The organism is Cryobacterium sp. M25 (genome assembly GCF_002929635.1).
Classification (GTDB): domain Bacteria; phylum Actinomycetota; class Actinomycetes; order Actinomycetales; family Microbacteriaceae; genus Cryobacterium; species Cryobacterium sandaracinum.
Window position 1 is genome coordinate 1 of the sequence record NZ_PJJU01000034.1, and the last position, 55175, is coordinate 55175.

Here is a 55175-nt window from a genome sequence, read left to right on the forward strand (position 1 = left end):
GAGTTGCCGCGGTTTTCGAGGTTTGCGTGGCCAGCCACGCGACATATGAATCGAAGTGGCGGGTGTGGCCGGCCTGATGCCTGGCCCATGGCACCACAGCCACGATCACACCGTGCTCCCGGCACGACACCCGCGGGGCATCCGCCTCCAAAAAGACCCGGGTCGAGCCGAAATCCAAGCCCCGCCACCGGCGGCGGCCTGCTCCGTCGTCGTAGCGCGGGCAGCGCTTCTGGCAGCTCCCGCACCGGTTCCGCATCGACCTGGTCAGTCGCACCGACGCAACAAAAACGCCCGCTACCAGGTCGAGATCAACGTCCTCGACCACTGTCTTGTCGACACCGAGCAAAGTCCGCCATATTGTTAGAGACCGCACGCCGTTTTCCCGCCTATAAAGTTTCTTNGAAATCAGCCCCAGACCCGCCGAAAACAGGCCTTTGAGACAATATCTCCGTCGAATTGGTTCAACGCCGGGCAGCCGGCGACGGATGCCCGCACGCGCCCGGTCGGGGAATCGCGCCCGATCAGGGAATCGCGCCCGCAATGATCTCGAGTTCGGATTTCGGCGTTTCGCGCTGGCTGGCGATGGCCGCGCCGGCCGCCACGCACACCACAAGGATGGCGATCTGCTGCTGCACCAGGAAGGTCTCCCCCAGTACCAGCGCGCCGAACAGCGCCGCGATCACGGGGCCGAAGCTGGTGATGATCGCGTAGAGGCGCGGGGTGATGCGGCGCAAGATGAAGGTGTCCAGCGTGTACGGGAACGCCGACGAGAGCACGCCGATGGCGAGCAGCAGCCCGATCACGCCCCAATTGAGGCTCGGCCAGTCGACCGTGAGCAGCGCGAACGGCACCAGCAAAGTCAGGCTGACGACGCTGGCCACGGAAATGCCCTCAAGCCCGGGGAAGGTCACGGCCACCTTGCGGGTCAGCAGAATGTAGGCCGCCCATGACGCCGCCGCGGTCAGGGCGAAGAGGATGCCGAGCAGATTGAGTGCCCCGTCAGACCAGGTGAGCAGGAACACCCCACCGGCCGCCGCCGTGGCGTAGACGAAGTCGAGCAGGCGGCGCGACGAGGCCAGCGCCAGAGCAAACGGACCGAGGAACTCGATCGTGGCCGCGATGCCGAGCCCGAGCAGGTCGACAGCCTCGTAGAAGGTGAGGTTCATCACCGCGAGCACGACACCGAGCGCCAGCGCCGGCCACAGCCGCCGCCAGCTGAGGCCGGCCAGTTTTGGCCGGTAAAAGGGCAGCACCGTGGCGGCCATCACCAGCTGTCGCACTGCGACGACGACGGGCGAGCCGACGAGCGGAATGGCCAGACCGGCGAGGGACGACCCGAAGTTGATGCTCACCTCTGTCACGACCTGGGCGCCGGCACCGGTCAGGCGGTCGCGCTCGGCCGTCACGGTTCTCCTCCCCTGCGCCGGGGCAGGCGCGTTTCGCTAACGCTAGCGGAACACCGAGCGCGCCACCGCCGTGACCTCCAGCGGCACCCCGGCCGGCAGCAGCACGGCCAGCACCGGCGGACGCCAATAGGCACTCAGTGAAACCGTGGCGCTTTGCCCGTCGACGGATGCCGCACCGCTCACCCTCAGTCCCTCCATCCGGCCATCCGGGGTGGCTGCGAGAAACTCTTCCACGGCCGTCCGCACTCCAGCAGACGACAGGGAGGGTCGCAGCTCCGCGCCCGAGCCGTCGACCGTGACGGCCATCGCGCCCAGGTCGAACGCTTCGGCCCCGGCGAGCGCAGCGCCGTCCGCGAGGGTCAGCAGGCGTTTGCGCTCCAGGTACAGAGAGGTCGCGGCCACGACGACGAGGATCAGCAGCAGGGCGAGGAAGCCGTAGAAGATCGTGAGGATGAGCGTCGATCCTTTCTCGCCTCCGGGCCGGATCGGCAGCCGGCGCCGCCACCGCGCCGCCCGCGATCCCGATGGCGTGCCCGCGAGCGCGGCCGCGCAGGCGACCGCTGAGCCTCCGCCGCCGCTCATCCGGCCCGCCAGAAGCGGGACACCGTCTGCGTGGCCTGGGCCTCCAGGGGAACACTGGCCGAGTCGCGCAGTGAGAGGAGGTCCGGCAGCAGCGGCAAGGCCACCCGGATGCGCACGGTGACCGTGACCGTGCTCTGCCGGGTCAGGCATCCGTTCACACCGGCCTCGCAGGCCACGTTTACCTCGGCACCCGCAGGGTCGATGCCGTAGTCCGTGAGCCCGAACTGCACGGCCCGCTCGGCGCGGGCGTTCGCCGCGGCCTCATCGGGCGCCTGGACGTAGACGCGTGCGGCCTGGCGGGCTGCTCCCTCCACGGCGAGGGCGCCGCCCTGCAGCGCCGCCATCGCCAGCACCAGGTAGACGAGCGGCGCCAGCAGGATCAGGCCGGCCGTGATGAACTCCAGCGAGGCCGAACCCTGCTCTCCGTTCGCCGACCACACACGCCAACGGCTGACTCGGCCCCCACTACCGCAGGGTCTCGACCGTCGCATGTCCGACCACCTCCAGCCCGCGATCGACGCCGAACAGGGCCAGCAGCGGCAGCGGCGCCACGACGCGCACCTGCACGCTCGGGAACCCGCCATAGTCCCCATAGCTGGCCTCCACATCGGTCGCATACGCGGGCCCGATCGACGTCGTGATCAGCTCGCGGGTGCGTGCCGCACCCTCACCCAGCCCGCTGTCGGCGAGCGCGGCGTACCGGGCTCCCTCGGCGGCGGCGTCAAGCACGGTGTTGCGCACGAGCAAGGTCAGCCCCAGCTGCATGACGCCGAGCGTCAGCGCGGTCAGCAGTGCGCCGACCATCACGAATTCGGCGGCCGCCGACCCCTCCTCACCACCGATCGATCGGGTTCGGTTCCCCCGCGTGCGCGTCACGGCCGGTCACATTCCGCTGACCCGGTCGATCGCCTGTTGGAACACGCCGCTCAACGCCGGACCGGCCAGACCCCAGATGATCATGACCAGCCCGGCCGTCATCAGAGTGATGAGCACCCATCCCGGAACGTCGCCTCGTTCATCGCCCCCGGCATCGCTCCACCGGTCGCGCACACGTCGCTGCAGTGTCTTCATGATTGACTCACTTTCTCTCGTGGGGACAGTGGTTCTCTCGTGCGGCAGTGGTTCAGTGGTTGAGTGGTTCAGAATCCGCTCTGCAGGATGAACAGGCCGGGGAAGATCGCGAACAGGATCGTCATGGGCAGAATCAGGAAAACGAGCGGCACGAGCATGGCCACCTCTTTCTTGCCGGCCACCTCGATCAATTCGCGTTTGGCCTCGTCGCGGGCATCCTGCGCCTGGGCGCGCAGCACCTCCGCGAGCGGGGTTCCCCGGTCGAGCGCACCCGTGACCTGATCGACCAGCCGGGTCACCGCAGGCAGCGCGATCCGGCGTGACAACGCGTGCAGGGCGGTGGCGAGCGGCACCCCGGTGCGCACATCCGCCACCACCCCCGCCAGCTCCCGCGACAATTCGCCCGTGCTCGTGCGCGAGACCCGGGCGAGCGCATCCAGGATGCCCTCCCCCGCCGACAGAGACAGCGTCATGAACTCGAGGACGGTCGGAAACTCGCTCTGCATGCGCGCGAGGCGGGCGGTGGCGGCGCGGCCGAGCATCCAATCGCGGGTCAGCGCGCCGCCCGCCGCGGCGACCACCGGCAGAACGACCTGCACCAGCACCGGCATCGACCGAAACGCCGGCAGGGCAACCACCGCACCTGCCCCGACGAAGAGTCCAGCGAGCGCCCACACCACCTGCTCCGATCGGAACTCGTCGGTGCCGCGGACCGACCCCGACTGCCGGAGCCGTCGGGCGATCGTCTCCGTGCCACCGAGAACGGCGCCGAACGCTCGTTTGAGGGCGCCGAACACGGGCGCGAACAGGGTGCCGAGCACCGGCAACGGATGCACCGTCGTGCGCCCCACGAATAGCCGCGCCTCCGCCGACACGTCGAGGATGTACGGCGCCAGCCTCTGCGCGAGGCGCGGCCGACTCAGCCGAGGCACCAAGCTAGCGAGCGACCAGAGCCCCACGCCCAACGCGGTGCCGCAGAACAGCGCCCAGGCCTGCGCGGCGCTCATTTGAACCACCGGCGTTCCTCTGGCAGCCGTCCCAGCGCCACCATCAGGCGGTAGGCAACCACGGAGACGCCGAGGCCGCCGACGATCACGACGACACCGGCGGAGGTGTTGTAGGCAACCGCCGCCTCCGGCCGGGAGGCCAGGAGCAGCAGCACGATCCAGGGCGCGGCCACGCCCAGCCGCGCCGCGTTGACGATCCAGGACTGGCGCGCCTCGACCTCCGAGCGGATGGCGGCATCCTGCCGGAGCCAGGCCGCGAGGCTGCGCAGCACGACCGTGAGGTCGCTGCCGCCTACCTCCCGGGCCATGCGCAGCGTCTCCAGGATGCGGTCGGCCACCGGGTCACCCAGGGAGACCTTGAGCCCGTCGACGGCGGAACCGAAGTTGCCGGTCGCTTGATATTCCCGGGCGAACTCGGCGAAGGCGGGCCGCGTCGACAGCGGGCCAGCCCCTGCCAGGCTGCCGACGCTGTCCGGCAGTGCCAGGCCCGACCGCACCGCTGACACCAGGTGGTCAACGACGTCGGGCCAGACGGCGCGGTTCGCCCGCCGCCGGGCGCGCACCCGCCAGACGACCATCAGCGTCGGCAGCGACAGCCCGGCGAGCGCGGTGACGATCGACAGGGCAGCGATGCCCAGGAGGGCCTGGCTCAGCGCCGACACCGCCAGCCCCAGCACCACCGAGAGGGCGACGAAGGCCGGCAGCGGCAGGCTGCCGAGTCCGGCCTGGGCGAGGTTCGCCCGCAGCCGTCCCGGCGTGCGGGACCGGGCCTTGCCCCTGGTGCGCGGCCAGAGGAACGGCGCGGCGACCAGGAGCAGCCCGGTGCCGAGCAGAGCCCCGAGTGCGAGCGTCATACGGCCCCGGCCCGCAGCACGATGGCCGGGTCGAGTCCGGCCGCGTGGAACTTGGCCAGCTTCGTCGGATACCCCCCGGTCGGCTCAAGGGCGCCCCGCTGGGCCAGGAAGATCGGGCTGGCCTCGATCATCGCCCCTGACAGTTGGCCGCTCGGCGCAAGGATCTCCGTCACCCGGCGCCGTCCGTGCCGGTCGATCTCGCAGTGCACGACGATGTCGATGCAGTCGGCCACGGTCGGCAGCACGAACGAGGAGTCGATGTTGCGGCCCGCCAGAAGCGGCAGCGTGGACAGTTTGCCGAGCGCATCCCGGGCACTGTTGGCATGGATCGAACACATGCCCGGCAGCCCGCTTTATGCTTTAGGGCTATGAGCGTATCCAGTCCGCCGAGGGCAGCCCTTTACTGCCGCATATCTGAGAAGAAGAAGAAAAAAGAGGGGGAAGACGAAGCACATGACTCGGTAGCTGTGCAGGAGAAGAGGCTTCGGAAGCTCGCAAAGACAGAGGGCTACTTCGTGCAGGAAGTCTTTGTTGATGATGGTGTCTCGGCATACTCGGGAGCCGTCCGCAAAGAGTGGCTGCGTCTCCTGAAGGACATGAAGGCAAAGAAGTTCGATGTCATCCTTGCGGTCGCTGAAGACCGTCTGGCACGAAACTCATTCGAGTTGACCGGCCTCCAGCGTGACTGCATTTCGGCGGGAGTGACTTGGCAGACCATCGCTTCGGGAAAGGTCGATCCCAGCACAGCGGAGGGTGGCCTCATGTCCACCATTACCGGAGCCGTCGCCCAGTACGAATCCAGCATAAAAAAAGAACGCCTAAGAGCACGCTTTGAGGATGAAATCTCACAAGGGAATGCACTTTGGGGCACGAGGCCATTTGGCTACACCTCAGCCAGGGAAGGCGCGCTGATCCCAGAAGAGCAAACGATGATCGTCGCAGCTTACGAGACCATCCTCACCGGTGGCACCCTCTACGAGATTGCCAAGCGGTGGAACGTCGCCGGGGTCAAGACCACCCGAGGGAACGAATGGAGCTACCAGACGGTCAGACAGCTCCTCCTGCGCCCACGGAACGCTGGTCTGGTCGTACGCGATGGCGCGATCCAAGAGGGCATCACAGGGCGGTGGGAGCCTCTCGTGAGCCGAGAGACGTTGTCGGACACTACGTCAATCCTGACGGCCTCCAGCAGGCGCACAGCCCCGGGGCGAAAGGCCAGCTACCTTTGCTCGGGCCTCGTCAGGTGCGGGGTATGCGGGAGTCCCATGAGGTCTCATACGGTAAAGGTTGACGGGATAATCACGCCGCACTATCGATGCGCCTCGAAGCTCCGAGTATCCACGGATCCGACGCGACACACTGCGGTGAGAGTCGAGCAGCTCGATGCCCTCGTGCGGAATGCCATTGTCAGCGCTTTCCTATTTGGCACGGGCAACTTGGTGCCTAGCGCTAAGGGTATCGACATGACGCCGCTTCACAAGGCACAGGCACTCGTCCGGGCGTCACGCGATGAGTTCAAGACTCTGATTCGTCTGGGCGCGCTCACTGCTGCTGAGGTAGCCAAGGACCTTCTGGAGTTGAACAAAAATGAGGACATAATAATCGGCCAACTGCAAGCGGCAGCACAGGAATCTGCTCATGCAGCGATGATGGTGGACTTAAGGCAGGCTCTAGTAAGCGGTCCTGTGCACATGGCTGCCACTTGGGCCGCGAAAGACCAACTTGCGGAAAAATTCGACACCCTTCCACTCGGCCAGCAGCGCGAGCTTGTGGCATCCCTCCTAGACATCACTGTCAACAAGGGGCGAAAAGCGGAGCGAATTGAGATAATCCACAAGGTAGTTCTCAGCTTGAACGCCCCAGAGGAACCTTGGCTCGATGCGTAAAACTGCTACTCTCGCGTTTCCCAGCCGGAGGGATGAAACGCCCCCGGGCGTCCCCGACTAGGCTCATCGCTGCGCGACCTTAGGCGGTTTTCGTGAGCCTAGTCGGGGACCAATTGATTACATCAAAAGTCCTGGTCAGGCGGCGTGTACGAAAAACTCATTGACTCACAAATGGGACGTTAACGCAAAAATGAGAGCGTTTCCGCCCTCATGTTTGCCACCATTAGGTGATAAATCTGCGTTGGGCAATGCAACTCGACCTAGGCCTGATGCATCGCGTAGTTCCTCCGCTTACAAGATGTAGCTTACATATGTGGTTGTCACATGACAACCCCGGTTGTGAGCAAGTCTTGAGGAAGCGGTCCAACGTGACGAATCCAAGCGCCAGCGAAGGTCGTGCCACGGTGGTGTCCCCTGGAACAGTGGCGTTGATGCTCTCTGGGTCGAGAGCCGGATCCCCCAAACCCGCAGAAAAGGCTCCGACCGAAGATGAGCCCGCAGGGCACCTGACTAAGGTCTATCAGTCGCTGCCCGCAGAGAGACTCACTCCCTACTTCGAAGAATGCGGCCAAAATCTCGACAGAACGCTAGGCCTGTACGCCTGGAACACATTAGCGTCCGGAGCTATTTACGAGTGCCTGAGCCACTTCGAAATATCGATTCGGAATGCCCTCGATGCAGTACTCAAGAGCCGGCACGCCTACCACCACCGAGCTGGAGACTGGCTGGATAATCGACATTCAGAATTCAGTGAAAATGCATCGACCACACTTGCCAATGCCCGCTTCGATGCAAAGAGCAAGCTCAAAGGCGAGGGTTCACCACCACGAGGGGCCATCATCGCTGAGCTGAGCTTTGGGTTTTGGCGACGATTGTTGGACGAGAGGTACGAGCGCCACTGGGGTACTGCGGTCATGAGATTCTTCCCAGAGCTGAAGCGCGCCCGGGCAAGCGATATGAAAACTATCAGAGACCTCGTCGAGCCCATTTACTCCCTGCGCAATCGAGTAGCTCACCACGAGCCGATATGGAAAATCAGCATCACGAATCGTGAGGCGGACATGCTTCGCATCATCAAGTTAATCGATGCGGACACCGCCGTATGGGTCGCCGCGAGGTCCCGAGTCCTCGCGGTAGTTGCGAGCAGGGACACAGGGTTAGGACCGGGCTACGACCGCACTGCCTGACCAACTCCCAAGTCAGCTAGCTGGATGCCTTCAAGTATCGGTACACAGTCGGCACGGACACTTTGAGGAGGTTCGCTATGTCAGCGACCTTCTCGCCTTTGTCGTAGTGAGCCTGAGCGGTCTTCGCGGCTAAGCCGTCCAGTGCACGAGGGCGTCCCCCCACACGGCCCTGCGCCTTCGCTGATGCCAGTCCGGCACGCGTGCGGTCCTGAATGAATCCGCGCTCCATCTCCGCGAAGATTGCGAGCATCCCCAGCATGGCGCGCCCAGTCGGAGTGGTCGTGTCGAGTCCGTCGCTGATGCTCCGAACGTATATGCCGCGTTCCACGAGTTCGGCCAAGAGCGTGATGACATGACCCGAGTTCCTACCGAGCCGGTCAAGCTTGTAGATCACCAAGGTGTCCCCCGGCTCGATGTCCTCAAGCATGCGGTCGAGTCTGGGACGGGAGGTCTTCGATCCGGAGACGCCCCGGTCAGTGTAAATGTCCCGCCTGGCGACCCCGGCCTTGGCGAGGTCATCGAGCTGGAGCTGTTCATCCTGCCCGGTGGTCGAGATTCGGGCGTAGCCGATGAGTCGGCCCCTCGTCGCACTCGTCGCTGTCTTCATGAACTCAAATTATCATTACTCGTGTATCCATAGCAAGGATCCTCACCATGTTCCGGAGGCGAGTTTTGAGAATTAAAAAGTCGGCGTGTTGCGCGTTCATAGGCTGGGTCCATCATTCTCAACTATTGATCGTTATTGAGACGCACCGCGTCGACCGGGAGTCAGTAGCAGTGCTCCACGAGCCATTCGAGTGTGCCGCCCTACCACCGATACGCTGAGACCACGGGGGCCGCTGTGTCCAGAGCTGTTTCAACCGCTTCACAAGGGTCGTCGCCGCGCCGCTTGGAATGACGGTGCTCCGACCTCGGTCGCGGCTAGTCTCTCTAGGAGAAACTTCATTTGGGGGAACCATGGATTTTGCAGAGCTGCTGGCGGCATTGGCCTTGAAAGTGCGCAATCAGCGCGGTGCGATTCAAACCGAGGAAGCGACGAAGAACGCATTTATCATGCCGTTCATCTCAACAATCCTGGGCTACGACGTTTTCAACCCGCTTGAGGTCGTTCCTGAGTTCACCGCAGATGTCGGCGTGAAGCGCGGCGAGAAGGTCGACTACGCCATCATGCGTGACGGCGAGGTGCAGATTCTCATCGAGTGCAAGAAGTCATCCGAGCCACTCAAGATCGAACATGCGTCCCAGCTTTTCCGCTACTTCGCGGTGACGAATGCCCGTATCGCGGTTCTTACCAATGGGGAAACGTACCAGTTCTACACCGACCTCGACGCCACCAATCGCATGGATGAGAAGCCGTTCCTCGTTCTGGACCTGCTGGACATTGACGAGACGCTCATCCCCGAGCTACGGAAACTCACCAAGGATGTTTTCGACCTCGATTCCATCATCAGCTCCGCCGAAGAACTGAAATACATCGGCCAGATCAAACGCACCATCGCTACCCAGTTCACGGAGCCACAAGACGAATGGATTCGCTTCTTCACGGCCCGAGTTTATGAGGGAGCGTTCACACAGAAGGTCCGCGAACAGTTCACTTCACTAGTGACCAAGGCCACGAAACAGTACCTGAACGATCAGGTGAACGCGAGGCTGAAAACAGCCCTCGGTGGGTCGAACTTCTCACCTTCGGACGCGGCTGCCGAGACGATGAGCAGCATCCCGGTAGCTCAAGAGGACCTGGACCGCGATACGGAAATCATGACCACCCTGGATGAGCTTGAGGGATACCAGATCGTGAAAGCCATTGCGTGCAGTGAGGTCAAGCCCCAGCGCGTCATGCATCGTGACGCGAAGTCGTACTTTGCAATTCTGCTTGACGACAACAACCGAAAGCCGATCGCTCGCTTGCACTTCAATAGCAAGAAGCAGAAGTACATCGGGATTTTCGACGGCGACAAGGTGGAGACGCGCCATCCGATCGATTCACTCGATGAGATATACATGCATGCAAGTGCGATCCGGGACACCGTAAGAATTCACCAGGGCTAGCCGAGTAAGGCGGCGTCAACAGCCGACGCAAGTCTGTCTTTCCTGAACCGATGGGTGCGGATCACTGCCCGCACCCCTCAGCCGATGAGGCCCTTGATCACCCTGATCTACCTCTGGGAAGCCATCATCGTCAGTGAGAGGTGGGCGGCTCGTTGAGCTGCCGTTCAGGCACCACGTAAGGAATTTGATGATTGAATTTGGGCGCACAGTTCTGAAGTACGCCGTGTCCGCCGTCGCGGTCGGTGCTGTCGTATGGATATTCGTCTCACTGCCAGTGTCCTTGAAAGCCCCACTTGCGGGTGCGGTCGCACTCCTTCTGGTGCCAGTCGTCACGTATTTCACGACTCACGCTCTGGATCTGGGACGCTCCCGAGAGAGTGCCATTCGGATCCAAAAGAACCAGATCTACGACGACCTCATGGCGGGGATGCTCGATATGCTCGGAATGGGGCCGACCGGGACCAAATACACCCCCGAGCAGATACAAGTCCTCTTCGCGGATGCGACCCCGAGGCTTATGACCTACGGGTCACGGTCGGTCATTCTGGCTTGGAATGCCTTCCGTCAGGAGACTGCAAAGGCTGGGCGCTCCAACCAATCAATCTTGTTCGCATTCGAGGACCTCCTGATGGCTCTTCGAAGCGACCTCGGGCACGCGGGTCGACGGCACCAACGGGGCGAGATTTTGGGAATGTTCGTCACCGACATCGCATCGCTCCTACCCGCCACTAAGCCATCACGGCACACAGGATGGAAGCTTCTCTTTGGTCGAACGAGCCGATAGAATTCGAGGCGTCTGGGACATTTAGATGTCCAATGGACCGCGTCAGGGAATCGAGTTGGCGTCGGGATTCAATGCCCCATTCTCCAGACCCGGCCCTCCCTGCCACCCATGGATCGGCGGCGGGAAATTTCATCTTCGTATGCGGCCAGCCAGGCGATGGCCTGTCTCCGTCGATGGTGGCGAAGAGCCTGCGGAATCAGGAATGGGAAAAGCACCGCGACGAAGAGCAGAGCCAAGAGTGCACCCCCGACCAGTGACACCCACCAAGGCAATCCTTCCAAGCTGACCGCCTTGGCAGGCGCGAAGATGAGGGCTGAGAACCCCAGTAGTAGACCCGCGACTGCATACTCAATGCTCGTGGTGTCATCACCCGAACGGATGCGCAGCTCGGCCAACACTTGGAGCTGCGTCCTGTAGGTAGCGTCTCCGAATGCTCTGACCTTCGCCGGAGAAATGTCGAGGTCCTTGTGAAGGTGAGCTGAAGACTCGGCGGACGGTTTCGATCCCATGTTGAAAGGGTAGTCAATACCCACAGATGGATATTGCCTTGCCTAGCGCTTGTCCGCCGTCGCGGGATCCCCAGCCGTTCGAGAAATAGAGAAGGCACGCCCGGAGTGTTATCCGAACGTGCCTCCTTGTGCCGCTGCCACCCCGTGGGGAGTTTCTGATGCAGCGTCACGCCCGGGGACCAACAGGGGAGAATCCTTTGACGCCCGGAAGACTGTATTCAATCCGCTTATTGCTGGTGTTCCAGCTCCTGCAGGAGGGCGGTGGAGAAGGTGTCCAGTGTCATGACGACGTACGCCTCACCAGTGCCCCTTCCGGGTCGGCACCAGACAACCGCGCTCTTCAGCTTGTTGTCTCGCCCTGCGTCCAACTGCGCCTCGTCCAGGGCACCCGACAGGTCCCTTTTCATCTCGTTACGCGTGTTGATGAGCCAACCGGGGATGCCCTGTACGTCTCCAGATTCCAGCTCGTGCCGCAGGGCCTCTGAGAGGCGTTTGAACTCTGGCTTGCGAATGACCGGGAGACCGTCTGCTTGGAGGATGAGCGTCACGAGTTCCCGGAATCTCAGTGAACGAGTCTTGTTGTTCGTCATCGGTCCGCTTTGTACGTAGCCAGCTGCGTGCTGGTGGTCTTGCGCCCGAATGTGGCGCGCACGCGCTGGAGCGCCACTGCGCGCTTGGCACCATCCTGAATGGCGTATGCGATCTTCAGGTGTTCGTCACGGGCTGCATCCTCCTCTGGAGTGCCTGGAGTCCACCGGGTCAGGCTTTCGGGCGCTACCCCGGGCTTGAACATCTCACGGCCCCAACGCGCCTTCTGGGCCTGCATGTCGTGCATGAGGTCGAGCCATGAAGTCCCCAGCCGGTCCCGGGCTGCTTCGAGAAGGGCGTCAGTGATTGTGACCGTCTGGCCTCTGAAGCTCACCTGCGCGGCTCCGGACAAGTTGGGGTCCGTCGTGAAGGTCAGCCCTGACTCCGTGAAGTGGAACTGGTCTCCCGGCTTCAATGCAGTGGTGGTCATTTTGTTACCTCTTTCATTTCTGGATTTGTGCCTGCGGCGACAGCCGCATGGTGTTGAAGTGCATCGGCGGTTTGAGGGTCCCCGAGGAGCCGGAGCCGTGTAGCCACCGCAGTGCCAATGGCTGGGTTGCGCGTGGCGGCCTGTCCTACTGCGCGGGCCAGCAGCTCTCCGGCCTTGAGCTGGTCAATGAGTTCAAGATCGTCAATCCCGAACCGACCAAGCAGCACAGTCAGCGCACGCAGCTCTGCGTCCCCTGCACGGAGGGAATTCTGTGTGTGCCCAGCTTCAAGGGCCGCTCTGCGAGCGTGGAGGGCGTCATTGGCCACGTCAGCGAGCCGCTGGACCATATCTGACGTACTGAGGCCCTGTGAGCCCCTGAGGGCTAGTCGCACCTCTTGGGCTAGATGGCTGCGGATGTGTCGGTAGATGGAATCCACGCTCACGCCAAATTGCTGCGAAACCCGCGTTATGCCCAAGCCGGATGCGAGTCCTGCTTCGATGCCTTCGCGCGCGCCACTGCACACCATGCATGGACGCCCCGGTTTGTTCTTCATGATTAGTACTATCGACCCCGCGAAAAAATACGTTCAGCACAGTCTGATTTGTGCCGCGGGAGGGCTCCCCAGTGCTCGCGTAGGGATTACAGAAGCTACACAGTGAGAAGAACGCGTTCCCATGCCACGAGCTGCGCCCTTCTACGCCGAGCGCCCTGGAGCATTTCCAGCGATGCCCAGCGGCACTTGGCACGTTTGGCCGTTCTGGTTCTGTCGTCCTGGACTAGGAGGACCCGGAGGAACTCAGCAGAAGTACGCGGATGCTTAGCCAGCAATGCGCGCACACGTCGCGCAAGCTCCCTGCGGAGTCCTGCGACCGTGGAGGTTGAACACCCCAACGCTGCAGCCTGCGCGGCCTTCGAGAGGGCCTCTAAGCCCCTAAGGAGGCGAACGGTGAAGCTGGGCCGTCTACGACTCCTACGTCCGCCACGGGCCGCTCTGGCGAGGTACTCCGGTTCGTAGTGCTCGGCGACGAAGGCTGCGGCTTTGCCGGCTAGGACTCCAGCTTCCCTGGCATCGATAGTCCATTGGTCTTTCCGCTCGTCGTAGTCGGCCCAGGCAGCATTCCTGACAAGCAGGTCCTCGAACCGACCCGTCATCTCGCCAACGTCCAGTGAAGGTGCTTTCCCGGCTCGATTCAGATCGAGCAGGCGTCTGTATTCAGATCTGATAAGCCATCTGATGAGCCTGCCGCCGTAATTACGGGCATATTTGCCTCTGTTCCGGTAATCCGGCAGAGGGATGGGGTAAGCGAAGGAAGAAGTCACAGGAGTGTCCAGACTCGATAGCTGCACTCCCACCGCTGAGCGGTGTCCCTACCGGCCTGACCCGGATAAGAGCGCAGAGGCTCTCAAGTGATGATTCGATCCTGTCAGTGCGAAGGGGCGCAATTGCTCGTAATCACCGAATATCCCAAATGAAGTTCGTTTTGGGATGGTGAATCATGGGTTCATACCCCAATAGCAGGGACAGTTAGTTGTTTTGTATAGGTGATGTCCGGAGAAAACAGAACACCCCCGATGGCAGGCATCAGGGGTGTTCAAGCGCTTTGGTCTGGACGAACTCAGCGTCTCAAGCCTAGCCGAATTGCATACTGAATATGCATTAAGTCCCGTGTGATTCGAATATAGCCCTATACAAATTGCGGTAGCCCGCTGTTCAGGGCGATGAGCAGGTCGAGACTCTCGGCTTCGCGCACCTCGCCGACGATCAGCCGGTCGGGGCGCATCCGCAGCGACTCCTTGATCAGGCGGCGCAGGGTGATCTCCCCGGTTCCCTCGAGGCTCGGCTGGCGGCACTGCATCGCCACGACGTCGCGCGCGGCCAGGTCGAGTTCGAACGTCTCCTCCACCGTCACGATGCGCTCGTTCTTGCGCGTGGCCGAGAGCAGGGCGTTGAGCATGGTGGTCTTGCCGGTCTGGGTGGCACCGGAGACGAGGATGTTCTGCCCGGCCAGCACGCACATGCGCAGAAACTCGGACGATTGCTGCGTGAGCGACCCGAGCCCGACCAGCTGGTTCAGGTCGCGGATGCGCCGGGTGAACTTGCGAATATTGACCGCCCAGTGCTGGCGCGTGATATCCGGGATGACCACGTGTAACCGCGACCCGTCGGGCAGAGAGGCATCGACGAACGGGGAGGAGAGGTCGACGCGGCGGCCGGAGGCCTGCAGCATCCGCTCGACCAGGTCGCGCACCTCCCGCGCGGTGAGCACCATGGGGGTCAGCTCGGGCACCCCGTCGCGGGCCACGAACACCCGGCTGGGCGCGTTGATCCAGATTTCCTCGATGCCGGGATCGTCGAGGAACGGTTGCAGCGCCCCGAACCCGGTCAGTGAGGCCACGAGCTCGCGCGCCGCCTGGCGCTCGTCGGCGATCAGCGGCAGGGAGTTGCCGAGCGCCCGCTCGGCGTAGCGCTGCACCTCGTCGCGCACGTACTGCTCGGCGAGCCCGGAGTTCGACGCCAGGTCGACGCCGTCGCGACGCACCCGAGTGCGAACCTGCTCGGTGATGATGCGCACGGCTTCGCTCATTCCTGCATGATCGCCCATCCCTCGCCGACCACGCCCGACTTATCCACAGCCACGCGCCCGGAGACGTGCAGATCTGGCCGACCCGTGCGGCGATGCGACAGTGCGGTGGCCCCAGTGCCCGGTCCAGAGAGGTGGCCAACGCTCACGGGCGGGGCTCTCCCTCGAAGTACACTGGAAGCGCACTTCGCGGGAGTGGTGAAATTGGCAGACACGCAGGATTTAGGTTCCTGTGCTTTCGAGCGTGGGGGTTCAAGTCCCCTCTCCCGCACATGAGTCACATCTCGGCCCTGGACGGCCAATTGAACGAACTGCTGGAGAGTACCAGCGTCGTTCTGTTCTACCTGCTCGTTTGGGCCCTGGTCTTCGCCGGAACGGCGGTGTTCCTCGGGGTCTTCATCCCGTTCATCACCGGCGACTCCCTGCTTTTCGGCTCCGGCCTGGTGGCTGCATCCACGCCGAGCCTGAGCATCGCCGTTCTGGCCGTCGGAACCGGCATCGCCGCGTTCCTGGGGGACCAGGTCGGTTTCCTGCTCGGGCGCCACTTCGGCCGCTCCTACCTGGACCGCCACGGCGGCCGCCACACCCGCACGGCCATCGCCAAGACGGAGACCTTCTACCGCAAGTACGGCTGGTGGTCAGTGGTCGTCGCCCGGTTCATGCCATGGGGCCGCGTCTTCGTGCCCGTGATCGCCGGCGTCGGCCGCATGAACTACTACACGTTCCTGACCAGCAATCTGGTCGGAGCCCTGGCCTGGGGCGTGGGTCTTACCCTGACCGGCTACTACGCGGCCGCCATCCCCGGCGTGAAGAGCACCGCCTATGTCATCGCCGGGGTCTTCATCACCGCCTCAATCGTCTTCGGCATGCGCACCCTGCTGATGGATCGCGCCCAGAACCGGCTGGATGCCCGCAGCGCGCTCCTCGACGACCCGACAGTGGTCCAGGCCCCCTGACCTACTGCGAGCCCACGGCGCACTGTCGGAAAACCGCGTTAGCCTGTATCAGAGCACACAGTGATCCCGCCGCCCGGCCGATCTGACCGACGCCCACAGGAGTTTCTTAGTGATTCATACAGCCCTGCTTCCCACGGCAGTCATCCCCTGGCTCGACCCGGAAGTCCTGATCAACGGGTTCGGGCCCTGGGCCCTCCTTGGCGTCTGTGCGATCGTCTTCGCCGAGACCGGCCTGCTGGTGGGGTTTTTGCTTCCCGGCGACACCCTGCTGGTCATCACCGGCCTGCTGACCTTTGCCGGGGTCATCCAGATCGACATCTGGTGGGTGGCCCTGGCCATCGGATTCTCGGCCTTTTTCGGCGGAGAAGTCGGCTATCTGATCGGGCACAAGTTCGGGCCCAGGGTCTTCGAGCGCAAAGAATCCGGTCTGTTCAGCATCAAGAACGTCGAGCGCACGAACGCGTTCTTCGTTCGCTTCGGCGGCGTGGCCGTCATCGTGGCCCGCTTCGTGCCGATCGTGCGCACCTTCGCCCCGGTCGCGGCCGGCGTCGGCCACATGGACTACCGCAAATACTCGCTGTACAACCTGATCGGCGCCCTCCTCTGGGGCACCGGCCTCACCTACTTCGGCTTCTTCCTGGGCTACATCCCGCCAGTCGCAGATTTCGTTCAGAACTACATCGACATCATCCTGCTGGCCGCGGTCTTCATCACGCTCATCCCCACCGTCTTCCACTACCTACAGTCCGCGTCCAGAGCCCGCCGGGACGCGCGCACCGGACGGACCATCCAAACCGGAAGCCTCGTCCTCGACGCCGACGCCTTCGAGGACATCCACAAGCACACGCACGACGAGCACAAGCACGACGAGCACGACCACTGAGCTCAACACAGTCCGGGCTCAACACAGTCCGGGCTGCTCCCGGCGGGTCACGCTACCGGTGCGGGTTCTCCTCGTGCGCCGCGTGCTCGGCCGGCTCGAGCTGGAACGTCGAGTGGTCCACATCGAAATGGTCGGCCAGACACGCGGAAAGCTCATCGAGAAGTGCGCCGGAGCCACCCGAGCCGAGCACCACAGGTTCGACCACGACGTGGGCGCTGAAGACGTGGGCTCCGGAGGTGATCATCCACACGTGCACATCGTGCACCGCCACTACGCCGTTCGTTTCCAGCAGGTGCCGCCGGATCTCTGCGACATCCGTTGCGGCCGGCACCGATTCGCTCAGCACCCGCACCACGTCGCGCAGCAGCACGAGGGCTCGGGGCGCGATCATGCCGGCGATGACCAGCGAGGCGATCGCATCGGCCTGTACAAAGCCCGTCACTAGGATGACCCCGGCCGCGGCGATGACCGCCACCGAGCCCAGGGTGTCCCCGAGCACCTCGAGGTAAGCGCCGCGCATATTGATCGACGACCCGGCCGCCGGGCGCAGCAGGAGCAGGGCCGCAACGTTGGCCAGGAGGCCGATCACGGCCACGACCAGCATGGGAGTCGCCCGCACCTCGCTGCCGCCGGCGTCGACCAGCCGGCCGACGGCGCCGATCACGACGGCGATGGCAACCCCCACCAGGATGAGCCCGTTCAGCAGGGCGCCGAACACCTCGGCCCGTTGGTAACCGAACGTCTGCCGGTCGGTAGCCGGCCGCGCGGCCACCACGGTGGCCGTCAGAGCGATGATCAGACCCGCGAGGTCGGAGAACATGTGGCCGGCATCCGCCAGCAGGGCCAGGGAACCGGTCAGCCAGGCGCCGACGACCTCCACCACGAGCACCGCGGCGACAATCCCGATCGCCACCGACAGACGCGCACGGTTCGTCTGCGAGGTGTGCGCGTGATCATGGCCCATGCCTCCACGCTAGGGCCGCGAGCACCCGGCCGCCAGTTCAGCCGTCAGTTGGGAATGAGTGCCGTTCTCAGCAGTCGAGACGGATGCGCCCGTCAGGCTTCCAGCAACGTCTCCAGCACCGGAATCAGCTTGCCGAAGGCCCTCGCCCGGTGGCTGTGCTCGTTCTTCACGTTCGGGGTCAGCTCGGCGGCGGAGATCGCATAGCCGTCGGGCAGGAAGATCGGGTCGTAGCCGAAGCCGCCGGCGCCGCTCGGCTCGGTCAGGATCTGCCCGAGCCATTCCCCGGTCACGTGCCACTCCGTGCCGTCGGGCATGGCCAGCGCGGCGACGCAGGTGAAGTGTCCGCCGCGGTGCTCGGCGGCCACATCGCCCAACTGCCAGAGCAGCAGCTGCAGGTTCTGGTCGGAGTCCCGGGCGGGCCCGGACCAGCGGGCCGAGAAGATGCCGGGCGAACCGCCGAGGACGTCCACGCAGATGCCGGAGTCGTCGGCGATGGCCGGCAGACCGGTGTGTGCAGCGGCGGCGCGCGCCTTGATCAGAGCGTTCTCGGCGAAGGTGACGCCGTCTTCGACCGGCTCGGGGCCGTCGTAGGCCAGCACGTCGAGGTCGGGGAGCCGGGGGGCGAGGATGCGCCGCAGCTCCTCGACCTTGTGCTGGTTGTGGGTGGCGAGAACGACCTGCATGGCCCTAGCGCCCCAGCGCCGTCGTCTGGAACTCGGTCAGGGAGATCGTCCCGGCCAGCGCCAGGTCGAGCAGAGAATTAAGTTCGGTGCGGTCGAACGGCGCGGCCTCGGCCGTGCCCTGCACCTCCACGAATAGGCCGCGGCCGGTTACGACCACGTTCATGTCGGTCTCGGCCCGGGAGTCTTCGGTGTAGGCAAGGTCGAGCATGGACTCACCGCCGACGATGCCCACGGAGATGGCCGCGACGCTGTCGATCAGAGGCTGGGCCTTCTGGCTGAGGAACTTTTTCTCCCTGCCCCACTCGAGGGCGTCGGCCAGGGCCACGTAGGCTCCCGTGATGGCCGCGGTGCGGGTGCCGCCATCGGCCTGGAGCACGTCGCAGTCCAACACGATGGTGTTCTCGCCGAGCGCTTTCATGTCGACCACGGCGCGCAGGCTGCGTCCGATCAGGCGGCTGATCTCGTGGGTGCGCCCGCCGATGCGGCCCTTGACCGATTCGCGGTCCATTCGAGAGTCGGTGGAGCGCGGCAGCATGGAGTACTCGGCCGTGACCCAGCCCTTGCCCTTGCCGGCCATCCAGCGAGGTACGCCGTTGGTGAACGAGGCCGTGCAGAGCACCTTGGTGCGCCCGAACGAGATCAGGGCCGACCCTTCGGCCTGGTCGCTCCAACCGCGCTCGATCGTGACGGGGCGCAGCTGGTCGTTCGTTCGTCCGTCTACGCGCACGGTGTCGGTCACGGGGTCTCCTTGGGGTTGGGATGCGATGCGGCGAACTCGGCAAGCTCGCTCAAACTGAACGACCCGGTCTCGACCAGGTCGACACGACCGATTTCCGGCCCGATCAGCCGGTGAGCCAGGTGCAGAAAATCGTCGGCGCTGTCGCCGGTGGCCTCGTACCGGTAGCTGGGTGGCGCCTGCTCGGTGCGTTCCAGGCCCTGGCTCACCAGCAGCCGGTACACGTCGTTGGCCGTCTCAGTGTCGCTGGAGACGAGGGTCACGGTGTCCCCCATCACGTAGGAGATGGCACCGCGCAGGAAGGGGTAGTGCGTGCATCCGAGAACGAGCGTGTCGACTTCCGCGGCCCGCAGCGGGGCGAGATAGCCTTCGGCGACCGACAGTAGTTCGTCGCCCGTGGTGATTCCCGCCTCGACGAATTCGACGAACCGTGGGCAGGCCTGCGTCAGGAGCTGGATGTCGGTGGCCGCGGCGAACGCGTCGTCGTAGGCGCGCGATTTAACTGTGCCCAGTGTTCCGATCACGCCGACCCGGTTGTTGCGGGTGGTGCGCACGGCACGGCGCACGGCCGGTTGGATGACCTCGACCACGGGAACGCTGTAGCGCTCACGGGCATCCCGGAGCATCGCGGCCGAAGCGGTGTTGCAGGCGATGACCAGCATTTTCACATCTTGGGCAATCAGGTCGTCGAGAACGTCAAGGGCGAAACCGCGCACATCCGCGATCCTCTTCGGGCCATACGGAGAATGCGCAGTGTCTCCGATATAGAGGATCGATTCATTGGGCAGTTGATCCTTGATTGCCCGGGCGACAGTCAGGCCGCCCACTCCGGAATCAAAGATTCCAATCGGTGCATCCGTCACGACAGTTGAGCCTAGTCGGAATCCCTGACCCCCATCCGTGTACGCGCGGCACCCGGTCCGGCGCGGCCGGCGATCACCCCCTTGGACAGGGAGATTGACGGCATGTTCCCAGTCTCGCCCCGGTAGCGTCAGCACGTTCCATTCGGGGAATATGGCCGTAACTACACTCGGAATATGGCTCCCGCCAACCGACGGACGCCGCAACAGAATGACGTCACATTCGTTGTTTGAGGAGATGATCACCGTGAATGATCGAGTCGTAATCACCGGGCTGGGCGCCTTGACGCCCCTGGGCAACAATTGGCGCGACACGTGGTCGGGTCTCACCGGCGGCCGCAGCGGCGTAGCCCGGATCACCCAATTCGATCCCGCCGGTCTGCCGACGCAGATCGCCGGCGAGGTGAAGAACTTCATTCCGGCCGAGCGGATGACCGTGAAGCAGGTCAAGCGCGCATCCCGGGCCTCGCAGCTCGCGATCGCCGCAGCCCGCGAGGCGGTGGCTGACGCCGGTTTCGGCGCCTCCATGGAAGGCATCGACACGGCGGTCGTCGTCAACAGCGCCGTGAGCGGCTTCGCGGAGATCCAGGAAGCCACCGAGCTCGTCAACTCCGGCGACTCCCGGCGCATCCCGCCGCGCTTCGTGCCCTCCGCCCTGTTGAACATGGCCGCCTGCGAGATCGCGATCGACCTCGGCGTCCACGGACCGGTCAACGCGAGTGCCCTGGCTTGCGCCAGCGGGGCCTACGCACTCCTCGAGGCACGCACCATGCTCGTGATGGGTGACGCCGACGTCGTCATCGCCGGCGGGGTCGAGGCTGCGATCACGCCCGTCATGTTCGCGGGCCTGAACGCCATGCACGCGGCCTCCAAGAACAACGATTCCCCGGCCGAGGCCTCCCGGCCGTTCGACGCCGACCGCAACGGACTCGTCTTCGGTGAGGGAGCGGTCATCTTCGTGATGGAGCTGCTCTCCCACGCCCGAGCCCGCGGCGCCCAGATCTACGCGGAGGTGCTGGGCGGCGCCCTCACCAGCGACGGCCACAGCATCGTCGCGCCCGAACCCACCGGCAAGTTCGCGAGCCTGGCCATGACCCGCGCCCTCATCAAGTCGAAGTTGAACCCGAGCGACATCGACATGATCTGCGCCCACGGCACGTCCACCCAAGCCAACGACCGGGCCGAGACCTCTGCGATACGCCAGGCACTCGGGCACGCTGCCGACTCCATCGCCGTCACCGCCCCCAAGTCGATGACCGGCCACATGATCGGCGCCGCGGGTGCCCTCTCCGGCCTGCTCTGCGCCCTGTCGGTCCGAACCGGCATCATCCCGCCCACCATCAACTACACGACCCCGGACCCGGATTGCACGCTCGACTACGTGCCGCGGGTCGCCCGGGAGAAGCCGGTGAAGTTCGCCCTGGCGAATGCGTTCGGCTTCGGCGGGCAGAACTGCATCGTCGCCTTCGGGGCGCTGTAGGCCTTCTGCTCCGACAAGAACACGTACCGGGCCGGGCGGATAAGCTTTCCGGGTGACCGAAACCTCAGCATTCCGCACCGACCGGTACGAACTCACCATGGTGGACGCCGCGATCCAAAGTGGAACCGCCGGACGAGAGTGCCAGTTCGAGGCCTTCGCCCGGCGCCTCCCCTCCGGCCGCCGCTACGGCATCGTGGCCGGCACCGGGCGGCTGCTCGATCTCATCCGGGCCTTCCGGTTCACGGATGCCGAACTCACCTGGCTGAGAGACAACCGTGTGGTGCGCGAGCCCACCATCGACTGGCTCGCCGACTACGCCTTCCGCGGCACCATCTGGGGCTACCAGGAAGGCGAGGCATACTTCCCGGGCTCGCCCCTGGTCACGGTGGACGGCACCTTCGCCGAATGCGTCATCCTCGAAACCCTGATTCTCAGCGTGCTCAACTACGACAGCTCCGTCGCCAGCGCGGCCGCACGGATGGTCTCGGTCAGCCTGGGCCGCCCCCTCGCCGAAATGGGTTCGCGCCGCACTGGCGAGTACTCCGGGGTCGCCGCCGCCCGGGCCGCCTACATCGCCGGTTTCGCCTCGACCAGCAACCTGGAGGCCGGCCGCAGCTGGGGCGTGCCCACCATGGGCACCGCCGCCCACTCCTTCACTCTCCTGCACGACAGCGAGGAAGACGCCTTCCGTGCCCAGGTCGCGGCCTTCGGACCGGCCACCACCCTGCTCGTGGACACCTTCGACGTCGCCGCGGGCATCGAACTGGCCGTCAGGGTGGCCGGACCGGCGCTCGGGTCGATCCGGATCGACTCCGGCGACCTGCCGACCAGGGTGGCGGAGGCCCGCAGCCAACTGGACTCGCTCGGTGCCGTCAACACGCACATCACCGTCACCAGCGACCTCGACGAGTTCTCCATCGCCGCCCTGTCCGCGTCGCCCGTGGACGCCTTCGGCGTGGGCACATCGGTGGTGACCGGTTCGGGCTCCCCCGCCGCCGGGATGGTCTACAAACTCGTCGCGCACCGCGACGACGCCGGAGACTGGGTGCCCGTCGCCAAGACCTCGCCCGCGAAGAGCTCGGTCGGCGGCCGAAAGCGGGCCGTGCGCCGGCTCGACTCCGCCGGGATCGCGCGCGCCGAGGTCGTCCTGATCGGCGAGGATCCGGCCGGCTCCACTCCGCCCGCAGAGCCTTCGGGCCGGGACCGCGTGCTGCTGGTGCCTCTGATCACCGACGGCGTGATCGACGAAAGCTACCTCGGGGCGGCCGGCACGACCCGCGCCCGCGCGCACCACGCAGCCGTCATGCAGGAATTGCCGATCGAGGCCTTCCGCCTCGGGCGCGGCGACCCCGTCATCCCGACCCTGTACCGGTAGCGCTCAACCGGCAAATCAGGCCTTCATCTTCTCGTAGATGGCCTTGCAGGCCGGGCAGACCGGGAACTTCTCCGGGTCGCGTCCGGGCAGCCACTTCTTGCCGCAGAGGGCGCGCACCGGCTTGCCGGAAATGGCCGATTCGAGAATCTTGTCTTTGGGCACGTAATGCGAGAAACGCTCGTGGTCGCCCGGCTCGATGTGCTCCTGGTTGAGGAGTTGCTCGAGCTCACGGTCGAGCGTCGAGGTGCCGCCGCCGGTGCCGGGGTTTCCGGGTTCTGCGATGCTCGCGCGAAAGTGATCAGTCATGCACTCAGTCTAAACAACCCGCGGGCGCACCGGCAGGCCTGCTGATCCTGCCCGCGAGCCGGAGCCCGGAGGATACCGCGAGCGAGTCGCGCGGGAGCTGCGCCCCTCCGCGCGTGGCGTGCCACCGGCGCAGCGGCGCAGCACGCGCGCCACGCGAACGTCAGGACGCCTAGGCCCGCACGGCGGAGGCGATCATCTCCGGCCCGCGCCGTTCGAACGCGAGCGAACCCAGAAAGACCCCGCCCACGAGCGTGATCAGCCCGCTGGCGACGCCCAGCACGAGCGCCGGGATGTTCCAGACCGGGTCGACGAAGACGCCGAGCAGCGCGCAGGCGAGAGCCGGGAGCGAAAGCAGGATCGACCCCGCAAAGGTGAACGACTGGATCAGCGCGGCCGCCGTGTCCGACGCCTGAGGCTGAGCGAAAGGGCTGTCTCCCGGCTTGGTCGCCGGATAGGGGAAGCGCGCCGATGAATAACTCGAGAGCCCGAGCCCGGTCAGCAGGATGCTGGTGCTCACCCCCAGGATGGACGGCATCACCGCCCAGTCGCCGTAGACCGACACGCTGATCGCCGACCCAGCCGCGATCATCGGGATCCCCACGAAGAGTGCGGGAACCAACCGGCCCATCCGGTCCTCGAATCCGCGGGTGCCGGAGGCCACGTGCAGCCAGACCGCGGTGTGGTCCAGGGCGACGTCGTTGTGCAGGGTCCAGCCCAGGAACACACTCATCAACGGCACCGCCAGAAGAGCGAGGTAGGAGATCGGCAACCCCGCGAACGACAGCGGCAAGATGACGATCAGAGGAATGACCGGGATGACGATCACCGACATCCAGTACCGGGAGTCGCGGCGCCAGTAGGTGAGGCTGCGGGCCGCAATCGCACCCATCGGAGTGTGCGGCATGCTGTCGAACCACCCGAGCCCGCCGTACTGGCGAGCCTGAGCCTCGCGGCCGGGCGTGACAAGCATCCGTGCCACCAGTCCCTGCCAGGCCAGCCACAGCAGGTACGTCGTTGCCGCGGCCATCGAGAGCTTGAGCACGGCCGCACCCCAGAGCCCGGTGGAGGCGTCCCCGGGAACGGCCCAGGCCGCACCGAGGGGCGTCCAGCCGAGGATGCCCGCCAGCCCGCCGATCAGGTCGAGGCCGTAGCGACCCCAATCGAAGTTGAGCGCCAGAAGCACGACGGGGGCGATCATCACCAGAAGAAGCACCCCGATGATTCCGGTGAATTCCCGGGATCGACGCGTTGCCAGCAGGAACGCCCCCAGCGACGTGCTCACCCGGGACACGAGCATGCAGGTGGCCAGCAGCAGGGTGGCGGAGGCGAGGGCGAGCACCGTCACTAAGAGGCCGCGGGACCAGGTCACGACCGTGCCGAGCAGCACGACCGAGAGCACGAACGCGGGCACCCCGACCAGAGAGGACAGCGCCAGACCGAGCGAAAGCCTCCGGCTAGGGATGCCCATGGTCGCGAATTTGCGCGGGTCCATGGTGTCGTCGATCCCGAAGACCAGCGGGAACAGCAGGAAGCCGAGCACGACGAGTGATCCAGCGACGACCAGGCCGTCGCGAATGGCGACGGGATCTCCCGTGAAGCGCAGCCCGACGAGCACTACGAAGAGGCCGACGGCCAGGGCGAGGCCGTAGAGCAGGCCGATCACGATGCCGACGACCTGCCAGGGGCTGCGCCGGAACAGATTGGCGAGCAGGCGGACTTTCAGTCCGAGAAACTGTGCAACCACTCCATGCCTTCCGCCACCTTGCGTCCACCGGCCAGCTCGATGAACCGCTCCTCGAGCGTTTTCTCGCCGCGAACCTCGTCGATTGTGCCGGAGGCCAGCACCGCGCCCTCCACGATGATGGCGACACGATCGCAGACGCGCTGGATCAGATCCATTCCGTGGCTCGACAGCACGACCGTTCCACCGCTGGCGACGTATTTCTGCAGGATCTCCGTGACGTTGACGGCGGAGACCGGGTCGACGGACTCGAACGGCTCATCGAGCACGAGCAGTCGCGGCGAATGGATCATCGCGCAGGCGAGTGCGATCTTTTTCGTCATGCCGGCCGAGTAGTCGGCGACGAGGCGATTAAGCGCGTCTTCGAGGCCGAAGGCGGTTGCCAGGTCGGCCGCGCGCTGCCGCACGGTGACGTCGTCGAGACCCCGGAGCACCCCGGAGTAATAGAGCAGCTGGGCTCCGGTCAGGCGGTCGAACAGGCGCAGTCGATCAGGCAGAACGCCGATGATGCGCTTGGCGGCCATCGGGCTCCCCCAGACGTCGATGCCGTTCACCGTGACGGTGCCCGCATCCGGCCGGAGCAGCCCGGTGACCATGGAGAGCGTCGTGGTCTTGCCGGCGCCGTTGGGTCCGACGATCCCGAAGAACGACCCCGCGCGAACCTCGAGGTCGATGCCCGATACCGCCACGGTCCGGCCGAAGCTCTTGTGCAGACCGCTGACCGCGAGCACAACCGGCGGGGCGAGATCGAGCGCAGTCGGCGCAATCACCGGGGCGCGCTGGCGGGAGGCCCGTTTCACGACGGGCGGTTCCGTGGCAGCGGGGGCGGCGGCAGGCAGCAGCTCCGTTTCGGCGAACCCAGGCAGCTGCACCGGTACGGGCACCAGTTCGATGCCTGCCGACACGGATGCGTCGGCACCGGATGCGTCGGCAGCGGATGCGTCGGCAGCGAATGGCTGGGGCACGGACAGCGCGGCGACCAGGACCGGCTCGGCCTCCTCGCCCGGCGACGGGATGAACTCCGGCAGAACCTGCGTGGCAGGCTCCGCGTCAGGTTCGACACTCTCAGAGTCAGTGGCGAGAGGCTCAGAGACAGGTTCGACTGACTTCGCGTCAGGTTCGGCGACGGCGGCCGCGGCCGCAGCCGCAGCCAAGGTCGCCGCCCGGATGGCCGCAGCCCGCGCTGCGCTGGCCTTGGCCGCACTGGACCGGGCCGCGCCGGTTTTCGCGACGGACTCAGATTTCGCCGCTGCCGTGCGCGCGGCCGTAGCCCGTACTGACGTCGTGCGAGCCGACGTCGTGCGAGCCGCGGTGATGGGAGGAGAGGCGAGTGTCGGGGCGTCGGCCGTCGGCGACGTGCCTTCAGAGTCAGACTCCGGCGCTGCGACGGGCCTTTTCGGGGCCGGTCTCGGTGCGGGCTTTGGGCTGGTCCTGGCCGCGGGTTTCTTCGGAAGGGGCGCCCCGGGGGTGCCCTCCCTCGCCTCTGCAGCCGCTTTTGCGCGGGCCGTACTCGGTCGCCCGGCGGCCACACGGGGGGTAGCCTTCGTGCGCGGCGGCGCCTTGGGAACAGGGGCCTTGCGCACCGGGACGGTGCGCACAACAGCCGGCGTCGTGGCCTGTGTTTCAGCAGAATCTAGCGCAGAAGAGGGCACCTTCTGCTCGTCGGGCTCGGATGTCGGGGGCGCTGGAGTCACCTCGCTAACCTACCAAGGACCGTCTGACATCGCAGGCTTCGGGGGTCACCCGGAAACACAGTCAGGCGCTGCCCAGTCACGGGCGCCCGGGTCACGAAAGCAACACGGAAAGGAGTCCGCTCTTCCCCCCAACCGAGGGCGTAGGGTACTCTCGAGTTGGCATGACGGTGTGTCTGTACGTGAACTTACAAGTGAACCCTAGACAAACTCGATCTGAATCTGAGGGAGTCTCGGTCACTCGAATTCTTTTTTGAGGAGACAATCGTGACCACCCAGGTAGTCATTTTGGCAGCAGGTATGGGAAGCAGACTCGGTCGTTCGCTTCCGAAGCCGCTCACCGAGCTCAACGACGGTCGAACAATCATGCAGCAGCAGTTCGACAACATCGCGCACGCCTTCGGCAAGAAGGCGAAAGTTACCATCGTGGTCGGTTACAAGCTCGAGCACATCATCGAGGCCTTCCCTCAGGCATCCTTCGTTTACAACGAAGAGTATGACCAGACCAACACCTCGAAGAGCCTTATGCGCGCTCTCCAGGCGTCCACCACCGGCGGTGTGCTCTGGATGAACGGCGACGTCGTCTTCGACCCGGCCATTCTCGACCGCGCTGCCGCGATGGTCGCTCGCGACCAGTCCTTCGTCACCGTCAACACCTCCAAGGTGTCCGACGAGGAGGTCAAGTACACGACCAGCGCCGAGGGCTACATCAAAGAACTCTCCAAGACTGTCAAGGGCGGGTTGGGCGAGGCAGTGGGCATCAACTATATTTCCAGCGCGTACAAGGCTGTACTGGTCCACCACCTGACGAAGGTCGCCGACCAGGACTACTTCGAGCGCGGCATCGAACTCGCGATCGAGAAGAACAACCTGTTGGTCGAGCCTCTCGACATCTCCGATTTCTACGCGGTCGAGGTCGACTTCGCCGAGGATCTCGAACGGGCGAACCTCTTCGTCTAGCGGCGCCTTTCGCAGGGGCGCGCGCCGCGCCCCTACGATAGAGCGCGTGAGTAGATATGCGGAAGTGCGCCCTGAGCAGCGCACGTCTTTCGCCAGGTACCGTCATTCCCTCTGGTTGCTCACACAGCGGGATCTGCGGGTGCGCTACTCGACGTCGCTGCTCGGTTACTTCTGGTCGATTCTCGACCCTCTGGTCATGGCCGGTATCTACTGGTTCGTCTTCACCCAGGTTTTCCAGCGCACGGTGGGCAACGAACCGTACATCGTCTTCCTGCTGTCGGCGCTGCTGCCGTGGATGTGGTTCAACGGCACCGTGTCCGACTGCACCCGCGCGTTCCTGCGCGAAGCGAAGCTGATTCGGTCCACCCGAATACCCCGCACGATCTGGGTGAACCGGCTCGTGCTGTCCAAGGGCATCGAGTTTGTGGCGTCCATCCCGGTGCTTCTGCTGTTCGCACTCATCGCCGGGGCTGAACTCAGCGCGGGTGCGGCCCTCTTCCCCCTCGCGATCCTGCTTCAGACGATCCTGACCGCAGGGATCGGGCTGATCGTCGCTCCCCTCGTGGTCTTCTTCCGCGACCTTGAGCGGGCCGTGAAGCTCATCCTCCGCTTCCTGTTCTACGCATCGCCGATCATCTATGGCACCGCGGACCTGCCCACGGAACTGCAGTTCTGGGCCGGCTTCAATCCGCTCAGCGGCCTGTTCAGCCTGTACCGGGCCGCGTTCTTCCCCGAGCAGCTCGATTGGATTCTCGTGCTGATCAGCGCGCTGATGTCGGTCCTCTTTCTTTTCGCCGGCCTGGTTGTCTTCACGCGCACCGAGCGCGCCGTCCTGAAGGAGATCTAGTGTCGGCACCGGTGATCACCCTCACGGGTGTCGGCATCCGTTTCCGCCGCAATCGACGCGGTCGGCGCTCGTTCAAGGACCTGTTCGCCGCCCGGAGGCGGCGCATCCGCCCGAACGAATTCTGGGCGCTGCGGAACGTTGCGTTCACGGTGCAGCGCGGCGAGGCGATCGGCGTGGTCGGTCGCAACGGGCAGGGCAAGTCGACCCTGTTGAAGCTGGTCACCGGCGTCGTGCTGCCCGACGAGGGCTCGGTGCGTGTGACCGAGGGTGTGGCCCCGCTGATCGAGATCACGGGTGGCTTCGTGGACGACCTCACTGTGCGCGAGAACGTCTACCTGACCGCGGGCCTGCACGGGATGACGAAGAAGCAGATCGCGGTGCGCTTCGACGAGATCATCGCCTTCGCGGAGATCGCCGACTTCGTCGACACGCCCTACAAGCACCTGTCCAGTGGTATGAAGGTGCGCATCGCGTTCGCCGTGATTTCCCGGCTCGAGGAGCCCATCCTGCTCGTGGACGAGGTGCTCGCCGTCGGCGACAAGGCGTTCCGGGAGAAGTGCTACCGGCGGATCGAGGAACTGCTCGCCGGTGGGCGAACTCTGTTCTTCGTGTCCCACAACGAGCGGGACCTCAAGCGCTTCTGCACCCGAGGTCTCTACCTTGACAAGGGTGCGCTGGTTCTGGATGCCCCCATCACCGAGGTGCTGGCGCTCTACAACTCGCAATACGGGATCAAGCCGGCCTAACGGGCCGAGGCCATCACGGCATCCGGATCTTCCAGGCCGTCCCGGGAGGGCGGCAGTTGAGCGGAATTGAACCCGGTCATCAGATCGCCCGGCTCAATGCCGAGCACTGTGGCGAGCCGGATCAGGGTGTGGAAAGTGGGGTTGCCAAGTCCCCGGTCGATCCGCGCGTAGTTGGACACGTTGAGGCCGGCCAGGTGGGCGACGGCCTCCTGATTGAGGGACAACTGGCGCCGCCGACGACGCAGGCGAACACCGAGGATTCGGGATGCTTCTGACTTCGGCTCAGGCATTCTCCTTGTATAGGCGCGCACCGAGTTTTCCGCCAGTGGCACCCAGCCGGGGCACGTAAACTCATCGGGACACTGACGGAGGGCACTCTGATGGCCAGAAAAACCAAGCCGATTATTTCCGAGACGGGCGGCCTGCCGAAAGGCGGCCAGCTCCCCACCGGGATCGTCACGGGCTTCGACCGCGTGATGGCGATCCACCGTCCTGCCGTGCTCGCGCACATCCGTTCCGTGCGCCGCCGTTCCCCACAGGCGTCGCCCGTGGAGATCATCCGGATCCTGGAGCGGCGCTACCTCGCCGCCGTCACCACCGGGGGTGCCGCGGTCGGCGCGACGGCGGTCATCCCGGGGGTCGGCACCGCCGTCACCCTGGCCATCTCCGGCGTGGAGACGGCCGGGTTCCTCGAGGCCACCGCCCTGTTCACCCAGTCGGTGAGCGAGGTGCACGGCATCACGGTCGAGGACCCCGAGCGGGCACGCGCTCTGGTGATGACGATGATGCTCGGCCGCGAAGGCTCAGACCTCGTGCGCCAGCTGGCCGGCCAGGTCTCCGGCTCCGGCGTCCCGCGCGCCGCTTACTGGGGCGAACTCATCACGACCAGCATTCCCCGGGCCATCATGGGACCGCTGACCGATCGGCTGAAGAGCAGCTTCATCCGGCAGTTCGCCGCCAGGGGCGGCGCCAGCTTCATCGGCAAGGCCCTGCCGTTCGGTGTGGGCGCCATCATCGGGGGTGCGGGCAACCACATCCTGGGCTCGCGGGTCGTTCACGCGTCGCGGCTCGCGTTCGGCCAGCCGCCGGTCGGTTTCCGCGAGGAACTGGACCCCCGGGTGCGGATCGTCGTTCGGGAATCGCCGGCCCTCCGCATCCCCGGGATCACCCGGCTGTCCCTGACCGGCCTGTCCGGCCGGCTTTCCCCCCGGCGACGGATGCCCGGCGCACCGGACCCGACAACGCCGACACCGCCCCGTGCAGACTAGAGCTTCTCGACGTCGCTGACCTCGTCCGTCGGAGCGTCGATGGCTGGTTCGACCACTTCCAGGCTCACGGCCTGCGGGTGGGATGCGTCGAAGCGCTCCCACTCGTCCATCAGGTGCGCCACAGCGGCGTGGAAACGCTCCGTGGCGACTCCGGGACCGGTGTCGCCGAAGTAACGCTCGACCCAGATCTTGAGCCGGTCATGGGCCTCGCTGTCATGGGTGAGATCGTCGAGCACGCCGAGGATACTTCCCGCATCGTCGACGTTCAGCCACTCGCAGTCGGAGAGATAGCCGCCTGAGTCGATCTGGGCGGCCGGGTCGACCGGGCGGGTCACCATCAGAGCCTTGCCCGAGGCCAGACGGTCGTAGACCATCGCGGAGATGTCGACGATGGCGACATCCGCTGCCGACAACTGCCAGCCCAGGTCGGGGCTCGTGTCGTAGATGTGCCGGGCCGAGGCATCCCGCGCATTCGCCGTCGCGATGGCCGCGATGATGGTCTTGTTCGCCGCGCCGTACTCGCTGCTCACCACGCCGCTGCGGGGGTGCGGGCGGTAGATCACGCGGTGCCGGCCCGAGGCCAGCAGTGACGTCACCAGGGCAACGCCGTGGGACGCGATCGAGCCGTAGGCGGCGGCTGGCCGGTCGCCTTCCCAGGTCGGAGCGTAGAGGATGACCTGGCGCTCGTCCGGGGCGAACGGCGTCGCGCCGGAGTAGAAGTCGGCCTGGGGGCGGCCGATCTTCAGGGCGCGCTTGTCGAAGTCGTAGTCCCAAAGCACCTTGTCGAGACGGGCGATCGCGGCGTCGCCGGCGACGAAGGCGTAGTCGTAGGCCTTGATCTGGTTCGTGACCATGTACATTTTGTCGCTCTCACCGTGGTTGATGAAAACGTGCCAGCGGCCCCCGTAGCGCATCATTTGGAAGTTGCGGGTGTTCTGGTTCACGTAGAACACGATCCGGATGTCCTGCTGGGCCAGCACCTGCTCGAGGTCGACGACCCGGCGAACGTAGGCAACCGGGAGCGGGGACTCATCGATCAGCGGCAGGGCACCTGCCCCGCTGCGGCTCAGCACCAGCACGGGCCAGGTCTCGGCGAGCTTCGCGAGCGGCTTGTACCACTGCCGCATCTGGTACAGATTGACGTCGCCGTCGGCGAAGTAGACCGCGATCTTGAAGTGATTCCGGGGCAGCGGCTCACGCGTGGACAGCCGCCCGTTCAGCAGCCGCTGTGCCTTGCGGGACGCCGTGACGTCCCTGACCAGCTTGAGCCCAAGCCTGACGTCTCGTTGAATACCCACCCGTCAAGAGTACCGACGATGCCACTCGACCGAGCGCCTCTGGCCCCCCGAAGGGGACGTGACGACGGAATCGTTAGACGATGGGCGGCCGTCCGGCCAGCGTCATCCGCCACACCGTGCGCGCCCTGAGGGGACGCCGCTCCCCCGGGTCGGTGGTCCACCCCTCGCGGAAACCGGTGAGCCAGGCGCGCAGCGCGCCCGGATTTCGAGCCCAGCGCAGTACCTGGATCAGAAGCCAGGACCCGGCGTAGACGGGCACGAGCAGGACCGGAAGGTTGCGGCGGGCCAGCCAGACCCGGTTGCGGGCGTTCAATCGGTAGTAGTCGGCGTGCCGGGTGGGCGCGATCACGGGATGATTCGCTTCCAGCTCGCCGGCGTACCAGGCGCGCAGGCCCAGGTCCCAGACACGCCAGGCCAGCTCGATGCCCTCATGGGCGTAGAAGAACGGCTCGGCCCAGCCCCCGGTGGCGTCGAAGGCGGCCCGGGGTAGCAGCACGGCACCCTCCCAGACCGAGAAGACGTTGCTGGAGTGGGTGGCTTCGCCCTTGCGGATGCGCGGAATCCAGCGTCTCGGCGACACGATCCCGGCCGGATCGACCACTCGGGGCTGCAGGAGGCCGATGGTCGAATCCGCCCGCAGCACGCCGATGGCGTCTCGCAGAAAGTGCGGGTCCGGGATGCTGGCGTCGTCGTCGAGGAAGAAGAGAAACTCGCCCGCGACGCGGGAGACCCCGCGGTTGCGGCCGGCCGGAATGCCCAGGTTCTCGGGCAGGCCGAGCGTCTTCACCTGGTCCGGCAGCCCGGTCGGCTGCCAGCCATTGCCCACGCACACGATGTCCAGGAGAACGTCCTGCTGGGCCAGCAGACTGCGGATGCCGCGGGCAAGGTCGTCGGGACGGGTGCCCTGGGTGAGCAGCACAACCCCCACTGTCGGCAGGGCGGGCCCGACCGGTGAAGCGTTAGGACCGGACACGCTTGGACGCCATGATGGCCACGAAGTGGCCCACCAGTGAGAGGAAGGCCAGCGGGACGAGCACGACCAGCACGAACCGGTCGACCGCCGGCTCGCCGAGGAAGCTGCCGACGACCGCGGCGACGAAGATCAGCATGGTCAGTTCGACCGAGTGGTACAGCCGGTGGAACGGGAGGAACCGGGCCAGGCGGCGGGCGCGGGCGATGAGGCTCGACGTCGGGGCCTGCTCGTGCTTGCGATCGGCGAGTTTGGTCAGGCCGGCGTTCGCGCGGGCCACGTGCACCATGTCGTTGAGGGCCTTGTTCAGCACGATGACGAGGGCGAGCAGCAGTGCGAGCGTGGTCCACAGGAAGTCGGCGGGGGCCTCGAACGGGTAGAAGGCGCACCGGATCCCGAACGCGATCGGGATGAGGGCCTCTGTCGTGTAGTGCCCGACCTTGTCGAGGAACACGCCGGCCGGGGAGGACTGCCGGCGCCAGCGGGCGACCTCGCCGTCGGAGCAGTCGACCAACATCTGCAGCTGCCCAAGCAGGAGGGCGAGCATCGCGCCCCAGATGCCGGGAATGAGCAGCGCGGCGGCCGTGGACCAGCCGACCAGGATCATCAGGCCGGTGACGCCGTTCGCCGAGATGGAGGTCTTCAGAAGCATCCAGGTCAGATACGGGGAGATGTCGCGCAGGTAGAGCGACGCCGTCCAGTGCTCGGCGTTCGCCCGCAGCCGAACTTCCGGCGGCTGGGCCACCTGGCGCAGCTCGGCGATTGAGGAGGGTCGAGTCGCCGCGGGATTCGCTGACGTCATTGGTGCCTTCCGGTATGGGCCGTGATGTTGGTGGTGAATTTTAGAAACCCGAGCAGGAAGCCGATCCCCCAGCAGAAGTGAATGCAGGGCAAGACTACGAGAAACCACAGCCCGGCACGAAACCCGTCCGGCCGGGTCACCAGGGCCGTGGCCACGGCGACGAGCCCCAGGTAGGCGGCGGGAATCAGAAAACCGAGCAGCAACCACGGGTTCGCCCCGGTGAGGAGCTGAACCAGGCCGGCCAGCCCGGCCAGAGTGCCGACAGTGACACCCAGGACCATGACGGGCGGGGCGAAGTAACGGATGCCGTTGTCCTCGGGATATCGGCGGGCGAGTTCCCCTCGCCAGAGGCCGGTGGACACCATCTGCCGGGCCAGCCGGGCCAGACTCGGCCGGGGCCGATAGACGACCCGGAGCCGGGGTGTGAACCAGACGATGCCGCCCTGGTCGCGCAGGCGGCGGTTGAGTTCCCAGTCCTGGCCGCGCTTGATGCCCTCGTCGAAGAGGCCGACGCGCACGATGCTGTCCATCCGGAAACAGCCCAGGTAGACGGTTTCCGCGGGGCCCTCCGGGCCGCCGATGTGCAGGGGAGTGCCGCCGAGGCCGATCTTCGTGCCGTAAGCGCGCGCGACGGCTTTCTGGAACGGGCTCTCGCCCTGGGCGTCCATGACGCCGCCGACATTGTCGGCGCCGGTGCGCTCAAGGGTCTCCACGGCGATGCGGGCGTAGTCCGGCGGCAGCACCGAATGGGCGTCGACGCGAATGACGAACGCGTACTGCGAGGCACGGATAGCCGTGTTGAGGCCTGCCGGAGTGGAGCCGATCTCGTTCGCCACGATGCGGATGCGCGGATCAACCGCGGCCATCTCCTCAACCAGTTCGGTTGTGCCGTCGATGCTCGGGCCGAGGGCCAGGGTGACCTCGAAGGGCCCCGAGTAATCCTGGCGGAGCAGACTGGTCACGGCGGCGCGCACATGGGTGACGTCATTCAGCACCGGCATCACATAGGAAACCCCGAGCAGGGATGCGGCTCCGGAAGAGGGATCCTGGCTGGTCATAGTTCCATTCTTCTGGCGGGATGTAAGAGCCTACCAGCCGGGTGTTTCCTGCCAGCATCGGGGCCGAAAACGACAGCTGCGCCGCCGGTGGATCACCGGCGGCGCAGCTGTTGTTCTCTGGAAGGAGCGAGTGGTCAGCTGGAGAGTGCGCCGACCGTGACGGATACCGTGGCCGACTTTCCATCGCGCACAAAGGTGAGGTCGGCCGTCTCGCCGGCCGCGAGAGCGCGCACCTGGGCGGTGAGGTCGTTCGCGTCGGTGATGGGTAGATCGTTGAGGTTGGTGACGATGTCGCCCTTTCGCAGTCCGGCCTTCTCCGCTGCACCGCCCGCCGAGACCTCGCTGATCAGGGCGCCGACGGTGGCGCTCTCCGGGCTGCCGGCAGCGCTGGTGACACTGGCGCCGAGCAGACCGTGGCTGGCCGTGCCGGTGGCGATCAGTTCGTCGGAGATACGCTTGGCCAGGTTCGACGGGATGGAGAAGCCCACGCCGATGCTGCCGGCGGCCGCCGAGTCGCCGCCCGCGCTGGCGATGGCGACGTTGATGCCGATCAGCTCGCCCTTGGCGTTGAGCAGGGCTCCGCCGGAGTTGCCGGGGTTGATCGCGGCATCCGTCTGGATGACCGAGAGGGAGATGCTGCCGGTGGAGGGAGCCTGGGCCGGGCCGCCGTTCTGGTCGGGAAGGTCGAAAAAGAACGGGCTCTGCTCTTCGTCGGGTGCGGAGTTCTCGGGTGTCGACGGGGCAGCCGAGGAGGCGATGGAGATGCTGCGGTTCAGTGCGCTGACGATGCCGTCGGTGACGCTGCCGGAGAGGCCGAGCGGTGCGCCGATCGCGATGGCGCTGTCGCCGACGTTGAGCTTGCCGGAATCGGCCCATTTGATCGGCGCCAGGCCGCTCGCACCGTCCAGCTTGATCACGGCGAGGTCGGAAACCGGGTCGGTGCCGACAATGGTGGCGGCGTAGAGCTTGCCGTCACTGGCGGTGACCTGAATGCTGGCGTCGGCGGCGGCGCCGTCGAGGGTGACGACGTGCGTGTTCGTGAGAATGTAGCCGTCTTCGGACAGGATGACGCCGGAACCGGTTCCGCCGGAGCTGCCGTCGGAGGCGGCGATGGTGACGACACTGGGCGTGGCCTTGGCGGCGACCGCCGTAATCTGGTTGACGCTGTCGGTGTTGTTGACCACGACCGTGCTGGGGCCGTCGGCCTGGCTGGTCGGGATTCCGACGGTCTGGTTGGTGACCACGAAGGCCGTGACGCCGGCGCCGGATGCCCCTCCGACGAGAGCGCCGATGGCGAGGGCCGCGATCAGGGCGATATTACCCGAGCGGCGGGGCTGCGTGCGCGGGCCGCCGGGCTGGTCGGCGGCGTACCCGTTCTGACGGGCGTAGGACTGCGGCTGGGTATTCGGCGCGTAGGGATCCGAGGTGGTGCTTTCCGCGACCGGGTGACCGAAGGAATCCGTGGCGTACGCGCGCGCGGGCGCGGCCGAGGCGGAGGTGGGCTGGGCCGCGGTGGGCTGGGCCGGCGACTGTTCAGAGGCGGAAACCGTTTCGGGGATGACCTCGGTCGGCTTCTCGTCGCCGGGGGTGCCGCCGGAGGAGTGATCCGCAGAGGGCTGGGCCGTGGCGGAAGCCTCGCCGGCCGCATTGACTTCGAATGGGACTGCGTCGTCGGGATCGGGAGTGGTGCCGGGTGCCTGCGGATTGTCGGTCATGGTGTGCTCCTTCCAAGCATTTCCACCTTGACTCCTGAACCTGAACGAATGATCTGTGCAGCCTGGGAGCATTCAATGACGACGCCGTGACTTGCGCGGTGCCGGGTCGATCAACACAGTTAGCAACCCGGGCCAGCCGGGTTTGTCGTGCACTCGCGGTTGACGAGCACCGTCTGGGCATTCCCCACGATCACGCCGAGCGGGCTGGCCGAGGTCGACAGCGTACCCTGCACCGGCCGCCAGGCAAGGCCCGCGAAGCGATACTCGGCCGAGTACACCACCGCGACGACCACGGCATAGCTTCCCGGACTGGCGAACGCGTGGCTGGTGGCGGTGTCGGAGAATTCCGGGAGGCCCAGTGCCGCCCAGGTCGCGCCGCCCGAGTTCGTGCTTGCCTGGGCACCGTCGCCGTAGGACCAGCGGTAGCCGACCGGGGTGAAATGAACCTCCACCGGATATCCCAGCAAGGCGCCGGTACGGGAGTGCTCGGATGCCGACGCGATGAAGTTCGCGGGCAAACCCGCCACGCTCCAGCCGCGCGGTTCCATCGTCTGGGACGGCGCCGCGGGCTGGAAGTTGACCAGATCACTAACCCTCACCACGAGGTTCGGGTCGCACGGCGACCCCGGAATGCAGTTGACCGTGAAGTCGTCGCGCACGAACGCCAGCGGATCGACGACGGGTGCTGCACCGACTTGGCCGCCACCGGCGTTGCCGCTGCCGCTGCCGGAACCGGACCCGCCCGCCCCGGATCCCGCTCCGCCACCGGCTTCGTTCCCGGACCCCTGTCCCCCGCCGGTCTCGTACCCCGCAGAAAGGTCCACCCCGCCGTTGTTGATGGCTTCCCTTACATCAGGGCAGAGGCCGGCGATTGCCAGTTGGTAAGGACAATCTTGAGCCTCCGCTATTGCGGGCACCGCAGAAGAAAGGGAGAAAAGTGAGAGCATCAGCGCTGTCAGCAGAAGTTTGATCCGGACCATACCCGCGACTCCGCAATTTGCAAATAGTTACTGCTTTGTTCCGTGCCAATGAAAACAACTTCTAGGGGCAGCCGCAGTGGCCGGTCAGTTTTTGACACTGATGTTCCTAAGGAATCCACGATGTCACTTTTGGTCACATCGAGACAGACATAGACCTTTATTTCCCATTCTCCGTCGACGGTGATTTTCGTGGACTGGATGGCCATCGAGTCAAACGAAGTGGAACCGACTTGCTTCCAGCCTTGGTCATCGAATGATGCGGCAACGGATAGATTCTGCTTGTGAGCTTCTCCGGAGCTCAGGGATAGAAAAAGCTCCCGTGATGGTGATCCGGATTCCTCTGCTTCATCACCGGCAGCCAGATACGCCGCATAGGCTTCGGTGGCCGCAGCCAGAGCTTCCTCATCGGACGCGAAGACGGGGGCATCCGTCGGCGCGGTCGTCTCGGACGCCTGGGGCGCTTGGGGCTCCGGTTCGGGCGTGCAACCGGTCAGCGCGAGTGTGCCGAGCAGCAGCAGCGAGCTCAGAACGAGGAGGTCGCGCTGCACGGTCCGCATGCGGCCAACCTAGGGCATCCGGCGCAGCCCCGCTCGAACTTTCCACATGTCGTAGTTTGGAGCCATGCAGGTGACATCATGACAATCTCCGGGGCCTGGCGACGTACGGCCCGTGGGGCCGGCCTGCTCGCCGCGGACGGCACCGTCGCCGCGAGCATTTTCGCGGAGATGAGTGCCCTCGCCCTGCGCACCGGCGCCATCAACCTCGGCCAGGGATTCCCCGACGAGGACGGCCCTGCCGAGGTTCTCGAAGCCGCACGCCAGGCGATCTCCGACGGTGCGAACCAGTACCCGCCGGGGCGCGGCTTGCCCGTGCTGCGGGGCGCCATCGCTCGGCATCAGCACCGGTTCTACGGCCTGTCCGTCGATCCGGATACCGAGGTCCTGGTGACGGCGGGTGCCACCGAGGCGCTGGCGGCAACCGTTCTCGCACTGCTCGACCCCGGCGACGAGGTTGTCACGCTGGAGCCGTTCTACGACGCTTACGGCGGCCTGATCGCGCTGGGCGGGGGCATCCATCGCACGGTGCGCCTGCGGGCGCCCGATTTCCAGCCGGACCGCGACGAACTGCGCGCCGCCATCACGGACCGCACCCGACTGATTATCGTGAACAATCCGCACAACCCCACCGGGGCCGTGCTGCCGCGCGAGACCCTGGAACTCATCGTGTCCCTCGCACACCGTCACGACGCGCTCATCGTGACCGACGAGGTCTACGAGCACCTCACCTTCGGTGTCGCCCACGTGCCCGTCGCGACGATTCCGGGCGCGAGCGAGCGCACCATCACGATCTCCTCCGGTGGGAAGACGTTCAACACCACCGGCTGGAAGATCGGCTGGCTCACCGCCCCGTCCGCTCTTGTCACCGCAATCCTGGCCGTGAAGCAGTTCCTCACCTATGTGAACGGCGCGCCGTTCCAGCCGGCGATCGCGCGGGGCCTCGACCTGCCGGACACCTTCTACACCGGTGTCGCCGCCGACCTGCAGGCCAAGCGTGACGTTCTCGAGAGCGGCCTGATCGAAGCGGGGTTCACGGTCAGTCGACCTCAGGGGTCGTATTTCATCGTGGCGGATGCCGCGCCGCTCGGCTACCCTGACGGCGCCGAGTTCTGCCGGGTGCTGCCCGATCTCGCCGGGGTGGTCGCGGTTCCGATCGGCGCGTTCTGCTCCGCCCGTCACCAGTCCGAGTATGCCTCGCTGGTGCGATTCGCCTACTGTAAAAAAGTGGACGTGCTCGAGCGCGCCGCCGCCCAGCTGGCCGGTATCATCGCCCGTTAGCCGCCCGGCAGCCGCCGCTTTGGAGGTGCCGACAGGGGGTTCTAGTGCGCCAGTGCCGGGTAGTCCGTGTAGCCCTCGGCTCCGGCACCGTAGAAGGTAAGCGGGTCGGGAGCGTTCAGCGGCAGGTCCTTGAGCCAGCGCGACACGAGGTCGGGGTTGGCGATCACGGCACGGCCCACGACGACCGCATCCGCCAGTTCGTCGGCGATGATGGCCATCGCCTCGTCCCGGTCGGTGACCTCGCCGAAGCCGCTGTTCACCAGGAGCGGCCCAGCGAAACGGGCACGCAGCTGCTGCACCAGTTCGCCGGCCGGCTCGCGGTGCAGGATGCTCAGGTACGCAAGGCCCAGCGGAGCGAGTGCGTCGGCGAGCGCGCCGTAGGTGGCCAGAAGGTCGGCGGCATCCGTTTCGAGGGCATCCTGAATGTTGTGCTCCGGCGAGACCCGGATGCCGACGCGGCCGGCGCCGATCGCCTCGGCCACCGCGGTGACGACCTCGACGACGAAACGGGCCCGGTTCTGCGGGGAGCCGCCGTAGATGTCGTCGCGCTGGTTGGAGGCCGGCGAGAGGAACTCGTGCAGGAGGTAACCGTTCGCGGAGTGAATCTCGACGCCGTCGAGTCCCGCGGCGATGGCGTTACGGGAGGCCTGCACGAAGTCCGCGATCACGCCGGGGAGTTCGTCGAGTGTGAGGGCGTGCGGTACCGGGTAGGCGGCCTTTCCCGCGTAGGTGTGGGTTTCGCCCTGGATGGCGATGGCGCTGGGAGCCACGACCTCGCGGCCGCCGTTGGTGCCCTCGTGGGTGACGCGGCCCGCGTGCATTACCTGGGCGACCAGGCGCCCGCCGGCGAAGTGCACGGCGTCGGCGACGTTGGTCCAGCCGGCGATCTGCTCGGGGGTGACCAGCCCCGGCTGGCCGGGGAAGCCCTGACCGGCGTGGCTGGGGTAGGTGCCCTCGGTCACGATCAAGCCGAGCGAAGCACGCTGCTTGTAGTGCTCGACGACGAGGGGGCCGGGAACGCCCTCGATTCCGGACCGAACCCGGGTCAGCGGCGCCATGACGAGCCGGTTGGGCAGTTCCAGGTCGCCGAGGGATAACGGGGAGAAAAGATTCACGAATAGCTCTTTCTGTGGGTCAGGGTGTCGCCGGACGGCGCGCGCGCCGTCTCGGACAGGGGAAGCAGCTCCCCCTGGGGCCAACGGCCCTGCTCTCCCGCGCATTCCCCTCACCCGTCACGGTCGGGCAATCCACAGGAGCCGACGCACCGAACCAGCATTATGAGCACCATCGCCGAGACCCGGCCGACGACGTCGCCACGGAGCTTCCCGGCCCCGGATGCACCGACCCGGGAGGACCCGGACCGCACCGGATACTGCCCGTTCCCTCTGTCGTCCGACGCCCGGGCCTTCGGACTGACCACGAGCTCCATGCGGCTGCGCCAGGCAACGGTTTCGGTGCGGCACGGCCGCCGTACCGGGAGCGACACCGCGACCATCCTGCTGCACGGCGCCGCGGGATCCTGGACGACCTGGACGCCGCTGCTGGCCGCGGCCGACGCCTCCGGTCTCGGCCTGACCGACCTGATCATCCCCGACCTGCCCGGCTGGGGGGACTCGCCGCTTCCGGCGGCGGGACCCTCTCGTTCCATCGAGGCAACCGCTGCGGTGGTGGCCGAGATCGCCTGTGCGCTCGGCTACCGCTCCTGGACCGTGATCGGCCACTCCCTCGGCGGCTTCGTGGCACTCGAACTTGCCGCAAGCGAGACCCAGTCGACCGCGTTCGTCGGCCTCGTCTCGGCCACGACGTTCTCGGTGATCGACACCGTGCGGCACCCGGTCGCCCGGTTCGCCGCGCTGCCGGGGTACAGCGCCCTACTGCCGGTACTGCGGGCCGTCGCCCGGGCCGGGCGCGCCGGCCATGGTCTGATCCGCCTGCTCCACCGCACCGGGCTGCTGCGCACGCTGGCGGCGCCCCTGTTCCGCCGACCGGAGCTGCTGCACGAGAGCGTCATCGGGGCCCTTGCGACCGAGCTGCGCCCGCAGGCGTTCGCCGTGGCATCCGACCTCGCCGGAACCTACGATGCCAACCGCTGGGCCCGGATCGAGTGCGCCGTGCACGCAACCCAGGGTGACGCCGACATTTTCGTGGCGGCGACGGATGCGGCCAGGCTCCGCGCGGTCATCCGCGGCTTCGATCTGGTCACGGTGCCGGGCACCGGGCACTTCGCGCACGTGGAGAAACCGTATGAGACGCTGCTTCACCTGTTGCCGAACGGATGCCTGTCCCGGTCAGGCGTGTTCCCGCAGTAGTAGTCGCTGTGTCCTGGACGATCCCGCGGCACGGCTGTTTCCCTTGTCAAGCGGGTTCATAGCGACCAAACTGAGGATCAGTCCTGAGATCTGGTCACCCTGTGTGGCCGGCCTCTGAACAGCCCCACCGATTGAAAGCGGCTCCCCATGGGTTCGTTGACGTATGACAGGGTCACGGTCGAATTCGACGACCGGATATTGGCGCATCTCCAGATCGTGATCGTACAGAAACTCCGCCGGGGCGAAAGCTTCCTGCTCTCGTGGCGAAACGCCGCCGAAGCCGGAAACGGTCGCAGTTCCGCGTGGCTGCACCCGGCCATTCCCCTGTATTTCAAGTTCTCCGGCGGTCAGCCGCCGAGCATCAACCCGCTGTGGCTCGCCCAGCTCACCCGTTCCGCTAACAGTTCCCAGGGTCTGGTGGCCACCGGCGAGGAGCGGGCGATGGGTGAACCCGAACATCCGGAGCGCACCGACCGCGGTCATCGCCCGGATCAGAAATTCACGGTGCGCGCGGCGCCCGCCTCGCAGGACACCATCGCCACCGAACTCTGAGCTGGCTGCACGCTCAGCGGGGCACGACCGCGAAGCGGCGCAGGGCCAGCGAGGGATTGCGGGCGCGCACGGCTGTGAGGCGCTCCGACAGCACCCAGGCGACGGCGACATCCGTTGTCTCGCCGATGGTGACCAGTTCCACGCCCATCGGGTCGACCACCATGCTGTTGCCGACGCCCACCGGCGGGGCGTGGTCGGCGGCCGCCACGTAGACCGTGTTCTCCAGGGCGCGCGCTGTCAGCAGCGTGCGCCAGTGCTGTTCCTTCAACGGTCCCCGCACCCACTCGGCGGGCACCAGCACCAGTTCGGCCCCCGCGTCGACCAGGCGGCGCGTCACCTCCGGGAAACGGATGTCGTAGCAGGTCTGCAGTCCCACCCGCAGTCCCACCACCTCGAACGTCTCGGGTTCCTCCACGGCGCCAGGCCGCACCCAGTCCGATTCACGGTCGCCGAAGGCGTCGTAGAGGTGCAGCTTGCGGTACTTCGCGACGAGTTCGCCGGCCGGATCCACCGCGACGAGGGTGTTGAAGAAGCGGCTCGGGTCATCCGTGGCCTCCAGCATGCCGGCCACGACATGCACGCCGAGTTCTGCCGCGAGCGCGGCGAGGGCGGCCACGAAGGGGCCGTCCACAGGTTCGGCCGCGGCGACGAAGGAGGGCCCCAGGACCGGTTCGAAGAAAGAGGAGTACTCGGGGAAGACGACCAGCCGGGCTCCGCGGCCGACGGCCGTCTCGGCGAGGGCACGCATGGCGGCGAGATTCACGGCCGGCTCGCGGCCGGGGGCGAACTGGGCCACCGCAACCCCCAGGGCAGCCACAGGGCCGGAGCCAGCGCCGGCAGCTGCAGCTGCAGCGGGAGCAGGATCGCGCGTCTCGAGGGGATCGATCATGGCGTCAGCCTAGCCGCCGGCAACGCCTCGGCCGGGGTCGCGGCATCCGTTCCCCTCGGTCCGTACCGGTCCTGGGTTCCAGGGTTCAGCGGGGTGGCCTAACGTGTAGGCGTGTCTCCCCCTCCGCTGGTCTCCCGCCTGGTTCGCCCCGAGCCGCTGACCCTGCCCCTGCGCCGAACCGAAGGACTGGCAGCGATCCTCGGGCTGCTCGGCCTCCTCGTCTCGGCGGCCGGATCGTGGCGGCCCTCGTATTGGGGCGACGAGGCGGCCAGCGTGATGTCGGCGGAACGATCCCTGCCGGGGCTCTTCCGACTTCTGGACAACGTCGACGCGGTGCACGGCGCCTATTATCTGCTGCTGCACGTCTGGATCGGCCTCTTCGGCTCTTCGGAGCTGGCGACTCGCGGGCTGAGCGCCCTCTTCGTCGGCGTCGCGACGGCCGGCACCTTCGTGTTGGCACGCACCCTGATCTCCCACCGGGTCGGCGTGCTCGCGGCCATCGTCTTCGCGCTGCTCCCCCGGGTCACCTACATGGGCGCCGAAGCCCGTTCGGCCGCCGTCGCCACGGCCGTTGTGGTGTGGCTGACCGTTCTGCTGGTGCACCTGCTGCGGAGCCGCTATCAGGATCGCGCCACCCGCTTCGCGCTCTGGGCGGCTTACACCGCGCTCCTGGCCCTGGGAATCTACTTCTTCCTCTTTGTGCTGCTGCTGATCCCGGTGCTCGGCCTCGCCGTGCTGCTGATACCGCCGGAGGGCGACAGGTGGGCGGGCATTCGCGCCTGGACCCTGGCCACGGCCTCCGGGCTCGCCCTGGCTGCCCCCGTGATGGCGGCCAGCCTCCAGCAGCGCGATCAGATCGCCTTCATCGGGCGGCGCCCGCCGATCGCCGTGCTCACCGCCGCAGTGCACCAGTGGTTCGGCAACGTACCGCTGGCCGTTCTGGCGTGGGGTCTGATCCTGCTGGCGGTCGTGATGGTCTTCGCCGTGCGCGGGCGGCGGGCCGCACCAACAGCAACCAGGGCGGCCCTGGCGGTCATGCTGGCCTGGCTGATCGTGCCGAGCGCAGCGCTCCTGATCGGCACGCACCTCATCACGCCGATGTACTCGCTGCGGTACCTGTCGGTGGGTACGCCGGCGGCGGCGATCGCCATCGCCATGGGGATCGCCTGCCTCCGGCCGCTCTGGCCGCAGGCCGCCGCACTGGGCCTGATCACGGCTCTCATGCTGCCCACCTATCTCGACCAGCGCGGCGAGTTCGGCAAGAACTACGGCAGTGACCTGCGCCAAGCGTCCGAGGTCGTGCGGGCCGGCGCGCAGCCCGGAGACGCGGTCGTTTTCGACGAGAGCGTGCGGCCCTCCCGCAAGCCCCGCCTCGCCCTGCGGCTCTACCCGGCCGCGTTCGAGGGCCTGCGGGACGTCACCCTCGCGGTGCCGTTCGACGCCACCAACGACTTGTGGGACGTGGCTGTGCCGCTGGAGCAGGTGACCGATCGACTTACCGACACGAACCGGGTCTGGGTGCTGCAGAACCAGGCCAGTGGTGAGAATAGGCGGGGGGACAACATCCGCACCCTGCAACAACTCGGGTTCACGGTCGCCGAGTCGACCATGCTGAACCGCACGCAGATCATCGAAATGACAAGGTAGCCCCATGGCTCGGACTCTGATCATCATCCCGACCTACAACGAGCAGGGCAACGTCGCGTCGATCGTGGCCCGGGTGCGCGCGAGCGTGCCGGCGGCCGACGTTCTGGTCGTCGATGATTCCTCCCCGGACGGCACGGGGCAGTTGGCTGACGCGCTGGCCGCCACCGATTCCCAGGTGCACGCCCTGCACCGCTCCCGGAAGAGCGGCCTCGGAGCCGCCTATCTCGAGGCCTTCGCCTGGGGGCTCTCCCGCGGCTACGACCGACTGGTGCAGCTCGACGCCGACGGATCGCACCTGCCAGAGCAACTGCCGACCCTGCTCGAGGCCGCGGAGACGGCGGATGTGGTGCTGGGCTCCCGCTGGGTCCCGGGCGGAATGGTGCGGAACTGGCCGTGGCACCGGCGTCTGCTGTCGCGGGGCGGATCGGTCTACTCGCGCGTGCTGCTCCGGCTGCCCCAGCGAGACGTCACCGGCGGTTACCGCGTCTTCACGGCGCATGCCCTCCGGCGAATGGACCTCTCCGGCGTCGAGAGCCTGGGCTACTGCTTCCAGATCGACATGCTGCTGCATGCGGTTCGGGCCGGGCTCAGCGTTGTCGAGAAGCCGATCACGTTCGTGGAGCGCACCGTCGGTTCCTCGAAGATGAGTGCCGCGATCGTGGCCGAGGCGATGGCCCGTGTCACGATCTGGGGTCTCACCGGCAGGAACGCTCGCCGCGTTGCCGCGTCTGCACCGACATCCCTGCCGCGTGCCCGCTGACCGGACCCGCACGCCGCCCCATGGGCGTGACTTCTGGTCAGAGTGACTATAAGATGAATCCATTCAGTTAGAGTCACAATGACCTTTACTTGGGGAATGACAGTGGATGCGCGAATAAACACCCAGCTTGAGGCGACCCTCGCCGTGTCGACGGTCATTTTCGCCCTGCGGCCGGATCCGGAATCCGGCCACTCGACCCTGTGGCTGCCGCTTGTACGCCGCACCCGGGAACCCTACCTCGGCCAGTGGGCGTTGCCCGGCGGCGGCCTGCGGGCCGATGAGCGCCTGGCCGGCGCGGCCGCGCGCGCCCTGCGCGAGACCACGGGCCTGACCCCCAAGTACCTCGAGCAGCTCTACACCTTCGGGGATCCGGGGCGTTCCCCCGGCGGCCGGGTCGTCTCGGTCGTCTACTGGGCGCTCGTCGAGTCCGGTGAGGCGGCGCTGGCCGTCGAGGACGAGAACGTGCGGTGGTTTCCGGCCGACCACCTGTCGCCGCTCGCCTTCGACCACAACCTCATCGTGGAATACGCCCTCTGGCGCCTGCGCACCAAGGTGGAGTACTCCCGCATCGCGCACGCGTTCCTAGGCGAGACCTTCACGCTCGCGCAGCTGCGCGAGGTGCATGAGGCCGTGCTGCAGAAGGCCCTTGACCCGGCCAACTTCCGCCGCACGATCGAGGGGTCAGGCACCGTGGTCGACACCGGCCAGCGCGTGGCCGGCGTACCGCATCGGCCGCCCCGCCTCTACCGCTACAACGATTCCGTTCATGCCACCGCTCCGGGTGCGCTCGAGCCGGCCATCGGCTGAGCATGACTCTTCCTCCCAGCACCCTCCTGCTGGCCACCGCTTGTCCGACTATCGCTTTGTATGATTATCGAGGAGTAACCGCATGACCATCGCATCGGTCGACCAGACCATTCGACTCATCAGCACGGGAGCTGCCGCCGGCAGCACGTGCAGCCCCGACCTGCTCACTGCCCCGTGGGAGTTTGATTCCGGCACGCCGGGCTACGGCCCGGGGTCGTCGATGGGCGATGTCATCCCCACCGGGTCACCGCGGCAGGGTGAGCTGCCCGAGGTCTACCGTCGCGCGTCGACGGAGGAACTCGGCGACCGCATCCGTACCGCCAAGGCCACGCTCGGCGACCGGGTCGTGGTCCTCGGGCACTTTTACCAGCGCGAGGAGGTGTTGGCGCACGCGGACTTCGTGGGCGACTCCTTCCAGCTGGCGCAGGCCACGAAGAGCCGTCCGGATGCCGAGGCGATCGTCTTCTGCGGAGTGCACTTCATGGCCGAAACCGCCGACTTGCTTTCCACGCCGGAGCAGGCGGTCATTCTGCCCAACCTCGCCGCCGGCTGCTCGATGGCCGATATGGCCGATATCGACTCCGTCACCGACTGCTGGGAACAGCTGGAGGACCTCTACGGCAGCGAGCAGGGCGTCGACGGCCGCGTGCCCGTGATCCCGGTCACCTACATGAATTCCTCGGCCGCGCTGAAGGCGTTCTGCGGCGAGCACGGCGGCATCGTCTGCACCTCCTCCAACGCCGAGACCGTGCTCGAGTGGGCCTTCGCCCGCGGCCGCCGCGTTCTCTTCTTCCCCGACCAGCACCTCGGCCGCAACACCGCCAAGGCGATGGGGGTGCCCCTCGAGCGGATGCCGATGTGGAACCCGCGCAAGGCCCTCGGCGGCAACACGGCCGAGGAGCTCGAGGCCGCCCAGGTCGTGCTCTGGCACGGGTTCTGCAGCGTGCATAAGCGCTTCACGGTGGACCAGATCACCGCGGCCCGCCAGTCGCACCCGGACGTGCGCGTGGTCGTGCACCCGGAGTGCCCGATGGGCGTCGTCGACGCCGCCGATTCCTACGGCTCGACCGACTTCATCAAGAAGGCCATCGAGGCAGCCCCGGCCGGGTCCACGTTCGCCATCGGCACCGAGATCAACCTGGTGCAGCGGCTCGCCGCACAGCACCCCGAGCACACCATCTTCTGCCTCGACCCGGTGGTCTGCCCCTGCTCCACCATGTACCGCATCCACTCGGGCTACCTGGCCTGGGTGCTCGAAGCGCTGGTCGGCACCGCGGACCGCGCGCCCGAGGTGCTCAATCGAATCCAGGTATCGGGCGAGGTTGCCGGCAACGCCCGCGTCGCCCTCGAACGGATGCTTTCCGCCAAGCCGCCCGTCTCCATCGAGGCCTGACCGTGACCCGCGTGCTCGTCGTCGGCAGTGGGCTGGCCGGACTCATCGCCGCGGTGCGTGCGACGGATGCCGGCCACCAGGTCACCCTCGTCACGAAAGCGGCCCTGCCCGACAGCAACACCCGCTGGGCCCAGGGCGGGATCGCCGCGGCCATGTTCCCCGATGACTCGGTCGAGTCACACGTACAGGACACCTTACGCGCCGGGGCCGGACTCTGCGACCCGGTCGCAGTGCGCGTGCTCTGTTCCGAGGGGCCGGCTCGGGTGCGGGACCTGATTCGGTTCGGTGTGGACTTCGACCGCGACGAGTCCGGGGTGACCCGCGGACTGGAGGCTGCCCACTCCCGCTCGCGGGTGCTGCACGCCGGCGGGGACGCCACGGGCGCAGCCATCGAGGCTGCCCTCGTGGCGACGGTGCGTGAACGGGCCGCCCGCTCGCTGCGGGGCGTGGGCGCCCGCCTGCGCGTGCAGGAACACACAATGCTGGTTGATCTGACCGTGCAGGACGGTCGCGTGACCGGGGCTGTCCTCCTCGGGCCCGACGAAGCACTCCGCACGATCCCCGCCGACACGGTGATCCTGGCGACCGGCGGTGCCGGCGAGCTCTTCCCGCACACCACGAACCCGGCTCTGGCGACGGGTGACGGCGTGGCCGCCGCGTGGCGCGCGGGGGCATCCGTCGCCGACCTCGAGTTCTACCAGTTCCACCCGACCGCGCTCGCGGTTCCCGGTACCCCGCTGGTCTCCGAGGCGGTGCGCGGGGAAGGCGCCGTGCTGCGAAATGCGTCGGGCCACCGCTTCATGCTCGACCTGCACCCCGATGCGGAACTCGCCCCGCGCGACATCGTGGCCAGAGGCATCGCCCGGGAAATGACCAGGCAGGGCAGCGAACCGGTGCGACTGGACGCCACCGGTCTCGGCCGCGAACTTCTCGAGCGACGCTTCCCGACCATCACCGCGGCCTGCCGTGCTGCCGGCCTGGACTGGGCCGTCGAATCGATCCCGGTCGCCCCGGCGGCGCACTACTGGATGGGCGGGGTGCTCACGGATATCTGGGGCCGCACCAGCCTGCCCGGCCTGTTCGCCGTGGGTGAAGTGGCCCGCACCGGCGCCCACGGCGCCAACCGGTTGGCCTCCAACTCTCTGCTCGAGGCGGCCGTGTTCGCCGACCGGGCCGTGCGCGCGCTGCGCCTGCCGGTTCGGGTGTCGGCGGGGGTCTCGGTCGTGACCGGCTCGACCACCGGGGGGTTGCCTGCCGGCGTCGACCGTGACGCGGTACAGCAGCTGATGTGGGAGTGCGCGGGAGTGCTGCGGAGTGGGGAGAAGCTCGCCGAGGCATCCGTCACCCTGACCGACTGGGCCACCCGTCCGACGGGCCCGGACGAAACCACTGCACCTAATATGCGGGTTCGGGCATATGAAGACGCCAACCTGCTCGACCTGGCGCGGGTCACCGTGGCTTCCGCCCTGGCCCGGGAGGAATCGCGCGGCGCACATCACCGCTCCGACTACCCCGACGGCCGGCCCGAGCTCGCCCGCACCGTCGCCTGGACCCGCACCGTCGCCTGGACCCGCGGCACAGCCCCGGACACAGCCGACGGCATGCGGAGCACCCTGAATCTGGACCACCCCACTGAGGCCGAGGAGGCCATTGCATGCTGACCATGAACGCCATCGACACCGTCGTGCGCGCCGCGCTCGAGGAGGACGCCCCCTGGGGTGACCTCACCTCGCAGGTGCTGATCCCCGCCGACGCCGCCGCGACCGCGCAGCTGGTCGCCCGGGAATCCGGCGTCTTCAGCGGTGGTGCCGTGTTCGCGGCGGCCTTCCGACTGACCGACGCGCGCATCGTCGTTCGGATGCTCGTGGCCGACGGCACCGTCTTCGACGCCGGTGACACCCTGGCGGAAGTGTCGGGGTCCGCCCGCGGCATTCTGCAGGCCGAGCGCATCGGCTTGAACTTCGTGCAGCGCATGAGCGGGATCGCCACACTGACAGCGCTCTACGTGGCCGAGACGGCCGGCACCCGCGCCCGCATCGTCGACACCCGCAAGACCACCCCGGGCCTGCGTGTGCTGGAACGTGCCGCGGTGCGCGACGGCGGCGGCCACAACCACCGGTTCAGCCTCTCCGACGCGGTCATGGCCAAGGACAACCACCTGGCCGTGCTCACCGCGGGCGGCCTGAACCTCACCGAAGCGCTCCGGCAGGTGCGCGACCGCATCTCCCACACCACGCACCTCGAGGTGGAGGTGGACCGGATCGACCAAATCGAGCTTGTGCTTGCCGCCGGCGTCGACACGATCATGCTCGACAACTTCAGCCCCGACGACCTGCGCGAGGGCGTACGCCTCACGGGCGGCCGAGCACGCGTGGAGGCCAGCGGCGGCGTCTCTCTGCTGACCGTGCGCGGCATCGCCGAGACCGGCGTCGACATCATCTCGGTCGGGGCCATCACGCACAGCGTGCGCTCCCTCGACCTCGGCCTCGACGTCGTCATCCTCACCGAGGGCTGAGCGGTCCGGCCATGATCTATCTCGACAACGCCGCGACCACCCCGGTGCGACGGGAAGTTCTCGAGGTGCTCTGGCAGCAGCTCGCGGGCCGGTTCGGCAACCCATCGAGCCACCACCGAGTGGGTGAGGCCGCGGCCGCCGCGCTGGCCGAGGCGCGGGCCATGGTCGCGGGCGTGCTCGGGTGCCGGTCGGCCGACGTGGTGTTCACGACCGGCGGCACCGAGTCCGACAACCTCGCGATCAAGGGCATCGCCCTGGGCGCCCCACGCGGCCGTCACCTCATCACGACGCCGATCGAGCACGAGGCGGTACTCGAATCCTGCGACTATCTGCGCCGCCTGCACGGCTTCGAGGTGACGCTCCTGGACCCGGATGCCTCCGGCCGGGTGGATCCGGAACAGCTCCGCGCCGTGATCCGCCCGGATACCACCCTCGTCTCGGTGCAGTACGCCAACAACGAGGTCGGCACCGTTCAGCGGATTGCGGAACTATCGGCCATCGCCCAGGGCGCCCGCGTGCCGCTCCACACCGACGCCGTGCAGGCGGCCGGCTGGCTTTCGGTCGACGTGGGGGCTCTCGGCGTCGATGCCCTGAGCCTGTCGGGCCACAAACTCGGCGCACCTCCCGGCATCGGGGTGCTTTTCCTGCGCGGCCGCATCGCGGTCGAACCGGTGCTGCACGGCGGCGGTCAGGAGCGCGGGCGCCGCAGCGGAACGGAGAACGTACCCGGGGCGCTGGCACTGGCGACCGCACTGCGCCTCGCCGAGGCGGAACGCGCGGAGGCAGCGCCCCGCATCACCGCGCTGCGGGATGCCTTCATCACCACGGTTCTGAGCGGCACACCGTCGGCCCGGCTCACCGGCCACCCGACGGAGCGTCTGCCGGGCACCGCCTCGTTCGTCTTCCCGGGCACGAGCGGCGAGGCGGTGTTGCTCGAACTGGAACAGCGCGGCATCGTCTGCTCGAGCGGGTCGGCCTGCGCGGCCGACAGCGACGAACCGTCCCACGTGTTGACCGCTCTGGGCATCCCGGCTGAGGTCGCCCAGACCGCCGTGCGGTTCACGCTGGCATCGACGACCACAGCAGCGGATGCGTCTGAAGCGGCCGCATCCGTTCAGGCCGCCGTGGGCACCGTCCGCAGTCTCGACCGAGGCTGACCTGCCGGGGCTTCAGGCGCGGCTTCGCGCGCGTGACGCGCGCGTGACGCGCGCGTGCACGCGCGCGCCAGAAACCGAACTTACTGCGAGTTGTCAGACAATTTCCGAAGGTTTCGTTCCTCGCGGCGAAGATGCCCCCGATCAGCTAATCTGCTGACGGCGACCGACCCTGGACCACTGACTGCGCGTCCCTTGACGTGCGGCCGTCTGGCCAGCGCCCTAAGGTTATAGCTAAGAGGCGATAAGCCCAAGGTGGGCCGCCAAAAAGGGACACAATGACAATAATCGACAAACCAGTCACCGAGTCACTTGCCACTCAAATTGACTCTCTGGTTAAAGCCGCTCAGGTCGCGCTTCTGGATTACGCGAACTTCACGCAGGAACAAATCGACCACATCGTTAAGAAAGCCTCGGTGGCTGCTCTCAGCAAACACGCCGAACTTGCCGTTCACGCCGTAGCCGAAACCGGCCGTGGCGTATTCGAAGACAAGGCCGTTAAAAATCTTTTCGCATGCGAGCACGTTACGAACTCGATGCAAAACCTTAAGACCGTCGGCGTTATCAGCCGAGACGACATTACCGGCATTACTGAGATCGCCGAGCCGGTCGGCGTGATTTGCGGTGTGACCCCCGTTACGAACCCCACCTCGACCGCGATCTTCAAGTCGCTCATCGCGCTGAAGACCCGCAACCCGATCGTTTTCGGTTTCCACCCGGGCGCCCAGCAGTCTTCTGTGGCCGCAGCGCGCGTCGTGCGCGACGCCGCCATCCTCGCCGGTGCACCGGCAAACTGCATCCAGTGGGTCGAAACGCCGTCCCTCGAGGCCACCAGCCTGCTGATGAACCACCCGGGCGTCGCAACCATCCTCGCCACCGGTGGCAACGCCATGGTCCGGGCCGCGTACTCCTGCGGCAAGCCCGCCCTCGGCGTCGGCGCGGGCAACGTTCCCGCCTTCATCGAGAAGAGCGCCAAGCTCAAGCGTGCCATCAACGACGTCGTGCTCTCCAAGTCCTTCGACTATGGCATGATCTGCGCGTCGGAGCAGGCCGTCATCATCGAAGAGCCGCTCTACGCAGAAGCCATGGCCGAGTTCAAGATCCTGCACACCTACCTGGTCACCCCGGCCGAGAAGCTTCTCCTCGAGGACTACATCTTCGGAGTCCAGGCCAACTCGACCAACTGTGGCGAGGCCAAGCTCAACGCCGCCGTCGTCGGCAAGTCGCCGGTCTGGATCGCCCAGCAGGCCGGATTCACCATCCCGGCCGACACATCGATCATCCTGGTCGAGGTCGCCGGAGTGGGACCGCACGAGCCGATGACCCGCGAAAAGCTGGCACCCGTTCTCGCCGTGCTGCATGCCAAGGACGCTGAAGAGGGCATTTCGCTCTCCGAGCAGATGGTTGAATTCGACGGCCTCGGCCACTCGGGCTCCATCCACAGCGAAAACCCGGCCATCATCGAAGAGTTCGGAACCCGCGTCAAGGCGGTCCGGATCATCACCAACGCTCCCAGCTCGCTCGGTGGTATCGGTGACATCTACAACGCGTTCATCCCGTCGTTGACGCTCGGCTGTGGCTCGTACGGACACAACTCCGTCTCGAACAACGTCTCCGCGATCAACCTCATCAACGTCAAGCGCATCGGCAGAAGGAACAACAACTTGCAGTGGTTCAAGGTCCCCGCCAAGACGTACTTCGAGCCGAACGCCATCCGTTACCTGGCGGACATGCGCAACGTCGAACGTGTCACGATCGTGACCGACTCGACCATGACCCGCCTCGGTTTCGTCGACAAGATCCTCGACATCCTGAACCGGCGCGAGGGCCGCGTCGCACTGCAGATCATCGACAACGTGCTGCCCGAACCGACCGTCTCAGCGGTCGAAAAGGGTGCCGCCGAAATGCGGGCCTTCAAGCCTGACACCATCATCGCCCTCGGCGGCGGCTCGCCGATGGACGCCGCGAAGGTCATGTGGCTGCTGTACGAACACCCCGAAATCGAATTCTCCGACATGAAGGAAAAGTTCTTCGACGTGCGCAAGCGCGCGTTCAAGTTCCCCGACCTCGGCGAACTGGCCAAGCTCGTCTGCATCCCCACCACTTCGGGCACCGGTTCGGAAATGACCCCGTTCGCCGTGATCACCGACGAAGTCACCGGAGTCAAGTACCCGCTCGCGGACTACGCCCTCCTGCCGACCGTCGCGATCATCGACCCCGTGCTCACGGCCATGATGCCGTCGTTCCTGGTTGCTGACTCGGGTTTCGACGCTCTCACGCACGCCACCGAGGCCTACGTGTCCGTCTACGCGAACGACTTCACCGACGGCCTCTGCCTGCACGCGATCAAGCTGATCTTCGAGAACATCGTGACCAGCGTCAACGGCACCACCGCGAGCACCGACGGTGAGGTCATCAAGGCCCGCGAGAAGATGCACAACGCCTCGTCGATCGCCGGTATGGCGTTCGGCAACGCGTTCCTGGGTATTTGTCACGCGATGGCTCACGTCACCGGCGCGCAGCTCCACCTGATCCACGGCCGGGTCAACGCGACCTACCTGCCGCACGTGATCCGTTACAACGGCCTCATCCCCACCAAGCTCACCAGCTGGCCCAAGTACGAGAGCTACATCGCCCCGGAGCGCTTCCAGCAGATCGCGAAGCACCTCGGCCTCCCGGCGTCGACCCCGGCGGAGGGCGTCGAGTCCTACGCCCTGGCCGTGGAGAAGCTGCGCGACCTGGCCGGCATCAAGCCGTCCTTCCAGGCGCAGGGTGTGCCGGAGGAGGACTTCATCAGCCGCCTCGACAGCCTGGCCATGGGTGCTTACGGTGACCAGTGCGCACCGGCCAACCCGCGCATGCCGATGCTCGACGACATGCACACCATCATGGAGGCCGCGTACTACGGCACCTCTTTCAACGAGGTCCGCGCCGGTCGCGCGGCCGTCGAAGCAGTGGCACCGGCCGAAGAAAAGAAGTCGGCCCGCAAGGCAGGCAAGTAGCCGTCACCGCCTGATTGGCTGGGGAACGGCCCCGCACCTGTTGGTGCGGGGCCGTTCTCGTGTACGGCCCACCCTGTGGCAGGAGCGAGCCTGGTCACAGTCAGTTCAGAGCCAGCGCGCTGCCACGGGGGTCTCCCCCGCATCGGAAGTAACGCCCGATCGGGCACGGCCGGCGGCCCAGGCGGCCAGGTCGGCGAGCGACCCCGTGACCTGGTGGGCGGCATCCGGATCGCCGTAGCCTGTGTGCGTCGAATCCGTCGCGGTGAGCCGGCGGCCCGTATCACCCCGGGAGGCCCAGGCACCGACGATCTCGCCGAGAAGCCGCTCGAGAGCCTCCTCCGGCAGGTCCCGGAAGCCGGCACCGTGGTTGAGGTCGACGGCGTGGATCCAGAGTTCGCGGGTGCGCATCCAGACCGTGTCCCGCAGCGGCACCATGGCACCCTGCCCGTTCCTGACCGGAACGACCCAGCGGTCGTCCGCCAGCGCCAGCCAGCGTCGGTCCAGGTCGGCGGCCGAGTCCGCCCAGGATTCTCGGAGCGCGTCGGGACTGAGGATGCTGCCCGCGGCGATCTCCGCATTCCGCGCCTCCATCGAGGCATACATCACCGTCTCGGCTCCGGTGTCGGCCCACTGTGCCAGCCGTCCGATCGCACGGGCGTTGGACGCGACGTGCGCGACGACCTGGCGCCGGGTCCAGCCCGGCAGCAGGGAGTCCCCGTCGAGTTCATCGTCCGTGAGCCCCTGCAGTTCGCGACCGAAGAATTCCGTGCCCCGCCGGGCGAGGTCCAGCGTCAACCGGCGTGCAGAAAGCTCAAACGGATCGTGGGGTGCGCTCACGGGGCCCCTTTCTCGGGTCAACGCGTATGGTCCCTACGCTATACGGCGACCCACCCTCCCCAACGTTCCCGCGACGCTGGTCGAGCCTGTCGAGCCCGGGACCGAGACTAGGGACCAGGGACCGGGGCAACATCGTCGGCCTGGGACCAGGGGCCAGGGACCCCCTATCCGTTCTTCCGTTCGACCGCGTCCGTCATCCGGGTGCGGGACTTGGTCACGT

The 55175-nt window shown here is 66.5% G+C and carries 56 protein-coding genes, 1 tRNA gene and 1 pseudogene; 25 read left to right on the plus strand and 33 right to left on the minus strand.

The features are described from left to right. From CXY81_RS02580 to CXY81_RS02620, 9 genes are all read right to left on the minus strand, one after another. Positions 1 to 373: transposase family protein (locus CXY81_RS02580; protein WP_233193936.1), on the minus strand; the 373-nt coding region annotated here is incomplete at its 3' end. A 148-nt stretch (positions 374 to 521) separates the two neighbouring features. Further along, the gene (locus CXY81_RS02585) at positions 522 to 1406 is read right to left on the minus strand and encodes a DMT family transporter (protein WP_104193868.1); all 885 of its coding nucleotides are present in this window, start codon (positions 1404 to 1406) and stop codon (positions 522 to 524) included. A 42-nt stretch (positions 1407 to 1448) separates the two neighbouring features. Further along, a complete protein-coding gene (locus tag CXY81_RS02590; protein WP_104171588.1) occupies positions 1449 to 1988 on the minus strand; it encodes a pilus assembly protein TadG-related protein in 540 nt (179 codons plus the stop codon). Further along, the gene (locus CXY81_RS02595) at positions 1985 to 2428 is read right to left on the minus strand and encodes a hypothetical protein (protein WP_104171587.1); all 444 of its coding nucleotides are present in this window, start codon (positions 2426 to 2428) and stop codon (positions 1985 to 1987) included. Before CXY81_RS02595 ends, CXY81_RS02590 begins: the two co-directional genes overlap by 4 nt. Before the next feature lie 25 nt (positions 2429 to 2453). Continuing rightward, positions 2454 to 2864: a TadE family protein gene (locus CXY81_RS02600; RefSeq protein WP_233193937.1), complete on the minus strand. Its 411-nt coding sequence runs from the start codon at positions 2862 to 2864 to the stop codon at positions 2454 to 2456. Positions 2865 to 2870: 6 nt separating this feature from the next. After that, positions 2871 to 3059, minus strand: a complete 189-nt coding sequence (locus CXY81_RS02605) for a hypothetical protein (protein WP_104100207.1) — start codon at positions 3057 to 3059, stop codon at positions 2871 to 2873. A gap of 68 nt (positions 3060 to 3127) precedes the next feature. Next, entirely contained in the window at positions 3128 to 4066 is a 939-nt protein-coding gene (locus tag CXY81_RS02610) for a type II secretion system F family protein (protein WP_104171586.1), read from the minus strand. Continuing rightward, a complete protein-coding gene (locus tag CXY81_RS02615; protein ID WP_104100209.1) occupies positions 4063 to 4920 on the minus strand; it encodes a type II secretion system F family protein in 858 nt (285 codons plus the stop codon). The genes CXY81_RS02610 and CXY81_RS02615 overlap by 4 nt, the downstream gene beginning before the upstream one ends. After that, positions 4917 to 5258, minus strand: a complete 342-nt coding sequence (locus CXY81_RS02620) for a hypothetical protein (RefSeq protein ID WP_146067592.1) — start codon at positions 5256 to 5258, stop codon at positions 4917 to 4919. Before CXY81_RS02620 ends, CXY81_RS02615 begins: the two co-directional genes overlap by 4 nt. Positions 5259 to 5288: 30 nt before the next feature. Between CXY81_RS02620 and CXY81_RS02625 the strand changes: the two genes are divergently transcribed. Both CXY81_RS02625 and CXY81_RS02630 read left to right on the plus strand, forming a co-directional pair. Then, positions 5289 to 6806: a recombinase family protein gene (locus CXY81_RS02625; RefSeq protein ID WP_158251983.1), complete on the plus strand. Its 1518-nt coding sequence runs from the start codon at positions 5289 to 5291 to the stop codon at positions 6804 to 6806. A 431-nt stretch (positions 6807 to 7237) separates the two neighbouring features. Then, positions 7238 to 7993, plus strand: a complete 756-nt coding sequence (locus CXY81_RS02630; protein WP_233193943.1) for an Abi family protein — start codon at positions 7238 to 7240, stop codon at positions 7991 to 7993. 16 nt (positions 7994 to 8009) lie between these two features. Here CXY81_RS02630 and CXY81_RS02635 read toward each other — a convergent pair whose 3' ends face one another. After that, on the minus strand, positions 8010 to 8600 hold the full coding sequence (locus CXY81_RS02635) for a recombinase family protein (RefSeq protein ID WP_104193872.1): 591 nt from the start codon (positions 8598 to 8600) through the stop codon (positions 8010 to 8012). Positions 8601 to 8950: 350 nt separating this feature from the next. On the opposite strand from CXY81_RS02635, the gene CXY81_RS02640 reads away from it, so the two are divergent. Continuing rightward, the gene (locus CXY81_RS02640; RefSeq protein ID WP_104193873.1) at positions 8951 to 10042 is read left to right on the plus strand and encodes a type I restriction endonuclease; all 1092 of its coding nucleotides are present in this window, start codon (positions 8951 to 8953) and stop codon (positions 10040 to 10042) included. A 187-nt stretch (positions 10043 to 10229) separates the two neighbouring features. Continuing rightward, entirely contained in the window at positions 10230 to 10826 is a 597-nt protein-coding gene (locus CXY81_RS02645; RefSeq protein WP_104193874.1) for a hypothetical protein, read from the plus strand. A gap of 68 nt (positions 10827 to 10894) precedes the next feature. Here CXY81_RS02645 and CXY81_RS02650 read toward each other — a convergent pair whose 3' ends face one another. From CXY81_RS02650 to CXY81_RS02660, 3 genes are all read right to left on the minus strand, one after another. Beyond that, positions 10895 to 11359, minus strand: coding sequence for a hypothetical protein (locus CXY81_RS02650; RefSeq protein WP_104193875.1), 465 nt, complete (start codon positions 11357 to 11359; stop codon positions 10895 to 10897). A gap of 203 nt (positions 11360 to 11562) precedes the next feature. Further along, positions 11563 to 11925, minus strand: a complete 363-nt coding sequence (locus CXY81_RS02655; RefSeq protein ID WP_146067593.1) for a hypothetical protein — start codon at positions 11923 to 11925, stop codon at positions 11563 to 11565. Then, on the minus strand, positions 11922 to 12353 hold the full coding sequence (locus tag CXY81_RS02660) for a hypothetical protein (protein ID WP_104193877.1): 432 nt from the start codon (positions 12351 to 12353) through the stop codon (positions 11922 to 11924). The genes CXY81_RS02655 and CXY81_RS02660 overlap by 4 nt, the downstream gene beginning before the upstream one ends. Here CXY81_RS02660 and CXY81_RS02665 point away from each other — a divergent pair. Further along, entirely contained in the window at positions 12338 to 12706 is a 369-nt protein-coding gene (locus CXY81_RS02665) for a hypothetical protein (RefSeq protein WP_146067594.1), read from the plus strand. The two genes, CXY81_RS02660 and CXY81_RS02665, sit on opposite strands and share 16 nt — an antisense overlap. A 296-nt stretch (positions 12707 to 13002) precedes the next feature. On the opposite strand, the gene CXY81_RS02670 is transcribed toward CXY81_RS02665, so the two are convergent. Both CXY81_RS02670 and CXY81_RS02675 read right to left on the minus strand, forming a co-directional pair. Beyond that, positions 13003 to 13674, minus strand: coding sequence for a hypothetical protein (locus CXY81_RS02670; protein ID WP_146067595.1), 672 nt, complete (start codon positions 13672 to 13674; stop codon positions 13003 to 13005). Positions 13675 to 14051: 377 nt separating this feature from the next. Next, positions 14052 to 14939: pseudogene (locus CXY81_RS02675) on the minus strand (CpaF family protein); the annotation flags it as partial. Between the two features lie 186 nt (positions 14940 to 15125). Here CXY81_RS02675 and CXY81_RS02680 point away from each other — a divergent pair. The 3 genes from CXY81_RS02680 to CXY81_RS02690 all read left to right on the plus strand — a co-directional run bounded on the left by CXY81_RS02680 (position 15126) and on the right by CXY81_RS02690 (position 16775). Continuing rightward, a tRNA-Leu gene (locus CXY81_RS02680) sits at positions 15126 to 15207 on the plus strand. Between the two features lies 1 nt (position 15208). Next, complete coding sequence (locus tag CXY81_RS02685) at positions 15209 to 15892, plus strand: DedA family protein (protein WP_104193881.1); 684 nt, start codon at positions 15209 to 15211, stop codon at positions 15890 to 15892. Positions 15893 to 16001: 109 nt separating this feature from the next. Next, complete coding sequence (locus CXY81_RS02690) at positions 16002 to 16775, plus strand: DedA family protein (protein ID WP_369828330.1); 774 nt, start codon at positions 16002 to 16004, stop codon at positions 16773 to 16775. A 52-nt stretch (positions 16776 to 16827) separates the two neighbouring features. Here CXY81_RS02690 and CXY81_RS02695 read toward each other — a convergent pair whose 3' ends face one another. From CXY81_RS02695 to murI, 4 genes are all read right to left on the minus strand, one after another. Then, complete coding sequence (locus CXY81_RS02695) at positions 16828 to 17739, minus strand: cation diffusion facilitator family transporter (protein WP_104193882.1); 912 nt, start codon at positions 17737 to 17739, stop codon at positions 16828 to 16830. A 92-nt stretch (positions 17740 to 17831) separates the two neighbouring features. Beyond that, on the minus strand, positions 17832 to 18422 hold the full coding sequence (gene rdgB / locus CXY81_RS02700) for an RdgB/HAM1 family non-canonical purine NTP pyrophosphatase (protein ID WP_104193883.1): 591 nt from the start codon (positions 18420 to 18422) through the stop codon (positions 17832 to 17834). Between the two features lie 4 nt (positions 18423 to 18426). Next, positions 18427 to 19161 carry a ribonuclease PH gene (gene rph, locus CXY81_RS02705; RefSeq protein WP_104193884.1) on the minus strand — a complete coding sequence of 245 codons (735 nt, stop codon included), beginning with the start codon at positions 19159 to 19161 and terminating at the stop codon, positions 18427 to 18429. Continuing rightward, positions 19158 to 20021: a glutamate racemase gene (murI, locus tag CXY81_RS02710; RefSeq protein WP_104100215.1), complete on the minus strand. Its 864-nt coding sequence runs from the start codon at positions 20019 to 20021 to the stop codon at positions 19158 to 19160. The genes rph and murI overlap by 4 nt, the downstream gene beginning before the upstream one ends. Positions 20022 to 20265: 244 nt before the next feature. Between murI and CXY81_RS02715 the strand changes: the two genes are divergently transcribed. Together CXY81_RS02715 and CXY81_RS02720 are read left to right on the plus strand one after the other, a co-directional pair. After that, positions 20266 to 21498, plus strand: a complete 1233-nt coding sequence (locus CXY81_RS02715) for a beta-ketoacyl synthase (protein ID WP_198411977.1) — start codon at positions 20266 to 20268, stop codon at positions 21496 to 21498. 52 nt (positions 21499 to 21550) lie between these two features. Next, positions 21551 to 22873, plus strand: a complete 1323-nt coding sequence (locus CXY81_RS02720) for a nicotinate phosphoribosyltransferase (protein WP_104193885.1) — start codon at positions 21551 to 21553, stop codon at positions 22871 to 22873. A gap of 15 nt (positions 22874 to 22888) precedes the next feature. Here CXY81_RS02720 and CXY81_RS02725 read toward each other — a convergent pair whose 3' ends face one another. From CXY81_RS02725 to CXY81_RS16810, 3 genes are all read right to left on the minus strand, one after another. Then, positions 22889 to 23179, minus strand: a complete 291-nt coding sequence (locus CXY81_RS02725; protein ID WP_104171578.1) for a DUF3039 domain-containing protein — start codon at positions 23177 to 23179, stop codon at positions 22889 to 22891. Between the two features lie 169 nt (positions 23180 to 23348). Then, on the minus strand, positions 23349 to 24923 hold the full coding sequence (locus CXY81_RS02730) for a PAM68 family protein (RefSeq protein ID WP_233193938.1): 1575 nt from the start codon (positions 24921 to 24923) through the stop codon (positions 23349 to 23351). Continuing rightward, positions 24899 to 26074 carry an ABC transporter ATP-binding protein gene (locus CXY81_RS16810; RefSeq protein ID WP_233193939.1) on the minus strand — a complete coding sequence of 392 codons (1176 nt, stop codon included), beginning with the start codon at positions 26072 to 26074 and terminating at the stop codon, positions 24899 to 24901. The genes CXY81_RS02730 and CXY81_RS16810 overlap by 25 nt, the downstream gene beginning before the upstream one ends. An 804-nt stretch (positions 26075 to 26878) precedes the next feature. Between CXY81_RS16810 and CXY81_RS02740 the strand changes: the two genes are divergently transcribed. The 3 genes from CXY81_RS02740 to CXY81_RS02750 are packed head-to-tail and all read left to right on the plus strand — an operon-like array spanning position 26879 to position 29164. Continuing rightward, complete coding sequence (locus CXY81_RS02740) at positions 26879 to 27571, plus strand: NTP transferase domain-containing protein (RefSeq protein WP_104193886.1); 693 nt, start codon at positions 26879 to 26881, stop codon at positions 27569 to 27571. 46 nt (positions 27572 to 27617) lie between these two features. Next, entirely contained in the window at positions 27618 to 28418 is an 801-nt protein-coding gene (locus CXY81_RS02745; protein ID WP_233193940.1) for an ABC transporter permease, read from the plus strand. Beyond that, complete coding sequence (locus CXY81_RS02750; RefSeq protein WP_104171575.1) at positions 28418 to 29164, plus strand: ABC transporter ATP-binding protein; 747 nt, start codon at positions 28418 to 28420, stop codon at positions 29162 to 29164. Before CXY81_RS02745 ends, CXY81_RS02750 begins: the two co-directional genes overlap by 1 nt. On the opposite strand, the gene CXY81_RS02755 is transcribed toward CXY81_RS02750, so the two are convergent. Next, positions 29161 to 29454 carry a helix-turn-helix domain-containing protein gene (locus tag CXY81_RS02755; RefSeq protein ID WP_104100222.1) on the minus strand — a complete coding sequence of 98 codons (294 nt, stop codon included), beginning with the start codon at positions 29452 to 29454 and terminating at the stop codon, positions 29161 to 29163. The genes CXY81_RS02750 and CXY81_RS02755 overlap by 4 nt on opposite strands. 90 nt (positions 29455 to 29544) lie before the next feature. Here CXY81_RS02755 and CXY81_RS02760 point away from each other — a divergent pair, with 90 nt between their 5' ends. Further along, positions 29545 to 30432, plus strand: coding sequence for a hypothetical protein (locus tag CXY81_RS02760; protein ID WP_233193941.1), 888 nt, complete (start codon positions 29545 to 29547; stop codon positions 30430 to 30432). On the opposite strand, the gene CXY81_RS02765 is transcribed toward CXY81_RS02760, so the two are convergent. The 7 genes from CXY81_RS02765 to CXY81_RS02795 form a co-directional block, all read right to left on the minus strand. Beyond that, positions 30429 to 31730, minus strand: a complete 1302-nt coding sequence (locus tag CXY81_RS02765; RefSeq protein WP_104193888.1) for a hypothetical protein — start codon at positions 31728 to 31730, stop codon at positions 30429 to 30431. The two genes, CXY81_RS02760 and CXY81_RS02765, sit on opposite strands and share 4 nt — an antisense overlap. A gap of 73 nt (positions 31731 to 31803) precedes the next feature. Further along, a complete protein-coding gene (locus tag CXY81_RS02770; protein ID WP_104193889.1) occupies positions 31804 to 32703 on the minus strand; it encodes a glycosyltransferase family 2 protein in 900 nt (299 codons plus the stop codon). Continuing rightward, positions 32690 to 33502 (minus strand): CDP-alcohol phosphatidyltransferase family protein, encoded by an 813-nt coding sequence (locus tag CXY81_RS02775; RefSeq protein WP_104193890.1) that lies wholly within the window; start codon positions 33500 to 33502, stop codon positions 32690 to 32692. Before CXY81_RS02775 ends, CXY81_RS02770 begins: the two co-directional genes overlap by 14 nt. Then, entirely contained in the window at positions 33499 to 34560 is a 1062-nt protein-coding gene (locus tag CXY81_RS02780) for a glycosyltransferase family 2 protein (RefSeq protein WP_233193942.1), read from the minus strand. Before CXY81_RS02780 ends, CXY81_RS02775 begins: the two co-directional genes overlap by 4 nt. Before the next feature lie 134 nt (positions 34561 to 34694). Next, on the minus strand, positions 34695 to 36275 hold the full coding sequence (locus tag CXY81_RS02785; protein ID WP_104193891.1) for a S1C family serine protease: 1581 nt from the start codon (positions 36273 to 36275) through the stop codon (positions 34695 to 34697). Positions 36276 to 36394: 119 nt separating this feature from the next. Beyond that, on the minus strand, positions 36395 to 37255 hold the full coding sequence (locus CXY81_RS02790) for a hypothetical protein (protein ID WP_146067596.1): 861 nt from the start codon (positions 37253 to 37255) through the stop codon (positions 36395 to 36397). After that, the gene (locus tag CXY81_RS02795) at positions 37231 to 37812 is read right to left on the minus strand and encodes a hypothetical protein (RefSeq protein WP_104193893.1); all 582 of its coding nucleotides are present in this window, start codon (positions 37810 to 37812) and stop codon (positions 37231 to 37233) included. The genes CXY81_RS02790 and CXY81_RS02795 overlap by 25 nt, the downstream gene beginning before the upstream one ends. A gap of 78 nt (positions 37813 to 37890) precedes the next feature. Between CXY81_RS02795 and CXY81_RS02800 the strand changes: the two genes are divergently transcribed. Continuing rightward, positions 37891 to 39090: an aminotransferase class I/II-fold pyridoxal phosphate-dependent enzyme gene (locus tag CXY81_RS02800; protein ID WP_104171569.1), complete on the plus strand. Its 1200-nt coding sequence runs from the start codon at positions 37891 to 37893 to the stop codon at positions 39088 to 39090. A 41-nt stretch (positions 39091 to 39131) separates the two neighbouring features. On the opposite strand, the gene CXY81_RS02805 is transcribed toward CXY81_RS02800, so the two are convergent. Further along, positions 39132 to 40205, minus strand: coding sequence for an alkene reductase (locus tag CXY81_RS02805; protein ID WP_104171568.1), 1074 nt, complete (start codon positions 40203 to 40205; stop codon positions 39132 to 39134). A 162-nt stretch (positions 40206 to 40367) separates the two neighbouring features. Between CXY81_RS02805 and CXY81_RS02810 the strand changes: the two genes are divergently transcribed. Both CXY81_RS02810 and CXY81_RS02815 read left to right on the plus strand, forming a co-directional pair. Further along, a complete protein-coding gene (locus tag CXY81_RS02810) occupies positions 40368 to 41399 on the plus strand; it encodes an alpha/beta fold hydrolase (protein WP_104193894.1) in 1032 nt (343 codons plus the stop codon). A gap of 147 nt (positions 41400 to 41546) precedes the next feature. Further along, on the plus strand, positions 41547 to 41951 hold the full coding sequence (locus tag CXY81_RS02815) for an ATP-dependent DNA ligase (RefSeq protein WP_233191304.1): 405 nt from the start codon (positions 41547 to 41549) through the stop codon (positions 41949 to 41951). A gap of 13 nt (positions 41952 to 41964) precedes the next feature. Here CXY81_RS02815 and CXY81_RS02820 read toward each other — a convergent pair whose 3' ends face one another. After that, complete coding sequence (locus CXY81_RS02820) at positions 41965 to 42840, minus strand: carbon-nitrogen hydrolase family protein (RefSeq protein WP_104171566.1); 876 nt, start codon at positions 42838 to 42840, stop codon at positions 41965 to 41967. A gap of 111 nt (positions 42841 to 42951) precedes the next feature. Between CXY81_RS02820 and CXY81_RS02825 the strand changes: the two genes are divergently transcribed. The 8 genes from CXY81_RS02825 (at position 42952) to adhE (ending at position 54118) form a co-directional block, all read left to right on the plus strand. Then, positions 42952 to 44487: a glycosyltransferase family 39 protein gene (locus tag CXY81_RS02825; RefSeq protein WP_104193895.1), complete on the plus strand. Its 1536-nt coding sequence runs from the start codon at positions 42952 to 42954 to the stop codon at positions 44485 to 44487. Positions 44488 to 44491: 4 nt separating this feature from the next. Beyond that, positions 44492 to 45247 (plus strand): polyprenol monophosphomannose synthase, encoded by a 756-nt coding sequence (locus tag CXY81_RS02830; RefSeq protein ID WP_104193896.1) that lies wholly within the window; start codon positions 44492 to 44494, stop codon positions 45245 to 45247. Positions 45248 to 45343: 96 nt separating this feature from the next. Further along, positions 45344 to 46054: an NUDIX domain-containing protein gene (locus CXY81_RS02835; RefSeq protein WP_104193897.1), complete on the plus strand. Its 711-nt coding sequence runs from the start codon at positions 45344 to 45346 to the stop codon at positions 46052 to 46054. A gap of 82 nt (positions 46055 to 46136) precedes the next feature. Next, positions 46137 to 47447: a quinolinate synthase NadA gene (gene nadA / locus CXY81_RS02840; RefSeq protein ID WP_104193898.1), complete on the plus strand. Its 1311-nt coding sequence runs from the start codon at positions 46137 to 46139 to the stop codon at positions 47445 to 47447. 2 nt (positions 47448 to 47449) lie between these two features. Then, positions 47450 to 49108, plus strand: coding sequence for an L-aspartate oxidase (gene nadB, locus CXY81_RS02845; protein WP_104193899.1), 1659 nt, complete (start codon positions 47450 to 47452; stop codon positions 49106 to 49108). Continuing rightward, positions 49102 to 49962 (plus strand): carboxylating nicotinate-nucleotide diphosphorylase, encoded by an 861-nt coding sequence (gene nadC, locus CXY81_RS02850; RefSeq protein WP_104171560.1) that lies wholly within the window; start codon positions 49102 to 49104, stop codon positions 49960 to 49962. The genes nadB and nadC overlap by 7 nt, the downstream gene beginning before the upstream one ends. 11 nt (positions 49963 to 49973) lie before the next feature. Further along, positions 49974 to 51119 (plus strand): cysteine desulfurase family protein, encoded by a 1146-nt coding sequence (locus tag CXY81_RS02855; protein WP_104193900.1) that lies wholly within the window; start codon positions 49974 to 49976, stop codon positions 51117 to 51119. Between the two features lie 275 nt (positions 51120 to 51394). Beyond that, on the plus strand, positions 51395 to 54118 hold the full coding sequence (gene adhE, locus CXY81_RS02860; RefSeq protein ID WP_104171558.1) for a bifunctional acetaldehyde-CoA/alcohol dehydrogenase: 2724 nt from the start codon (positions 51395 to 51397) through the stop codon (positions 54116 to 54118). 105 nt (positions 54119 to 54223) lie between these two features. Here the strand turns inward: adhE and CXY81_RS02865 are convergent, their stop codons facing one another. Continuing rightward, positions 54224 to 54955 carry a maleylpyruvate isomerase family mycothiol-dependent enzyme gene (locus CXY81_RS02865; protein ID WP_104193901.1) on the minus strand — a complete coding sequence of 244 codons (732 nt, stop codon included), beginning with the start codon at positions 54953 to 54955 and terminating at the stop codon, positions 54224 to 54226. Positions 54956 to 55175: the final 220 nt, after the last annotated feature.

Excerpts from the sequence above, each read along its gene's own strand:
- CXY81_RS02685 (WP_104193881.1), top strand. The coding sequence starts at position 15,209 with ATGAGTCACATCTCGGCCCTGGACGGCCAATTGAACGAACTGCTGGAG.
- rdgB (WP_104193883.1), bottom strand. The coding sequence starts at position 18,422 with ATGCAGGTCGTTCTCGCCACCCACAACCAGCACAAGGTCGAGGAGCTG.
- CXY81_RS02625 (WP_158251983.1), top strand. The coding sequence starts at position 5,289 with ATGAGCGTATCCAGTCCGCCGAGGGCAGCCCTTTACTGCCGCATATCT.
- CXY81_RS02755 (WP_104100222.1), bottom strand. The coding sequence starts at position 29,454 with ATGCCTGAGCCGAAGTCAGAAGCATCCCGAATCCTCGGTGTTCGCCTG.
- CXY81_RS02790 (WP_146067596.1), bottom strand. The coding sequence starts at position 37,255 with ATGGTCCGGATCAAACTTCTGCTGACAGCGCTGATGCTCTCACTTTTC.
- CXY81_RS02695 (WP_104193882.1), bottom strand. The coding sequence starts at position 17,739 with ATGGGCCATGATCACGCGCACACCTCGCAGACGAACCGTGCGCGTCTG.
- CXY81_RS02620 (WP_146067592.1), bottom strand. The coding sequence starts at position 5,258 with ATGTGTTCGATCCATGCCAACAGTGCCCGGGATGCGCTCGGCAAACTG.
- CXY81_RS02725 (WP_104171578.1), bottom strand. The coding sequence starts at position 23,179 with ATGACTGATCACTTTCGCGCGAGCATCGCAGAACCCGGAAACCCCGGC.
- CXY81_RS02855 (WP_104193900.1), top strand. The coding sequence starts at position 49,974 with ATGATCTATCTCGACAACGCCGCGACCACCCCGGTGCGACGGGAAGTT.
- nadC (WP_104171560.1), top strand. The coding sequence starts at position 49,102 with ATGCTGACCATGAACGCCATCGACACCGTCGTGCGCGCCGCGCTCGAG.
- CXY81_RS02795 (WP_104193893.1), bottom strand. The coding sequence starts at position 37,812 with ATGCGGACCGTGCAGCGCGACCTCCTCGTTCTGAGCTCGCTGCTGCTG.
- nadA (WP_104193898.1), top strand. The coding sequence starts at position 46,137 with ATGACCATCGCATCGGTCGACCAGACCATTCGACTCATCAGCACGGGA.
- CXY81_RS02605 (WP_104100207.1), bottom strand. The coding sequence starts at position 3,059 with ATGAAGACACTGCAGCGACGTGTGCGCGACCGGTGGAGCGATGCCGGG.
- CXY81_RS02645 (WP_104193874.1), top strand. The coding sequence starts at position 10,230 with ATGATTGAATTTGGGCGCACAGTTCTGAAGTACGCCGTGTCCGCCGTC.
- CXY81_RS02660 (WP_104193877.1), bottom strand. The coding sequence starts at position 12,353 with ATGACCACCACTGCATTGAAGCCGGGAGACCAGTTCCACTTCACGGAG.
- CXY81_RS02655 (WP_146067593.1), bottom strand. The coding sequence starts at position 11,925 with ATGACGAACAACAAGACTCGTTCACTGAGATTCCGGGAACTCGTGACG.
- CXY81_RS02810 (WP_104193894.1), top strand. The coding sequence starts at position 40,368 with ATGAGCACCATCGCCGAGACCCGGCCGACGACGTCGCCACGGAGCTTC.
- CXY81_RS02615 (WP_104100209.1), bottom strand. The coding sequence starts at position 4,920 with ATGACGCTCGCACTCGGGGCTCTGCTCGGCACCGGGCTGCTCCTGGTC.
- CXY81_RS02800 (WP_104171569.1), top strand. The coding sequence starts at position 37,891 with ATGACAATCTCCGGGGCCTGGCGACGTACGGCCCGTGGGGCCGGCCTG.
- CXY81_RS02760 (WP_233193941.1), top strand. The coding sequence starts at position 29,545 with ATGGCCAGAAAAACCAAGCCGATTATTTCCGAGACGGGCGGCCTGCCG.
- CXY81_RS02815 (WP_233191304.1), top strand. The coding sequence starts at position 41,547 with ATGGGTTCGTTGACGTATGACAGGGTCACGGTCGAATTCGACGACCGG.
- CXY81_RS02665 (WP_146067594.1), top strand. The coding sequence starts at position 12,338 with ATGCAGTGGTGGTCATTTTGTTACCTCTTTCATTTCTGGATTTGTGCC.
- CXY81_RS02590 (WP_104171588.1), bottom strand. The coding sequence starts at position 1,988 with ATGAGCGGCGGCGGAGGCTCAGCGGTCGCCTGCGCGGCCGCGCTCGCG.
- adhE (WP_104171558.1), top strand. The coding sequence starts at position 51,395 with ATGACAATAATCGACAAACCAGTCACCGAGTCACTTGCCACTCAAATT.
- CXY81_RS02610 (WP_104171586.1), bottom strand. The coding sequence starts at position 4,066 with ATGAGCGCCGCGCAGGCCTGGGCGCTGTTCTGCGGCACCGCGTTGGGC.
- CXY81_RS02630 (WP_233193943.1), top strand. The coding sequence starts at position 7,238 with ATGCTCTCTGGGTCGAGAGCCGGATCCCCCAAACCCGCAGAAAAGGCT.
- CXY81_RS02830 (WP_104193896.1), top strand. The coding sequence starts at position 44,492 with ATGGCTCGGACTCTGATCATCATCCCGACCTACAACGAGCAGGGCAAC.
- CXY81_RS02640 (WP_104193873.1), top strand. The coding sequence starts at position 8,951 with ATGGATTTTGCAGAGCTGCTGGCGGCATTGGCCTTGAAAGTGCGCAAT.
- CXY81_RS02820 (WP_104171566.1), bottom strand. The coding sequence starts at position 42,840 with ATGATCGATCCCCTCGAGACGCGCGATCCTGCTCCCGCTGCAGCTGCA.
- CXY81_RS02785 (WP_104193891.1), bottom strand. The coding sequence starts at position 36,275 with ATGACCGACAATCCGCAGGCACCCGGCACCACTCCCGATCCCGACGAC.
- CXY81_RS02635 (WP_104193872.1), bottom strand. The coding sequence starts at position 8,600 with ATGAAGACAGCGACGAGTGCGACGAGGGGCCGACTCATCGGCTACGCC.
- CXY81_RS02775 (WP_104193890.1), bottom strand. The coding sequence starts at position 33,502 with ATGACGTCAGCGAATCCCGCGGCGACTCGACCCTCCTCAATCGCCGAG.
- CXY81_RS02835 (WP_104193897.1), top strand. The coding sequence starts at position 45,344 with ATGACAGTGGATGCGCGAATAAACACCCAGCTTGAGGCGACCCTCGCC.
- CXY81_RS02780 (WP_233193942.1), bottom strand. The coding sequence starts at position 34,560 with ATGACCAGCCAGGATCCCTCTTCCGGAGCCGCATCCCTGCTCGGGGTT.